This is a genomic window from Aneurinibacillus sp. REN35, from assembly GCF_041379945.2.
GTDB lineage: Bacteria > Bacillota > Bacilli > Aneurinibacillales > Aneurinibacillaceae > Aneurinibacillus.
This window is the reverse complement of record NZ_JBFTXJ020000002.1, coordinates 285,706-343,376: the sequence shown is the minus strand read 5'-3', so window position 1 is coordinate 343,376 and position 57,671 is coordinate 285,706. Positions and strand designations below refer to the sequence as shown.

The 57,671-nt window shown below is 47.1% G+C and carries 64 protein-coding genes (2 of these 64 only partly in view); 15 read left to right on the top strand and 49 right to left on the bottom strand.

Annotated features, from left to right (window positions below; translation table 11 throughout):
* The 6 genes from glnA to AB3351_RS04945 form a co-directional block, all read right to left on the bottom strand.
* Positions 1 to 1,194, bottom strand: partial view of a type I glutamate--ammonia ligase gene (gene glnA, locus AB3351_RS04970; protein ID WP_371146019.1) — the 5' portion only. It extends 141 nt beyond the left edge of the window; the window shows 1,194 of its 1,335 coding nt (coding positions 1-1,194); its start codon is at positions 1,192 to 1,194; the stop codon falls past the left edge of the window.
* A gap of 65 nt (positions 1,195 to 1,259) precedes the next feature.
* Entirely contained in the window at positions 1,260 to 1,667 is a 408-nt protein-coding gene (locus tag AB3351_RS04965) for a MerR family transcriptional regulator (protein WP_371146018.1), read from the bottom strand.
* 115 nt (positions 1,668 to 1,782) lie between these two features.
* Positions 1,783 to 3,051 (bottom strand): methionine gamma-lyase family protein, encoded by a 1,269-nt coding sequence (locus tag AB3351_RS04960; RefSeq protein ID WP_371146017.1) that lies wholly within the window; start codon positions 3,049 to 3,051, stop codon positions 1,783 to 1,785.
* A gap of 21 nt (positions 3,052 to 3,072) precedes the next feature.
* Positions 3,073 to 4,332 (bottom strand): GTPase HflX, encoded by a 1,260-nt coding sequence (gene hflX / locus AB3351_RS04955; protein ID WP_371146267.1) that lies wholly within the window; start codon positions 4,330 to 4,332, stop codon positions 3,073 to 3,075.
* 187 nt (positions 4,333 to 4,519) lie between these two features.
* Positions 4,520 to 5,119: a phosphate propanoyltransferase gene (gene pduL, locus AB3351_RS04950; RefSeq protein ID WP_371146016.1), complete on the bottom strand. Its 600-nt coding sequence runs from the start codon at positions 5,117 to 5,119 to the stop codon at positions 4,520 to 4,522.
* On the bottom strand, positions 5,116 to 6,330 hold the full coding sequence (locus tag AB3351_RS04945; protein ID WP_371146015.1) for an acetate kinase: 1,215 nt from the start codon (positions 6,328 to 6,330) through the stop codon (positions 5,116 to 5,118). The genes pduL and AB3351_RS04945 overlap by 4 nt, the downstream gene beginning before the upstream one ends.
* Before the next feature lie 311 nt (positions 6,331 to 6,641).
* Between AB3351_RS04945 and AB3351_RS04940 the strand changes: the two genes are divergently transcribed.
* Entirely contained in the window at positions 6,642 to 6,947 is a 306-nt protein-coding gene (locus AB3351_RS04940) for a hypothetical protein (protein WP_371146014.1), read from the top strand.
* Positions 6,948 to 7,032: 85 nt separating this feature from the next.
* Positions 7,033 to 7,797, top strand: a complete 765-nt coding sequence (locus AB3351_RS04935) for an SIMPL domain-containing protein (protein WP_371146013.1) — start codon at positions 7,033 to 7,035, stop codon at positions 7,795 to 7,797.
* Between the two features lie 57 nt (positions 7,798 to 7,854).
* Here AB3351_RS04935 and AB3351_RS04930 read toward each other — a convergent pair whose 3' ends face one another.
* Together AB3351_RS04930 and AB3351_RS04925 are read right to left on the bottom strand one after the other, a co-directional pair.
* Positions 7,855 to 8,022 (bottom strand): hypothetical protein, encoded by a 168-nt coding sequence (locus tag AB3351_RS04930; protein WP_371146012.1) that lies wholly within the window; start codon positions 8,020 to 8,022, stop codon positions 7,855 to 7,857.
* Between the two features lie 75 nt (positions 8,023 to 8,097).
* Positions 8,098 to 9,003: a chemotaxis protein gene (locus tag AB3351_RS04925; protein ID WP_371146266.1), complete on the bottom strand. Its 906-nt coding sequence runs from the start codon at positions 9,001 to 9,003 to the stop codon at positions 8,098 to 8,100.
* A gap of 272 nt (positions 9,004 to 9,275) precedes the next feature.
* Between AB3351_RS04925 and AB3351_RS04920 the strand changes: the two genes are divergently transcribed.
* Positions 9,276 to 9,815 carry a pyrimidine dimer DNA glycosylase/endonuclease V gene (locus AB3351_RS04920; protein WP_371146011.1) on the top strand — a complete coding sequence of 180 codons (540 nt, stop codon included), beginning with the start codon at positions 9,276 to 9,278 and terminating at the stop codon, positions 9,813 to 9,815.
* 251 nt (positions 9,816 to 10,066) lie between these two features.
* On the opposite strand, the gene AB3351_RS04915 is transcribed toward AB3351_RS04920, so the two are convergent.
* The 7 genes from AB3351_RS04915 to AB3351_RS04885 form a co-directional block, all read right to left on the bottom strand.
* Positions 10,067 to 10,468, bottom strand: a complete 402-nt coding sequence (locus AB3351_RS04915; protein ID WP_371146010.1) for a FixH family protein — start codon at positions 10,466 to 10,468, stop codon at positions 10,067 to 10,069.
* A gap of 84 nt (positions 10,469 to 10,552) precedes the next feature.
* Positions 10,553 to 11,209: a potassium channel family protein gene (locus tag AB3351_RS04910; protein WP_371146009.1), complete on the bottom strand. Its 657-nt coding sequence runs from the start codon at positions 11,207 to 11,209 to the stop codon at positions 10,553 to 10,555.
* Between the two features lie 160 nt (positions 11,210 to 11,369).
* Complete coding sequence (locus AB3351_RS04905) at positions 11,370 to 11,819, bottom strand: SACOL1771 family peroxiredoxin (RefSeq protein ID WP_371146008.1); 450 nt, start codon at positions 11,817 to 11,819, stop codon at positions 11,370 to 11,372.
* Between the two features lie 59 nt (positions 11,820 to 11,878).
* Positions 11,879 to 13,081, bottom strand: coding sequence for an 8-amino-7-oxononanoate synthase (gene bioF, locus AB3351_RS04900; RefSeq protein ID WP_371146007.1), 1,203 nt, complete (start codon positions 13,079 to 13,081; stop codon positions 11,879 to 11,881).
* 12 nt (positions 13,082 to 13,093) lie between these two features.
* Positions 13,094 to 13,852 carry a 6-carboxyhexanoate--CoA ligase gene (locus tag AB3351_RS04895; RefSeq protein WP_371146006.1) on the bottom strand — a complete coding sequence of 253 codons (759 nt, stop codon included), beginning with the start codon at positions 13,850 to 13,852 and terminating at the stop codon, positions 13,094 to 13,096.
* On the bottom strand, positions 13,830 to 14,324 hold the full coding sequence (locus tag AB3351_RS04890) for a hypothetical protein (RefSeq protein ID WP_371146005.1): 495 nt from the start codon (positions 14,322 to 14,324) through the stop codon (positions 13,830 to 13,832). The genes AB3351_RS04895 and AB3351_RS04890 overlap by 23 nt, the downstream gene beginning before the upstream one ends.
* Positions 14,325 to 14,427: 103 nt before the next feature.
* A complete protein-coding gene (locus tag AB3351_RS04885) occupies positions 14,428 to 14,904 on the bottom strand; it encodes a hypothetical protein (protein WP_371146004.1) in 477 nt (158 codons plus the stop codon).
* Between the two features lie 264 nt (positions 14,905 to 15,168).
* Here AB3351_RS04885 and AB3351_RS04880 point away from each other — a divergent pair, with 264 nt between their 5' ends.
* Complete coding sequence (locus tag AB3351_RS04880; RefSeq protein ID WP_371146003.1) at positions 15,169 to 15,495, top strand: hypothetical protein; 327 nt, start codon at positions 15,169 to 15,171, stop codon at positions 15,493 to 15,495.
* Between the two features lie 92 nt (positions 15,496 to 15,587).
* On the opposite strand, the gene AB3351_RS04875 is transcribed toward AB3351_RS04880, so the two are convergent.
* From AB3351_RS04875 to modA, 9 genes are all read right to left on the bottom strand, one after another.
* Positions 15,588 to 15,788, bottom strand: a complete 201-nt coding sequence (locus AB3351_RS04875) for a cold-shock protein (RefSeq protein WP_371146002.1) — start codon at positions 15,786 to 15,788, stop codon at positions 15,588 to 15,590.
* 210 nt (positions 15,789 to 15,998) lie between these two features.
* Entirely contained in the window at positions 15,999 to 16,775 is a 777-nt protein-coding gene (locus AB3351_RS04870; protein ID WP_371146001.1) for an IucA/IucC family C-terminal-domain containing protein, read from the bottom strand.
* 101 nt (positions 16,776 to 16,876) lie between these two features.
* Positions 16,877 to 17,215 carry a YnfA family protein gene (locus tag AB3351_RS04865; RefSeq protein WP_371146000.1) on the bottom strand — a complete coding sequence of 113 codons (339 nt, stop codon included), beginning with the start codon at positions 17,213 to 17,215 and terminating at the stop codon, positions 16,877 to 16,879.
* Positions 17,216 to 17,398: 183 nt separating this feature from the next.
* A complete protein-coding gene (locus tag AB3351_RS04860; protein WP_371145999.1) occupies positions 17,399 to 17,830 on the bottom strand; it encodes an alpha/beta fold hydrolase in 432 nt (143 codons plus the stop codon).
* A gap of 67 nt (positions 17,831 to 17,897) precedes the next feature.
* Complete coding sequence (locus tag AB3351_RS04855; protein WP_371145998.1) at positions 17,898 to 18,587, bottom strand: class I SAM-dependent methyltransferase; 690 nt, start codon at positions 18,585 to 18,587, stop codon at positions 17,898 to 17,900.
* A gap of 244 nt (positions 18,588 to 18,831) precedes the next feature.
* Positions 18,832 to 19,266, bottom strand: coding sequence for a small multi-drug export protein (locus AB3351_RS04850; protein WP_371145997.1), 435 nt, complete (start codon positions 19,264 to 19,266; stop codon positions 18,832 to 18,834).
* Between the two features lie 80 nt (positions 19,267 to 19,346).
* Positions 19,347 to 19,985 (bottom strand): ATP-binding cassette domain-containing protein, encoded by a 639-nt coding sequence (locus tag AB3351_RS04845; RefSeq protein WP_371145996.1) that lies wholly within the window; start codon positions 19,983 to 19,985, stop codon positions 19,347 to 19,349.
* A 17-nt stretch (positions 19,986 to 20,002) separates the two neighbouring features.
* Positions 20,003 to 20,692, bottom strand: a complete 690-nt coding sequence (modB, locus tag AB3351_RS04840) for a molybdate ABC transporter permease subunit (protein ID WP_371145995.1) — start codon at positions 20,690 to 20,692, stop codon at positions 20,003 to 20,005.
* Positions 20,693 to 20,711: 19 nt separating this feature from the next.
* Positions 20,712 to 21,512, bottom strand: a complete 801-nt coding sequence (gene modA, locus AB3351_RS04835; protein WP_371145994.1) for a molybdate ABC transporter substrate-binding protein — start codon at positions 21,510 to 21,512, stop codon at positions 20,712 to 20,714.
* Between the two features lie 171 nt (positions 21,513 to 21,683).
* On the opposite strand from modA, the gene AB3351_RS04830 reads away from it, so the two are divergent.
* On the top strand, positions 21,684 to 22,661 hold the full coding sequence (locus AB3351_RS04830) for a substrate-binding domain-containing protein (protein WP_371145993.1): 978 nt from the start codon (positions 21,684 to 21,686) through the stop codon (positions 22,659 to 22,661).
* A gap of 60 nt (positions 22,662 to 22,721) precedes the next feature.
* On the opposite strand, the gene AB3351_RS04825 is transcribed toward AB3351_RS04830, so the two are convergent.
* A complete protein-coding gene (locus AB3351_RS04825; protein ID WP_371145992.1) occupies positions 22,722 to 23,861 on the bottom strand; it encodes an MGDG synthase family glycosyltransferase in 1,140 nt (379 codons plus the stop codon).
* A 160-nt stretch (positions 23,862 to 24,021) separates the two neighbouring features.
* Between AB3351_RS04825 and AB3351_RS04820 the strand changes: the two genes are divergently transcribed.
* From AB3351_RS04820 to AB3351_RS04810, 3 genes are read left to right on the top strand one after another with little or no spacing between them, the layout of a single operon-like run.
* A complete protein-coding gene (locus AB3351_RS04820) occupies positions 24,022 to 25,227 on the top strand; it encodes an O-antigen ligase family protein (RefSeq protein ID WP_371145991.1) in 1,206 nt (401 codons plus the stop codon).
* Between the two features lie 42 nt (positions 25,228 to 25,269).
* Complete coding sequence (locus tag AB3351_RS04815) at positions 25,270 to 25,803, top strand: RrF2 family transcriptional regulator (protein WP_371145990.1); 534 nt, start codon at positions 25,270 to 25,272, stop codon at positions 25,801 to 25,803.
* Positions 25,772 to 26,788, top strand: a complete 1,017-nt coding sequence (locus AB3351_RS04810) for an NADP-dependent oxidoreductase (protein WP_371145989.1) — start codon at positions 25,772 to 25,774, stop codon at positions 26,786 to 26,788. The genes AB3351_RS04815 and AB3351_RS04810 overlap by 32 nt, the downstream gene beginning before the upstream one ends.
* A 45-nt stretch (positions 26,789 to 26,833) precedes the next feature.
* On the opposite strand, the gene AB3351_RS04805 is transcribed toward AB3351_RS04810, so the two are convergent.
* Positions 26,834 to 27,736, bottom strand: a complete 903-nt coding sequence (locus AB3351_RS04805; protein WP_371145988.1) for a putative RNA methyltransferase — start codon at positions 27,734 to 27,736, stop codon at positions 26,834 to 26,836.
* Between the two features lie 339 nt (positions 27,737 to 28,075).
* On the opposite strand from AB3351_RS04805, the gene coaA reads away from it, so the two are divergent.
* On the top strand, positions 28,076 to 29,038 hold the full coding sequence (coaA, locus tag AB3351_RS04800) for a type I pantothenate kinase (protein WP_371145987.1): 963 nt from the start codon (positions 28,076 to 28,078) through the stop codon (positions 29,036 to 29,038).
* 45 nt (positions 29,039 to 29,083) lie between these two features.
* Here coaA and AB3351_RS04795 read toward each other — a convergent pair whose 3' ends face one another.
* Entirely contained in the window at positions 29,084 to 29,947 is an 864-nt protein-coding gene (locus tag AB3351_RS04795; RefSeq protein WP_371145986.1) for a DUF421 domain-containing protein, read from the bottom strand.
* A gap of 90 nt (positions 29,948 to 30,037) precedes the next feature.
* Between AB3351_RS04795 and AB3351_RS04790 the strand changes: the two genes are divergently transcribed.
* A complete protein-coding gene (locus tag AB3351_RS04790; RefSeq protein ID WP_371145985.1) occupies positions 30,038 to 30,415 on the top strand; it encodes a DUF4363 family protein in 378 nt (125 codons plus the stop codon).
* Positions 30,416 to 30,474: 59 nt separating this feature from the next.
* Here AB3351_RS04790 and AB3351_RS04785 read toward each other — a convergent pair whose 3' ends face one another.
* The 16 genes from AB3351_RS04785 to AB3351_RS04710 form a co-directional block, all read right to left on the bottom strand.
* Complete coding sequence (locus AB3351_RS04785; RefSeq protein ID WP_371145984.1) at positions 30,475 to 31,455, bottom strand: 5-oxoprolinase subunit C family protein; 981 nt, start codon at positions 31,453 to 31,455, stop codon at positions 30,475 to 30,477.
* Entirely contained in the window at positions 31,456 to 32,340 is an 885-nt protein-coding gene (locus AB3351_RS04780; protein WP_371145983.1) for a 5-oxoprolinase subunit B family protein, read from the bottom strand. It abuts the gene before it with no gap.
* A 22-nt stretch (positions 32,341 to 32,362) separates the two neighbouring features.
* Positions 32,363 to 34,414: a sigma 54-interacting transcriptional regulator gene (locus AB3351_RS04775; protein WP_371145982.1), complete on the bottom strand. Its 2,052-nt coding sequence runs from the start codon at positions 34,412 to 34,414 to the stop codon at positions 32,363 to 32,365.
* A 121-nt stretch (positions 34,415 to 34,535) separates the two neighbouring features.
* The gene (locus AB3351_RS04770) at positions 34,536 to 35,876 is read right to left on the bottom strand and encodes an acetyl-CoA carboxylase biotin carboxylase subunit (RefSeq protein WP_371145981.1); all 1,341 of its coding nucleotides are present in this window, start codon (positions 35,874 to 35,876) and stop codon (positions 34,536 to 34,538) included.
* A 58-nt stretch (positions 35,877 to 35,934) separates the two neighbouring features.
* Positions 35,935 to 36,177 (bottom strand): acetyl-CoA carboxylase, encoded by a 243-nt coding sequence (locus AB3351_RS04765; protein ID WP_371145980.1) that lies wholly within the window; start codon positions 36,175 to 36,177, stop codon positions 35,935 to 35,937.
* 2 nt (positions 36,178 to 36,179) lie between these two features.
* The gene (locus AB3351_RS04760) at positions 36,180 to 37,166 is read right to left on the bottom strand and encodes a 5-oxoprolinase subunit C family protein (protein ID WP_371145979.1); all 987 of its coding nucleotides are present in this window, start codon (positions 37,164 to 37,166) and stop codon (positions 36,180 to 36,182) included.
* Positions 37,163 to 38,032 carry a 5-oxoprolinase subunit B family protein gene (locus AB3351_RS04755; protein ID WP_371145978.1) on the bottom strand — a complete coding sequence of 290 codons (870 nt, stop codon included), beginning with the start codon at positions 38,030 to 38,032 and terminating at the stop codon, positions 37,163 to 37,165. Before AB3351_RS04755 ends, AB3351_RS04760 begins: the two co-directional genes overlap by 4 nt.
* A 203-nt stretch (positions 38,033 to 38,235) precedes the next feature.
* Positions 38,236 to 38,856, bottom strand: a complete 621-nt coding sequence (locus AB3351_RS04750) for a nucleotidyltransferase family protein (protein ID WP_371145977.1) — start codon at positions 38,854 to 38,856, stop codon at positions 38,236 to 38,238.
* A gap of 8 nt (positions 38,857 to 38,864) precedes the next feature.
* On the bottom strand, positions 38,865 to 40,010 hold the full coding sequence (locus tag AB3351_RS04745) for an XdhC family protein (RefSeq protein ID WP_371145976.1): 1,146 nt from the start codon (positions 40,008 to 40,010) through the stop codon (positions 38,865 to 38,867).
* A gap of 4 nt (positions 40,011 to 40,014) precedes the next feature.
* The gene (locus tag AB3351_RS04740) at positions 40,015 to 41,205 is read right to left on the bottom strand and encodes a vWA domain-containing protein (protein WP_371145975.1); all 1,191 of its coding nucleotides are present in this window, start codon (positions 41,203 to 41,205) and stop codon (positions 40,015 to 40,017) included.
* Positions 41,198 to 42,067 (bottom strand): AAA family ATPase, encoded by an 870-nt coding sequence (locus AB3351_RS04735; protein ID WP_371145974.1) that lies wholly within the window; start codon positions 42,065 to 42,067, stop codon positions 41,198 to 41,200. Before AB3351_RS04735 ends, AB3351_RS04740 begins: the two co-directional genes overlap by 8 nt.
* 74 nt (positions 42,068 to 42,141) lie before the next feature.
* Positions 42,142 to 42,999 (bottom strand): FAD binding domain-containing protein, encoded by an 858-nt coding sequence (locus tag AB3351_RS04730; protein ID WP_371145973.1) that lies wholly within the window; start codon positions 42,997 to 42,999, stop codon positions 42,142 to 42,144.
* Positions 42,996 to 45,344: a xanthine dehydrogenase family protein molybdopterin-binding subunit gene (locus AB3351_RS04725; RefSeq protein ID WP_371145972.1), complete on the bottom strand. Its 2,349-nt coding sequence runs from the start codon at positions 45,342 to 45,344 to the stop codon at positions 42,996 to 42,998. The genes AB3351_RS04730 and AB3351_RS04725 overlap by 4 nt, the downstream gene beginning before the upstream one ends.
* A gap of 2 nt (positions 45,345 to 45,346) precedes the next feature.
* Positions 45,347 to 45,862: a (2Fe-2S)-binding protein gene (locus tag AB3351_RS04720; protein WP_371146265.1), complete on the bottom strand. Its 516-nt coding sequence runs from the start codon at positions 45,860 to 45,862 to the stop codon at positions 45,347 to 45,349.
* A 54-nt stretch (positions 45,863 to 45,916) separates the two neighbouring features.
* Positions 45,917 to 46,363, bottom strand: a complete 447-nt coding sequence (locus AB3351_RS04715) for a CoxG family protein (protein ID WP_371145971.1) — start codon at positions 46,361 to 46,363, stop codon at positions 45,917 to 45,919.
* Positions 46,364 to 46,507: 144 nt separating this feature from the next.
* On the bottom strand, positions 46,508 to 47,227 hold the full coding sequence (locus tag AB3351_RS04710; protein WP_371145970.1) for an alpha/beta fold hydrolase: 720 nt from the start codon (positions 47,225 to 47,227) through the stop codon (positions 46,508 to 46,510).
* A 189-nt stretch (positions 47,228 to 47,416) separates the two neighbouring features.
* Between AB3351_RS04710 and AB3351_RS04705 the strand changes: the two genes are divergently transcribed.
* Positions 47,417 to 48,256: a CsxC family protein gene (locus AB3351_RS04705; RefSeq protein WP_371145969.1), complete on the top strand. Its 840-nt coding sequence runs from the start codon at positions 47,417 to 47,419 to the stop codon at positions 48,254 to 48,256.
* 112 nt (positions 48,257 to 48,368) lie between these two features.
* The gene (locus AB3351_RS04700) at positions 48,369 to 48,734 is read left to right on the top strand and encodes a DUF1516 family protein (protein ID WP_371145968.1); all 366 of its coding nucleotides are present in this window, start codon (positions 48,369 to 48,371) and stop codon (positions 48,732 to 48,734) included.
* A 63-nt stretch (positions 48,735 to 48,797) separates the two neighbouring features.
* Here the strand turns inward: AB3351_RS04700 and AB3351_RS04695 are convergent, their stop codons facing one another.
* Entirely contained in the window at positions 48,798 to 50,780 is a 1,983-nt protein-coding gene (locus AB3351_RS04695; protein ID WP_371145967.1) for a methyl-accepting chemotaxis protein, read from the bottom strand.
* Positions 50,781 to 51,210: 430 nt separating this feature from the next.
* Between AB3351_RS04695 and AB3351_RS04690 the strand changes: the two genes are divergently transcribed.
* The gene (locus AB3351_RS04690) at positions 51,211 to 52,446 is read left to right on the top strand and encodes an NAD(P)/FAD-dependent oxidoreductase (RefSeq protein ID WP_371145966.1); all 1,236 of its coding nucleotides are present in this window, start codon (positions 51,211 to 51,213) and stop codon (positions 52,444 to 52,446) included.
* A gap of 148 nt (positions 52,447 to 52,594) precedes the next feature.
* The gene (locus tag AB3351_RS04685) at positions 52,595 to 53,218 is read left to right on the top strand and encodes an FMN-binding negative transcriptional regulator (protein ID WP_371145965.1); all 624 of its coding nucleotides are present in this window, start codon (positions 52,595 to 52,597) and stop codon (positions 53,216 to 53,218) included.
* Between the two features lie 149 nt (positions 53,219 to 53,367).
* On the opposite strand, the gene AB3351_RS04680 is transcribed toward AB3351_RS04685, so the two are convergent.
* From AB3351_RS04680 to AB3351_RS04665, 4 genes are all read right to left on the bottom strand, one after another.
* Positions 53,368 to 53,619 (bottom strand): AbrB/MazE/SpoVT family DNA-binding domain-containing protein, encoded by a 252-nt coding sequence (locus AB3351_RS04680; protein ID WP_371145964.1) that lies wholly within the window; start codon positions 53,617 to 53,619, stop codon positions 53,368 to 53,370.
* 352 nt (positions 53,620 to 53,971) lie between these two features.
* Positions 53,972 to 54,424, bottom strand: a complete 453-nt coding sequence (locus AB3351_RS04675) for a GNAT family N-acetyltransferase (RefSeq protein WP_371145963.1) — start codon at positions 54,422 to 54,424, stop codon at positions 53,972 to 53,974.
* Between the two features lie 66 nt (positions 54,425 to 54,490).
* On the bottom strand, positions 54,491 to 55,051 hold the full coding sequence (locus tag AB3351_RS04670) for a radical SAM protein (protein WP_371145962.1): 561 nt from the start codon (positions 55,049 to 55,051) through the stop codon (positions 54,491 to 54,493).
* A complete protein-coding gene (locus tag AB3351_RS04665; protein ID WP_371145961.1) occupies positions 55,042 to 55,839 on the bottom strand; it encodes a B12-binding domain-containing radical SAM protein in 798 nt (265 codons plus the stop codon). The genes AB3351_RS04670 and AB3351_RS04665 overlap by 10 nt, the downstream gene beginning before the upstream one ends.
* A 145-nt stretch (positions 55,840 to 55,984) precedes the next feature.
* On the opposite strand from AB3351_RS04665, the gene AB3351_RS04660 reads away from it, so the two are divergent.
* Entirely contained in the window at positions 55,985 to 56,857 is an 873-nt protein-coding gene (locus AB3351_RS04660) for a LysR family transcriptional regulator (protein WP_371145960.1), read from the top strand.
* An 88-nt stretch (positions 56,858 to 56,945) separates the two neighbouring features.
* Here the strand turns inward: AB3351_RS04660 and AB3351_RS04655 are convergent, their stop codons facing one another.
* Positions 56,946 to 57,671 carry the 3' portion of an aminopeptidase gene (locus AB3351_RS04655; RefSeq protein ID WP_373270226.1) on the bottom strand. The gene runs 273 nt beyond the window's last position, so 726 of the gene's 999 nt are visible here — the last part of the coding sequence; the start codon falls outside the window, past its right edge; the stop codon is at positions 56,946 to 56,948.

Below are 57,671 nucleotides of genomic sequence, written 5' to 3'. Positions count from 1 at the left end.
TTCTACCGCTTCTTTCAGCGTTGCCGGCAGGTTGTCGATGCCTGCTTCTTTGCGCTCCGCTTCGTTCATGACGTAAATGTTGCGATCCGTTGCAGCCGGAGCTTTCATTTTATTCTTCACACCGTCAAGACCAGCGGCCAGCAAAGCTGTCAAAGCCAGGTACGGATTCGCTGCCGGGTCTGGATTACGCACTTCGATCCGTGTGCTCAAGCCGCGAGAAGCCGGGATACGAACAAGCGGACTGCGGTTTTTCGCAGACCAAGCTACATAGCAAGGCGCTTCGTAACCAGGAACGAGACGCTTATAAGAGTTAACCGTCGGATTCGTAATCGCAGCAAATCCGCGCGCGTGCTTAATGATGCCTGCAAGGAACTGCATCGCCGTCTCGCTTAAGCCAAGCTCTGTATTTTTGTCCTCGAATACGTTTGTGCTATCAGAGAATAAAGACATGTTGCAGTGCATACCGGAACCGTTGATACCGAACAGCGGCTTCGGCATAAAGGTCGCATGCAGACCATGCTTGCGGGCAATTGTTTTAACAACAAGCTTGAACGTCTGGATTTGATCCGCTGCTTCTACTGCACTCGCATATTTAAAGTCAATCTCATGCTGGCCCGGTGCCACCTCATGGTGAGATGCCTCAACCTGGAAGCCCATTTGCTCAAGCGTCAGCACGATGTCGCGGCGGCAGTTCTCACCTAGATCAAGCGGCGCAAAGTCGAAATATCCACCCTGGTCGTTGAGCTCAGTTGTCGGCTGTCCCTTCTCATCAAGTTTAAAGAGGAAGAATTCCGGCTCCGGTCCAATGTTGAAAGCATTGAAGCCATATGATTCCATATCCTTGAGCGCATGCTTCAGGATTTGACGCGGGTCCCCCATGAAAGGCTGACCGTCTGGAGTATAGATGTCACAGATAAAGCGTGCAACTTTGCCGGACTCCGTCATCCACGGGAAGATTACGAATGTATCAAGATCCGGATACAGATACATATCGGATTCTTCGATACGAACGAAGCCTTCGATGGAAGAGCCGTCGAACATCATCTTGTTATCCAGCGCTTTTTCCAACTGACTTACCGGAATTTCTACGTTTTTGATTGACCCGAGCAGATCGGTGAACTGCAAGCGGATGTATTTCACATTCTCTTCTTTAACTAAGCGGTAAATGTCTTCTTTTGAATACTTTGCTGCCATCTCGAAACTACCTCCTTAAGATCTCTCCTCGCAAGGAGACCCCTACATGATTTTTTATGTGTAATTTAATGGAAGAAGCGGGAAAGCTCCCCCCGATTAAGCGGTGTTTCTCCGAGACGCGGCGTAAGCATCTGCTGCTTGAGCAGCGTGCGCAGATCGCGGTCGGTTAGTTCTTTTCGTTTCTGTTCTGTCTTCTCATTGAGTACATTCTCGGTGTGCTGCTTACCTTCCTGTTTCATCGCAAGCACCTGCTTGATTCCAGCAATGTTCAAACCGTTCTCAAGCAGCGATTTAATCTCTAGCAGTCTGTCTACATCATTGAAGGAAAACAGGCGCTGATTGCCTTTAGTTCGTGCAGGAGAAATCAAGCCTTGCTGCTCATAGTAGCGGACTTGACGCGCGGTCAATTCCGTTAACTGCATTACAATTCCAATTGGAAATAGAGCCATATTACGGCGAAGCTCATCCTTCATATCTTATCCCCTCTCGCCGGTAAATCTCCTTGCTTTCCTGATTCTTATTTTACACGTGTCAGCTTTCCTCGTCAATGGATGTTAGGTAACATTACATATATTTTTTTCGAGTTTTTTAGATGTTAATCAAATTCTTTTCAATCATGCCATCCAGCGCGGTCAATACACCGACTTTTACATGAGAAGCGGTAAGTCCGCCCTGAACAAAACCAAGGTACGGTGGCCGCAGCGGACCGTCCGCTGATAGTTCGATGCTGGCTCCTTGAATGAACGTGCCGGCTGCCATAATAACAGGATCAGCATATCCCGGCATATCTCCTGGCTGCGGTACAACATGCGCATCCACCGGCGACGCTTTTTGGATGCCCTGACAGAAGACAACCAATCCATCCGCCGTGCCGAATTCAATCGATTGAATCAAGTCAGTACGCGGCGCATTCCAGCGCGGATGTGTCGTAAATCCGAGGCGTTCAAGCAAGCCCGCAGTAAAAACAGCGCCCTTGAGCGCTTCTCCTACGACATGCGGCGCAAGAAAGAATCCTTGAAACATCTCAAGCGTACCCGATTGGGTTGAACCTACTTCTGCACCCAATCCCGGAGCCGTCATCCGGTATGAAGCCTGCTCGACAAGGTCGGCACGACCAGCGATGTAGCCGCCGTTTTTAGCTAAGCCGCCGCCCGGGTTTTTGATAAGGGAGCCGGCCATAATATCTGCGCCCACTTCAAGCGGTTCCTTCTCCTCCGTAAATTCGCCGTAGCAGTTGTCCACAAATACGATAAGATCGGAGCGAATGCTTTTTACAAAATCGATCATTTCTTTGATTTTCTCAATCGTAAAGGATGGGCGGTCAGCATACCCGCGCGAGCGCTGAATGCCAATTACTTTCGTCTTCGTATGTATCGCGCGGGCGATCGCTTCCTTGTCCACATCACCCGTCGCAATCAGCGGCACAGACTGATAGCCAATGCCAAACTCTTTCAGGGAGCCGTTTCCATGACCGCGCACGCCCACAATTTCTTCGAGCGTGTCATAAGGAGAACCTGTAATATACAGCAGCTCATCTCCCGGCCGCAGCATACCGAATAAGGTAATGGCGATCGCGTGCGTACCGCTTAAGATATGTGAGCGTACCAGCGCTGCCTCGCCGCCAAATACTTCAGCATACACCTTCTCCAGTGTCTCCCGCCCCATATCGTCATATCCGTATCCGGTCGATGGAGCGAAATGAAAGTCGCTTACCTGATGCTTGCGGAACGCCCGCAGAACTTTGAACTGATTATAATCTGCCATCCTTTCAATCTCACGCAGGCGCGCGCTCGTTTCTTCTTCTACCTGTTGTACGTATGGAGCTAATTTTTCCCCATGCTTTAAATATGAAAACACACAATCGATCCTTTCTCTCTCTTAAATGATGAACTGGGTAAGCTCGGATGAAAGCTGCTCAATGCCTCTTCCTTTCACTTCAAGCTCATAGTTCATTCCATCTTCACTAACTTCTTCCCGCAGAATATGAAGGTTGCGGCGTACGAGCGCATACAAATCCCCCCGCGATGTCGGCAGGCGCAGCAGATATCTGCTGTATTGACTCTCGATATGGTTCTCAATCGATTGCAGCAGATGCGGCAGATCGCTCTCCCTGTAAGCGGACATGTACAGCACGCTGCCGGATATGGTCGCAATCGGCTTCTCCTCGGCAAGATCCATTTTATTAAAAACGGTCAGGCGCGGGATCGCTTCGGCGCTAAGCTCGGTTAATACTTCATCGACCACTTCCATATGAATCTGATAGTCCGGGTGCGAGGCATCTATCACCTGCAGAATCAAATCCGCCTCCGCTGCTTCTTCTAGCGTGGAGCGGAACGCGGCAATAAGCTGGTGTGGCAGATCCTGAATGAAGCCAACCGTATCTGTAATGATAACCTCTTCGCCGCCGGGAAGCTCGACGCGCCTTGATGTAGGATCAAGCGTAGCAAACAGCTTATCCTCCTCAAGAATCCCCGCTCCAGTAAGACGGTTTAGAATCGTGGACTTGCCGGCATTCGTATAGCCGACAATCGCGATTTGGAACACTTCGTTTTTCTTCCGGCGCTCCCGGTGCAGCTGCCGATGCCGCTTTACTTCCTCAAGATGCGTTTCAATCTCACCGATGCGGCGACGGATATGGCGGCGATCCGACTCCAGCTTCGTCTCTCCCGGTCCCCTCGTTCCAATTCCTGCACCAAGCCGTGATAGTTCTGCGCCTTTTCCGGTCAGGCGCGGCAGACGGTACTTCAACTGGGCCAGTTCCACCTGCCATTTCCCTTCCCGTGAACGAGCGCGCTGGGCAAAAATATCGAGGATTAACTGCGTCCGATCAATCACCTTACACTCGATTACATGTTCTAGGTTGCGAATTTGCATGGGCGTCAGCTCATCGTTGAAAATAACAAGGTCCGCTTCTAGTTCTTCGACCAGTTGATTGATTTCTTCTACTTTCCCTTTGCCCACATACAGGCGTGAATCTACTTGGTCGCGTCCCTGCGTTAGCACAACGGCGACATCAGCCTGTGCTGTCCGCGTAAGCTCGCCTAACTCTTCCATAGAAAGCTCAAATTGGCGCGTATCTTTATTTTTTCGGTAGTAGCCGACCAGGATGGCCCGTTCGGTTTTTTGTTCATCAATGATATGTATCGCAAACGCCTCCTTAATATATGAACATGATGGCTTTGTGGCAGAATAAGTGAAAGGGTCTCAATAATATATCTTACCAAATTGTCCTACTTTACACACGACTATTGATTTTTATTTTCTACTTTTATATAGAAAAAAGCGGCTTTCCATAGGAAACCGCTCTTCTATCTCTATCTATAACTTAAGCAAGCTGGAGTTCACGAATGCGAACACCGAGAATTTCTACCAGATCTCCAGTTTGTAATCCGGCTGCATTCGCTTCGTCTGTATCCACATGGAAATCAAGCCCATACGAAGCATGAACACGAACCATCACCTTATCAAAAATCAACGGGCGCTCACCCATAGTTTTTACTTGAACAACATCCTTATCCTTCACACCAAAACGTTCAGCATCCTGCGGAGTCATATGAATATGGCGCTGTGCCACGATTACGCCTTCTTCTAGCTTCACTTCGCCAGCAGGACCCGCAAGCGTAATCCCCGGTGTGCCTGCCAGATCGCCAGACATCCGAATCGGCGCTTTGACTCCAAGTACGAAAGAATCGGAGCGGGAGATTTCTACCTGCGTTCTGGCACGAATAGGTCCAAGGATACGAACATGATGAATCTCATGTTTTGGACCGATGACAGTCACGGTTTCTTCTGCGGCAAATTCACCCGGTTGGGACAAAGCCTTCATTGGTGTCAACTCATAACCTGCACCAAAGAGTGCTTCGACATCTTTTTGGCTTAGATGGATGTGACGGTTAGAGACTCCTACAGGAACGATGTTATTCATACGAGTGTTTCCTCCTTGATGTTGGCTGCCTTCATCGTATCGCGGGCAATCATTACTTCTTCATTCGTTGGAACAATCCATACTTTTACCGGAGAATGGGCATGCGTCAGCTCCGCTTCCCTGCTGCGCACATTGTTTTTCTCATGGTCAAAATACACGCCCATCCATTCTAGTTTATCTACAATAGCAGCACGGATCATCGCACTGTTCTCGCCAATACCAGCCGTGAATACGATCGCATCCACACCGTTCATCTGCGCTGCATAGCTTCCAATATATTTGCGGACACGTTCAATGAAAATATCAAGCGCAAGCTTTGCACGATCATCTCCGTGAGAGATGGCAACTTCAATATCACGCAGATCGCTAGATAGTCCTGAAATTCCGTGAATCCCGCTCTCCTTATTGAATATAGCAACAATGTCAGTTGCTGATTTCCCCGTTTTCTCCATTAAATACGGAATGAGCGCTGCATCGACATCTCCGGCACGCGTACCCATTGTTAATCCGGCAAGTGGAGTGAATCCCATCGAAGTATCGATCGATTTACCACCTCGCACAGCCGCGATGCTGGCTCCGTTTCCAAGGTGACAGCTAATGATTCGCAACTGTTCTAGCGGACGCTGCATAAGTTCTGCTGCTCTTGTTGTTACATATTTATGTGATGTGCCATGAAATCCGTATTTACGGACACCGAAATCCTTATAATAACTGTACGGTATACTGTATAGGTATGTCTTTTGCGGCATCGTCTGATGAAATGCCGTATCGAATACGGCCACAGCCGGGACATGCGGCAGCGCTTTTTTGAATGCGCGAATGCCGATGAGATTGGCAGGATTGTGAAGCGGCGCCAACTCTATGCATGCCGTGAGCTGAGCAAGCACGTTATCATCGATCAATACTGAGTCCGTGAACACTTCTCCGCCATGGACGACACGATGTCCGATCCCTTTGATTTCATCAATTCCGGTGAGTATACCGTGTGCTGGGTGGACAAGCGTCTGCATCAACACGGTTACTGCCTGCTCATGATCAGCAATTGCACAAACCTCTGCTATTTTCTCCCCGCCTGTATCAAAAGTATGAAGCGACTCTCCGCTCCCGATACGCTCCATCATCCCTTTAGCAATGACGCGCTCGGCTGGCATATCGATAAGCTGATATTTAAACGATGAACTTCCACTATTAACAGATAAGATAATAGACATACTACGTAACCTCGCTTGCTCTTTTGTATATCCAATGTACATGTACAGCCGTATTCTATTCGAAAGCAATGCACTTTAAAAGGCTTATGGATAAAGTTGTTATCTTTGAAATTCATCCAACTCACACGCAAAATAAAATAAAGAAAACAATCTATCTATATAACGCTTACATTCTATTTTAAAACGCTTTCTTTCTTCTTTATTGTCTTTTTTTCTAAAAAACATCCGTTTTTTCCGCTCATTCGCCCGTACTATTTCTGTCACAATTCGCTATAATGGTAAACAAACAATTCGGAGGGAGGACACACCTGATGGCTTTTGGCATCACACGTGTTGAGCTTGTAGAATGGAAGAGAAGAGTACAGCGTGGGGACGTGGCACTGCTGACCCACTTCTGGCTTGACCCACGTTATCCTGGCATCAAAACCGTAACCAAAGCAGGATGTTCTGATATTGATACTCTTCTTTTATGGGGACAACCTTACGGACTCGAACGAAGACACCTGCACATGCGCACCGCGTATCCTCATTTCGATCTTATTGGCGATAAACAAAAAGAAATTTTACTGCAAGAGGGATTATACGAGCACATTACACGTTTTCGTATCCATCAATAGAACTTCTATTCAGGCAAAAAGACCTGCAACTTTCTCCGCGCCTCTTCCGTCCATAAAAATAAAAATGGGCAAAGGAGAAAGTAAAATGATTATAAAAAATATAAAGATGCTTAGCTGCGCCGCATTGATTAGCACTGTCGTATTCACCGGAGGATTGGCTGCACCAACCGCATATGCGGCCGAAACACAACAGACAAGCACGACACAATCCACAGCGGTGCGTACGATTACTGTGACTGGGTATGGTGAAGTTACTGTGCAGCCGGATATTGCTTATGTCCAATTAGGTCTGCACACGACAGGCAAAACGGCACGCGAAGCGCAGGAGAAGAATGCGAAGCAATTCACAGCCATCCGCACAGCCCTTACGAAGCTGAAAATTTCACCTAAAGACATCCAGACAGCACGCTTCTCTACCATGCCAGACTACTCCTGGAACAATAATAAGCAGGAGTTAAAAGGGTATCAGGTAGAACACATTATCCAAATAAAATGCCGGGATCTAAAAAATATCGGCCATCTGCTGGATACAGCTGCCGCTGCCGGTGCCAACCGGATTGACAGCGTGTGGTTTACATCTGAGAATATGGAGCAGCATCAGCTCGCAGCATCCGATATCGCCATTGACAATGCCCGCGTTAAAGCGGATCGAATCGCAAAACGGGCCGGTGTAACCATTAAGGAAGCAATCCAGATCACAGACGGCTCCATTCCTAATTCCCCGATGTATTATGATATGCAACGTACAGGAAACTCGGCAAACTCGGCCAAAGCAGACGCGACAGGCAGCCAGATTGCTCCGGGTGAGTTGAAGGTCGGAACCTCTGTTACCATTACGTACTCTTATTAATACCTCTTAACATAACAGGAAAGGCCCTGCAGCGAATATGCTGCAGGGCCTTTCCTGTTATGAGTCTTGCTCTTCTGTTTCTTCGGCTTCAGATAGCGAAACCATCTCCGGGTTTTTTTGGCCGGTGAGCGGAATCTGTCCATCCCGGCCATACTGGTCAAGGCGTGACGGTTGGCTGCGCGGATGCGTCATCTCCATCGCCTGTCGTTTGTTGCGGTCAGTCATTGCTGTCCCTCCTTTATCCAAACGCTGCCTTTAGTATGACCGAAGAAATATGTTCTTATTGCCTGCTTGCTCTGTCTATAAAATAAGCTGATCAATGATCTTAACTAAATTTACAATCTCCGGCTTGCTAACCTGTGCATCTGCTCCAACCTTTTCACCCTTATGTCGCAAATCCTCGGTAATCAGCGAGGAGAAGATCACGACCGGAAGCTTGCGCAACTCTGGGTGCTCCTTAATCCGCTTCGTCAGATGGTGACCATCCATTTTTGGCATCTCAATATCTGTAATGACGAGTTGAAGCTCATCAACTATATTTTGTTGGGTACGGGCCAGGCTCTCCAGATAACTCCATGCTTCATTGCCGTCCTGGCATATTTCAATATGAACATAGCCAGCTTCATGCAGGGTCTCTTCAATAAGCTTACGCAAAATGGCCGAGTCTTCCGCCAGCAGAATGCGCTTCGTCGATTTAGGCCGTGAGCCTAAATCTTTTAATTGGCCTACATTAATGCCTGACTCTGGACTGATATCAACGACGACTTTTTCAAAATCAAGCAGTAAAATAAAGCGGTCATCCATCTTAACGACCCCTGTAGTACTGCTCTCTACACCGCGTGCAAGCTCAGACGGCTTCTCGATCTGCTCCCAAGAAATACGGTGAATACGCGATACCGAATGCACATAAAATGCGACCTTAATTTGATTAAGTTCTGCAATAATTAATTTATCCTGCTCTGGATGCTCAGATGGCGAATACCCCAGTGCTTGTGCCAGGTTAATAACTGGGAGCACCTCGCCACGAAGCTGGATGATACCCATTACATTCGGATGCAGCTTGGGTGTACGTGTAACAGGCATGGGATTGATAACCTCACGCACTTTAATAACATTGATACCGAATGTTTCACCCGAAATACCGAATTCAATAATTTCAAGTTCATTTGTTCCGCTTTCTAAAAGAATCCCTTTTTTATCATCCATCGCCATTGTGCTGGCTCCTTTCCCCTCATACAATTCATGCTTCTATGTATAGTATCGGTGCTGACGAGTATACTTTTGCACCTTTTCTTACGTTGTTGGTACATTAGACTCTCTTTTCTTAGTAATATAGTAACTTATTCACTACCTGTTCGGCTAGGTGAAAATAAAATTTTTTATGATATAAAATACGCAGTAATTTTGTACTCGCTTCATTGTGCATAAGAAGACATCAGATTATACTACAATCATACGTCGACAAGGAGGAGACTACGATGCAAATATTCCGTCCATATCAAGACCACGCTGCATCCGCCCGTTATTTATGTGACCTGCGTTTAAACAAGCAAGTGCTTGAGTGTGCACAGGTCACCAAATCAATCTTAATTCAGATGGGGCTAGCAGAAGGCAAGGGAGGCTACTTCCGTCATCCCATTACGCAAAACATCTGGAACAACGGCACTCCGTATCTGCCTGATCTATGCAGGTATATGGCCGCATGTGACCACGAATGGATACGGCGCGGCAAAAAGCGAAGCCCGGAATTCACAGCAAAAATGAATCACATGCGCGAGCTGATTAACGCCCACTCTGAGCGTTTTATATGGGAGGAGATGCCGCCTTATTTTGTATCCGGGGATACACGGGAGACGGATACGCATAAAGTTTTTGTGCTCTACCAGAAGCTGCTACACGAGAAATGGGAGACAGACAAGCGTCCGCCTAAGGCCAGTCTTTCCTTCTCATCTCAAAAAAGCTTCCCGCCACAGATAACCGGCAAGAAGCTTCCATTGTTTCATAACCACGCTACATAAACACAAGCCAAATCAAACCGCATACGCTCACATATCCTGCAACGATGCTTCCGAATAAGGAAAACAATTCAGCGATGTCCTCGGTCTTATTACGCACGTTTCCCCCTCCTTCTGCACATAAATCTCTATGAAAAAAACTCCTGAAAACAATCTTATCAGGAGTTTTTTTACAGAAAGAGCATACCAAGAAAACATTACAGGCATATATCAAGAGTTTTTCCATTTTATGAGCATCGCTAATAATGATGTAGTCATTCTTCTTTTATGGTGAGTACCTGGGATTTTACAGCGGTTAAGTCCTGTGCCGTTACTTTCGCTTTAACCGTATAGGTACCGACTTGAGCAAATATTTTTTCTACCGCATATTTTCCGTTTCCCTTTGCGGTAGCAACGATTGTTTCTATATCGTTTTCCCCTTTTTTACTAATCTCAAATACCGCTTCACTTGCATCCGATACTCGCTGCGTTCCTTGTATAACAATCGCTTCAATTAACGCCTTCTCGCCTTTATATATGGTTTCCGGTTCGATGGCAAGCTCGATTTCAAGCGGGCGCGTAAATGCAGCGGTCGGATCGCTTTGACCCGTGCAGGCGCTGTTCAAAATAAGCGCACAGATAAAGAAAAAGACGCTCCAGCCTCTTCGATTCCTCATCTCTTCCCCTTCCTCTCTCCCTTTCACTCTATCAGCATTGCATCTGCCTGTATACTCCTACCTTTATTTTCTTAGAGAAGGAAGCTAGATTTCTTCTTCAAACCGCTTTAAGTCTTTGTTGTGACCGATCACAATGAGGATATCCCCTTCGCTGATCCGATCACCAGGATCAGGTGCAATATTAAAAGACGCTCCGCTCTTAATCGCCACAACATTTACCCCAAAGCTTGCGCGTACATCAAGTTCAATCAAGCTCTTTCCATTCATTTTGTGAGATGCTGCCACTTCTGCTACACTATAGTCTTCTGCCAGCTCGATAAAATCGAGAACATTGGCCGAGATTAGATTATGGGCTACACGAAGCCCCATATCTCGCTCCGGGAATACAACCCGATCTGCTCCTACTTTATATAATACTTGCCCATGTCGCTCATTCTGTGCCTTTACGACGATGCGCCGTACCCCCATCTCTTTTAGAATCAGGGTCGTAAGAATGCTGGCTTGAATATCGATGCCAATTGCAACAACGACAACATCAAAGTTGCGAATGCCCACTTCCTTCATCGCCAGCTCATCCGTAGAATCAGCCTGTACAGCATGAGTTGAAATCGCTAAGCTATCCTGCACGCGCTCCTCGTTTTCATCAATCGTCATTACATCATATCCCATCGAATACAGCTGCTCAGCCAGACTAGAACCGAACCTGCCCATTCCGATTACAGCAAATGATTTATTTTCCATTACACGAACTCCTTTGACTCACTTTCTTATTGTATACATTATTTTCTATTTCACTTAAGTCTATCCTTTCCCCCACTCACTAGCATACATAATAAAACAGGCGGCTTCCTTATATAAAGAAGCCGCCTGCTATATCATCCTATAGCTCTTCACATATGTATTATACACGAACTACCACATTTGCCTCCACACTTACTTCTACGTTACCGCGAATCGCTTTAGAGATCATGCAGGCTTTTTCAGCCCGTTCGGCCAATACAGCCACATCACGCAGCTGTTCTTCAGAGGATTCGTGTGCGAGCACAATCACAGGACGATGAATAATTCGATGAAAGCGTGGCTTATGCCCTTCCATTATCACGATTCCTTCTGATTCAAGGGTCAACTCGCTTACCATAAGCTTGCGGTTTTCTAATACAGAGGCAAGCGTGATCAAATAGCACGTTGCAGCCGCTCCGACCAGCATCTCATCCGGATTGGTTCCAACGCCCGGTCCATTCATGACAAGCGGCACGGATACCTCCGATTGCAGATTCCCGACAGAAATCTGCCCCTCTCCCTGCAGACCTCCCTGCCATGTAGCTTTTAAATGAAAGTGGTGCTCAGCCATCTATTCTGTCCCCTCTCTTCTCCCATTTCTCATTTTACAAACTCCCAAAAGTTCTCCCTTTATTCTTTCTCCTTAGACAATACGAACTCCTGCTTTGCTTCAAACTCAGGTGTAATCATCCCCATCGCCCGACCAACTTCTTCACAAGCTGCGATGGCTCCATCTATTTCCTCACGGGTATGAAGGGCTGATAATGTGAGCCGAATCCGGCTTGAACCTTCAGGTACGGTTGGCGGACGAATCGCCGGGGCAAATACGCCTTTTTCCTTCAATCGAGCGGAGAAGGCGACCGCTTGCTCCGCTTCTCCAATGAGTACCGCCAGAATCGGTGTTGTTCCTTCAACAAGGGTAAAGCCAAGCGTCTGTAAGCTTTTACGCATGTAGTCCGACTGAGACAAAAGCAGCTCTCGCCGGGCAGGCTCGGTCTGAATCACATGAATGGCGGCAAGGGCGGCACCGATTACGCCAGGAGAGAGAGCCGTTTGAAAAATAAACGAGCGGGCATAATTACGTAAGTAGTCAATAACAGCAGCCGATGCTGCAACATATCCACCTTCGGCACCTATAGATTTGCTAAGCGTGCCAACCGCTAACTGCACCCGATCCTCTACACCGAAGTATTCAGCCGTACCGGCTCCGTTCCTACCAAGGATTCCGGTCGCATGTGCATCATCAACCATTACCCATGCTCCGTAGGCTTCTGCTACGGTCACAATGTCTGGAAGCGGAGCGATGTTCCCGTCCATGCTGAACACCCCGTCTGTAACAATTAATTTTTTGCCGTTAGGCTTGGCATGCTTTAGCTTCTCCTCTAAATCACGGATATCCGCATGGCGATAAATGATTGTATCCGCTCTGCTCATACGGCAGCCGTCAATGATGCTGGCATGGTTTAATGCATCGCTAAAAATCGTATCGCCTGCACCCATTAGCGCGGAAATAATCCCGACATTGGCAAGATAACCGCTGCTAAATACCAAAGCACTCTCCTTGCCTTTCCAGGCCGCAAGACGCTTCTCAAGCTGTTCATGCAGCACCAGGTTGCCTGTCGTCAGACGGGAGCCTCCGCTTCCCGTTCCATATGTTTTCACCGCATCAATCGCCGCCTGCTTCACTCGCTCATCCTGCGTTAATCCAAGATAATCATTGGAAGCAAATAAACGAATGCCGCTCACCTCTTCTACGTTGTGCAAACGACGCATCCATCCTTTTTCCTCTAAATGGACAAGCGCGGCACAAAGCGAAGACTCAAAGCTATCCATATATCCCTCTCCTCATCCAATCCAGACCGGTGTCTGTTCCAAGTATTCAATATAGGCTGCAAGCGATTGGTCTGATTCAACAAAAAACACACGGCCACCAGAAAAATCCCCGCTCTTTTTCATATGCGTAATCCGGCAGTACCCTAGCGTCGGACTGGCGACATAGCCTGTAACGTACTCAGGATCATCGGACCAGCATAGCTCAGCGATCGTTCCTTGTGCATGGGCCACTTTTGTAGCTAGTGCGATGGCTTCTGCAATACGTGCAGAAGAAAAGGCGGGGTATTTTTTTCGCCAAATACGCAGACTCTCCCGATTCCAATCCATACGTGACACGCGCACGCCTTTGATGCCTCGTGCATCAAGCCGCTCGCCGCTTATACGATCTAGCAATACAGCGCCGCGCAAATTATGTACATCACCAAGGATAGCCAATCCCCGCTCAATGGCCTGGGCGGATACAGATGCTTGTCTAAGCAGCGAGAAGGCCTGCTGTCTACCTGCATGATCATCTTCTGCCTCATAAGTTGACACCGAAAGCGGAGGCAGCATCGCACAATCTGTATCCCTCACCTGTTCAATAATCAGGTTAATAAAGTCTGCCGTACCTCGGCTGTGATGCAGCGCCTTATGAAGAAGCTCACAGGCTAATGCCTCTATCTCCGCCTCAGTGCTCAGACGTTCCCCTCCAGAAATATGGATGCCGCCTTCCTCATGAGATCCTCCCTGTGCAGCACGCATCCGCATGCTATATAGTGGTTCGCTTGACATATCCACTTGCCCCTTCCTTAGCTCTTCGCAAGATTTTTGTTAGCGGCCAGACTGTAAGAGCGGTAAAAAGCATACCAGGCAGCGCTGCAAACCACAGTGGCCAAACCGAAATGCCAAGCGTCATGCCCAACACCCAACGCGCTGCAGTCGACCCAATAGGTCCAGCCAACGCCAGCACAGGAATCGATGTACCAAACCATGCGACGATACCTCCGGCCACTAAACGAAATATCATAGAAATTTCCACATTAAATAACGTGTGCAGCCCTAACAAAAACATAATAGAACTCGCTAGAATTCCGGCAATAATATAGCGTCGAAAGCCAAAAACGGCAGCAATCGCAACCGCAATCGGTGCGGAAAGCTGAAATTCCGCGCCCGGTATTCCGAGTGGAATCTTAAATGAGCCGGTTACAGCTATCAGTGCAGCTAGCAAAGCAATGATTGGAATGTCTCCTGTCTTTACTCTCACCTTATCCCTCCTATTGTTAACCAAATAAAAAAATAAGTTAACATTTATATTCTATTTAATCACATACCAAAAAAGAAGGTCAATAAAAAGGACGCGTCTCAAATTAATTTTGAGACACGTCCCTTTGTTGAATCTGATATGCTTCGTATGTAGCTTCACCCAAACGGCGCATTCCATCCGTCAGTTGCGAACTCCACTCTCCGTCAATTTTCCATTGCACATAATCATTTGCAGTCAGCACCATCGGCTTCTCAATCGTATCATCACAGACAAGTGGTTCTTCTAGCCCGCCTACAGTTATACGCACGTGAATCATCGATTTATTCTCCGCATAACGTGATGGTTCATATCGTAGATACACGTGAAGTTCACCTACCTGATAACGATATTCTTCCACCGCGAACAATCCATCTTCCTTTTCTGCGCAGATCCCTTCAATTCCATACTTATAAGCGTTCGCAAGCACACGATAAATTCGCTGATAGCTAAGACGGTTTCTGTCCTTGGCCTCTTGCTCCAGCGCTTCTGCTTCATCAAAAACAGAAGGCTTTTCCCTAAACATTCTTTTGAATAGATTCATTATTCTCCTCGCATTTCCCTAATTTCTTTACAGTATACGTCTTCTTATGTTTTCCTGCTATCGGCAGGATGGAATAGGACTTCACGATTTATGTTTACATAATATAATTATTGTATTTTTGCGTAGTATTTTAATTCTATAGGCTTTTCTCTAATCTCCTTTGCTGCGATACATCTATTTTTATAGGAAAAAAAAGACGCTGCCTGCATACATATTTCTACAGCATGATTATCTCTTTGCAGGTCTATAGAAAGGGGGCAAAACATGGTACCTATTACTCCAGGCAAGGTATTGCTTGAAGAACCTGTTGGGGAATGGCAAGCAAGTTGGACGTTTGGGGGCTTTGTAAATGAAACGACAATTACGATCATTTATACCGCACACCGCGCTGAGACCACTTTAAGCAGAGGGCTTACTTCTTACTCTTCTAATTATTTCTACCATGTTCAACCCGGCACAGAAGTTCAGCTTCCCCATACCGAGAAAAAAACATACGTTGCCCGCCTTCTCCCCTTGGAGAATACAATTTACTTTCAGAAAGAAATGCTGCGGCAGAACCCCAAATCCACTATAGAGAAAGAAGAAGTATAGGTGAGTATGGGGGACATTGTTTTTGAGCACATAAAAACCACCGGCATGTGCCGGTGGCTCTTTTTTATACAAGCATACGTTCGTTAAGCAGCTTACAGTTTTACTACGTTTGCCGCTTGCGGTCCGCGGTTACCTTCTGTGATGTCGAATTGTACGCGTTGGCCTTCTTCTAATGTCTTGAAACCATCGCCAGAGATTGCGCTGAAGTGTACGAATACATCGTCTCCACCCTCAACTTGAATGAAGCCAAAGCCTTTTTCTGCATTAAACCATTTTACTGTACCTGTAGTCATGTAAAGACCTCCAAAAAATTACTCTAATACGCGATTTTATTTCCTCATCGAAAATAAAAAATTCGCATATTATCATGGACTGTATTGCCGAAAATATAATCCATGATAACATGCGAATTATATGTTCTTGCCTCAATCACCTTATGCATTCATAATAGCACATGGGCTTTTTAATTGCAACAAAAAATGAAAAATAAAGGAAATCGATCTTTATGTTCCCATAATTCGCTTGATGCGCTGCTCCTTTGTTAAGCCCGGGCAAGTATAGCAGTACCTACCTTCCGGCAGACAATAATTAAAGCAGCACTTCGTACGCAGTCGAATCGTGCGTCCTTCTTCTTGCGGATGCGGAAAATACGTATAGCCTTCCACAAACGGATTATACGATACGCCGTCAAACCATTCAGCGGGAAGCTCCTGCGTAAGAAAACGAAAATCATCAGCAAGGCGCTTTCGCTCTGCCTCCGATGCCGCTTCCTTCTGCCACAATTCATAATAATGGTACACAACAAAAGATAAATGCGCCCACAGTGTACTAATCGACACACCCGTATGTGCCGCCACCGCACGAAAAACAGGGCCGACCGTCTCTAGCAGCAGATTATGAGTTTGTGCTTCTCGCCACTGCTTTTTCTGCTCACAAGGCGGCTGGTCTTCTTCTTTGTTCAGCAGCTGTGTATGCCACTTTCCCTCTTCATCAAAATGGAATGAAAGATTAACAGGTGACCAGTCATAGCCGCGATTCAAGCGAGTCCATGCATAAAGAGCCGCAAGCGGAACTGTACAAAAATAGCGCTTAACAAATAACGAACCGGCTGCATGCAGCTTTGGATTTCCCAGATGCTTCTGAACCTTCTCTATCACATGTCCGATCCCGGACACATCTGTTAATTCCTTCCCCTGGATTGAAAAGTCATACGCATTTACATTATGGATATGTACTCGAAATGTTTGCGCCAATTGATCAGACATGGCAATTTGATTCATCCGGCACCCTCCCTTCAAGCGAACCTATCATCAATAATGATAATTACTATCAATTGTAAGGGAACGTGCGAGATCGTGCAACCCATTCTGCATATTTACTTTTATGAACGCGGAGCCCATAGCATAATGGACACACCGATAATACAGATCACGCTGCCAATCCAGTCATACATATCCGGTGTTTTTTTGTCTATGCCCCATCCCCACAATACGGCCAGAATAATAAAGACACCGCCATACGCGGCATAGACACGCCCAAAGCTTGGAAACGACTGTAATGTAGGAATGACCCCATACAGCACAAGAATGATGCTACCGATGATTCCATACCAATATGATGCGCCTTCGCGCAGCCATAACCAAACAAGGTACCCGCCGCCGATTTCAGCCAGTCCGGCCAGTATAAATAACACAATTGCCTGTGTCACGCTTTGCCACATCCTTTCTCTGTTGGCATTGTAGCAACCAACCGGCCTAACCGCAACCTTTCTAAATAAAACTATAAAGAGTTATGATCTTGTAAATCTTTAACGGTCAATTCCTTTGTTTGTGATAAATCGATTAAAAACCCATGACCTGAACATTGGCGATTATTCATTTGAACAAATAATAAAATGTCATTGCTATTGATTTTTTTCTTTCGCATCTTTGTATTTTAACGTGCTAAAAGATGGAAACATTTGTTTGAAAATGAAGCGAGGAAAATAATTACTCAGCGCTGAAACCATACCCCACGTATATTTTTCAGCTCTAGCATTGAATAAAATCGATGCGGCTCTGTATGTTCGATCCTTTGGAGTGAGACATTCTTTAGTGACTGCAGATTGCAAAGTAAGTGTACGCGTAAGGTGCGGAATTTTTTTTGCAAAGATAATCCCTGTTGGTCCATCAGCTGATACCGCTAGTATGTGAGCTCTTTCAATATGTAAATGCTGTAATAGCTTTGCGTAGTAGTCGCAAGCCGTTGAAAGGGTCGCTCCTATTTCCTTCGATGTTTTTCCATACCCTGCTCTTGAAAGTGTAATAATTGTATATTCACCGTATGTTTTTTTCACGATAACGAGCACCTTCCGCTTTTAAATATCCGATATAGCCACTCTATGAAATCGTTCGCTCCATGATCTATTTTATTTTTCTTCCAAATAATACGACGAAATTAAAATATTTGTAAATACAATCCACATCCGAGAAGCCAGCTTCCTTAAGCCAACGAACCTGATCTTCTAGTGTGGACATCTTATCCAATGCAGTCCTTTCATAAGCAGACAAAATTTCTTGTTTAGTTAATCCGCTCGTTTCGATCTTTTTCTTCCAATCATTTGTATAAAGAGATTCAATATATGGCGTGCTGCCAAGAACCTGATCAGCATTAATAAACACACCATCATTTTTAATGATTGAGAAACTCTTGTGATATACGTTTTGCTTTTCCTCATCTGTTATATGATGAATGGAGAGAGATGACATCACAATATCAAACGTATCCTCAAACGCATACGTTGTATAATCGTCAACAATATATTTTACATTGGGATGATCTTCAAACCGCAGCTTAGCAATCTCTAGCATTTTTTCCGAGAGGTCAATCAGCGTCAGGTTTGCCTTAGGATACTTTTCTAACATAAATGCAGAGAGCAATCCTGTCCCGGCACCTATATCCAATATATTTGGAGAATCATTTTTTGACTCTGCAATAGAAACAGGAATGGTATAAAAGTCGTCAAAACAAGGAATGAGTTTTCTTCTTTGATTATTATAAGCATGTGCAATTCCATTAAATTTTTCCATAACATCGTTTCGATTGTTTTCCATATGAATCCCCCCAGTATATATCGTTACTTCTTTTTCTTCTCTTTTTATCATCATAATTGAGGATAGGATATTATTCTAATATATATTATTTATCTCTTTAATAATTTTATCCTATAAAGAGACGCTGCGTTTTCCAGCTTTTCGTATGATTTTCACAGAAAAAAAAGACAACGCGGCACAAGACAAATCCAAGCACAGAGCGGATTCATTTTATGTCACATCGTCTTCTTCTGTGTCTAGCAAACTAACTGAATGAAGTGAGGCTGAGCAGGCCAAGTGCCACGGCCGCCGTCAGAATTATGCTCCATATGATAATTCCAATTGTCATCCAAATGAATAGCTTTACAGGATGGGCTCCGGCAGAGATGCCAATTGCCGCGCCAAGCGGGGCTCCTGTTAGCAAAGGGGAAGCGAGCCCGAGACCAATCACTCCATACTTCTCCCAGATACGCGCCATACGCCCCTGCCTGCCGTTTTTTTTCTTCATCCGCTTCGTAAGCCAATTACGCAGTGACTTACCCAGGAAAATAACAATCGCTGCGGCAAGAATTGACCCGACCGCACTTGCGATGGCGATGATGGTCGGGTGAAGGCGCAGCGCGAAACCGACTGGAATCGCAGCCCATAGTTCGATAATACTTGCGCCAATGACCGAAGCAATTTTCATCCATAATTCCATTTTATAATCCCTCACGTTCTATATGGTGTCTCTCATGTATACGAAAGGATTAAAGTAATGTTTCACAATAAATGGTAGACTTACCTTTTACTGATCTCCCCCTGTTCCATAATTAAAATCCTATCCCCTAGCTTTTGTGCCTCTTTTTCATCATGTGTGACAAGCAGCACAGGAATGCGCCACAAGCGGTGGATTGAAAGCAATTCGTCCTGACATTTCAACCTTGTTCCCGCATCAAGCGCAGAAAGCGGTTCATCCAAAAGCAGTATATCAGGTCTGCCAGCTAATGCGCGGGCCAGCGCTACACGCTGCTTTTCACCGCCAGAGATTTGATGCGGATACTTAGGAAGAAGATGCTCGATACCAAGCAGGCCAAGCAATTGCGCAAGAAAACGATCTGATTCCTCCGTTTCTCTCCCCTTCATACCATATCGAATGTTCTTCTCCACGGTCATATGAGGAAACAGCGCATAGTCTTGAAACAAGTAGCCAAGCCTGCGCTTTTGCGTAGCAAGCGGCTTCTTTCCGGTCTCAAAAAACACTGTACTACCGAGCCTGATTATTCCTGTATCCGGCTCGGTAAGCCCGGCTATGCTGTTTAAAATGGTCGTTTTTCCTGCACCTGACGGACCGAACAAAACAACAATCTCCGCACCCACCTCAAATTCCACATCAAGTTCAAAATACGGCAGATGCTTTTGCATGTTTACATACAGCATATATCTCCGTCCTTCGTTTATTTCTCCCGTTCGGCAAAACGGCGCATGTTTTTTCGTCCCCACCAATTCAGCCACAGCATGGCACTGAATCCGAGCGCAACAATAATGATTACCCATAGAGCAGCCTGCTCCATCTGTCCCGCCTCTGCGGCAAAGTAAATGGCAATTGGCAGGGTATCCGTCTTGCCTGGAATGTACCCGGCAATCATAAGCGTGGCTCCGAATTCGCCAAGCGCTCGGGCAAATGAAAGCACAAGCCCGGCGAGAATACCGGGCCATGCCAACGGGAACGATACGGTCCAGAAAATCCGCCATTCCGAAGCTCCCATCGTACGAGCAGCCTGTGCCAGCTTCTCGTCCAATGTCTGAAACGCGGCTGCGGCCGCCTGATACATCAGCGGAAACGAGACGACAACCGATGCGATGACCGCGCCGATCCACGTAAAAACGATCTGGATGCTGAACCAGCCTGATAGCCAGCTGCCGATCCAGCCGTTTTTACCGAATAAAAGCAAAAGGCCAAACCCAACAACTGTAGGTGGGAGTACCATCGGCAATAAAAAAAATGATTCAAGGACGCTTTTGCCTGTAAATGTGCGCCGCGAAAGCCAAAATGCCAGCCATACGCCTGTAATGAATACGATCACGGTTGCAATGCCAGCTACTTTTAGTGATAAAAACAGCGGGTGTAGACTCGTGTCTGTCATGTCTTATCCACCTGACTCATTATTGAAATCCGTACTTTTTAAAAATGGCTTGACCCTTCTCACCTTTTACATATGTCAGAAACTCCTCCGCTTCTTGTACATGCTTTGAGCCGGCAACAACAGCACCAGGATAGGTGATGGGCTTGTGCCACTCCGGCTTCGCCTGTGCTAGTATCACTACTTTTTGAGATGTCTTCGCATCACTTGCATAGACCACACCTGCGTCGGCGTTGCCTGACTCAACATAGGTGAGTACCTGACGCACATCCTTACCCAATACAAGCTTATCCTTATACTGTGTCCATGTACCGAGCTTCTCCATTGTTTCTTTTGTGTATCGACCGGCAGGGACACTCTCCGGTTCGCCCACCGCCAGACGCTGTAGTTGTTCTGGTTTCATGTTCTCAAATGATGTTACCTGAAGCGACGTATTCTTTGGCGCCACCAGCACCAACTCGTTTTTTGTAAAGTCGCCGCGCGTATCGGCTGCAATCAAGCTTTTTTCCTGCAGCTTGTCCATATCTTTTTTGCTTGCCGACAAGAAAACATCCGCCGGAGCCCCCTGTTCAATCTGCTGGGCCAGCTTGCCCGAGCCGCCAAAACTATAGGTGACAGTCGTAGTAGGGTGCTCACTCTCAAATGATGTCTTTAATTCCTGTAATGCATCCGTCAAACTGGCCGCTGCCATAACCATAATCTCTGTCTTCTCACCGGAAGAGGCGTTCGTATTCCCCTGGCTCTCTTTGCCGCTTCCGCAGCCGGCCAAGCCGAGCATACTGACCATTACAATAAATAGCCATACAAATCTCTTATACATCATGATCTCCCCCATTACCATTACAAGTCTATAACGCCAGTAACTGTAACCTATGTACATATAACTAATTATAATTAAATATATCTAATTATAAAGAGAAAATGTAAATATCATGTGTTTTTTCTTATTTATGATAAAATATAGTAGGATACATACTAAAAATGGGGGAGAACGATGAGTGATATTTCTTATACGACAGAGGAAATAGCTGCCCTACTGAAAGTTTCCAAGCTAACCGTATACGACTTAATTAAAAAAGGAGACCTGCCCGCCTATCGTGTCGGTCGGCAGATGCGTATCGATGCTGATGACTTGGAAGCCTATAAGGCCAGCGCAAAGCGAGGGGGGCGTCTAGCACCCGCACCTTTAGCCACACAAATAGAACAGCCTCTCTCCCCCCTTTATCGGGGAGAAGATAAAGGAACGACCCCGCCCTCTAGCGGTGTGCGCTCCCTTGTCATATGCGGTCAAGATATCAGCCTTGATATTCTAGCGCGGCATATGGAACGCGCTTCCACTGCTTATCGCACCCTCCGTTCCTCGGACGGCAGCTTGAATGGCCTGCTCTCCATGTATCACGGCCGTGCAGACATTGTGAGCACGCATCTCTGGGATGGGGATACGGAGGAGTATAATCTTCCCTATATTCGACGAATTTTGGTAGGACAGCCCTACCTTGTAATCCATCTTCTACGACGGCAGGCCGGTTTCTATGTACAAAAAGGAAATCCCAAACGCATTGCAAGCTGGCATGACATCGCCCGTCCAGGCATCCGTTTCGTCAACCGCGAAAAGGGGGCGGGCTCTCGAGTTCTGCTCGATGAAAAGCTGCGTCTGCACGGCATACATCGAAGCGAGGTTATAGGATATACACATGAAGAAGCCAATCACTTAGGAGTCGCCGGAGCCATCGCCCGCGGCGAGGCGGACGTCGGACTTGGAAGCGAGAAAACCGCCTCCATTATTCATGTGGACTTCATACCTCTTATCGAAGAACAATACGACCTGATCCTGCTGAAGTCACCGGAAAATGAACCGCTGCGGCACCTGCTGCTTGACATCCTGCACTCTCCTTCCTTCCAAGACGAGTTAACTGCGGTCGGCGGGTATGATTTATCTCTAACAGGCACCATCCTTTATGAAACCCCATAAATCATGATCCTTTCGTACAAATGTGAAAAGGCGGCTGCAAAGGCACTCACACATATGCCTTCAAAGCCGCCTTTCTTTTCGTATTTCGTCTTCTTCCATGAGAAAATCTAAAACAGACTTTACCGTCGCCAGCGGGTCCGCAGCTTGTCTGAACCGTTCCATATTACAGACCAAAGAAGATAGCTCCCGCGGACAATGAAGCAGTCTATTTACCCACATATCCACCTCCTGCTCCGTATCCATACGGACAGCCAGCTTATGTCGGGTTAGAAATGCGCAATTGTTTTCTTCATGCCCTGGCAGCGGCTGATAGATAAAAAGCGGCAGCTTCTTCGCCAGCGCCTCGGCACATGTCATGCCGCCCGCTTTCGTAATCAACCAATCAGCCGCATCCATCCATTGACTAATCGCGTCAACAAAGCCAAGCACATGAATGTGCGGGTGAGTAAAGGCGGCTTGCAGCGTACGTCTAAGAGAATCATTATGCCCTGTACACAGGACGATTTGCAGCGAGTCTTGCCATTTTGCAAGCATGCGGGCAATATCTCCTACTCCGCCTAATCCTAGCCCACCCCCCATTACAAGAACGGTCGGCATCTCTCTAAGCCCAAGCTTGTACCGTATTTCTTTCTTGTTGTACTTGATCCGAAAGTTCGCTGTAAGCGGAAGCCCAGCAATGCGGATTCTCTGATCTGGCACCCCCATTGCTATCAGTTGCCTGCTTACCTCCTCACTCGGAACGATATAGCGGTCCACCTCAGGCTGTACCCAAGCTCCATGCCCATAAAAGTCCGTAATCATCGTACAGAGGCGAAGCGAAATGCCCGCACGCTTTAGACGGGCCACAGAAGAGCTGCTGAATGGATGTGTACAAACAATAAGATCCGGACGGGTAGATACGACAATATTTTTTACTGTACGATGCATCATGCGATGAATGCATGCCTGCTCCCATACAGCCATCGGGCGTGCCTGTCCATAGTTATACATTTTGCGCCATATACCCGGGTAATGGGTGAGCATCTCTAGATACACATGACAGATAAGCCCCGCAGCAATTGGATGAAGCTCCCGTCCTAGCTCAAGAACCCGGCTAGTTACAAAGGGAGCAAGAAGATCAAATCCCTGCTGAAGGGCTTCTGCTGCTTTTGTATGCCCGGCGCCTACCGCTTCCGATAAGATTAGCACATGTTTATTCAAAGGTTTTCCTCCGTACCATGAATGCGTATCTTCTCCTTGTATTTATTTGTAGACGCTTGTTTATCCTTTTATACGTGAATTCTTCAGAATGATGTTTATTTCACTTGAAAAATACCAAAAATAAATAACAGATATATATTGTGAGGAGCTATGCTTACCTATGAACCAACGACCGTACGCTCATCTAGAATGGGCTGTATTATTTCTCTACCTTCTTCCTCCGCTCGGTATACTGTGGTTGCTCGGTGTGGGACTCTACCATCTGGGAAGTAAACTTGGGCACCGACAAGTATGCGTGCTGCACGATGCGCCTCTCCCCTTTTTCTTTTTTACAATGTTTCTCGCTTCGCTTGGTGCATGCCTTCATGCAGGAAAGGTAAGTTATTTGCTGATCTCGGCCGTCTCTCTCGCCTATCTTGGGTTATATGTATACATAAAAGAAGCTTCACTAACGTGGAATCCGCAGCGCCTCGGCTTTCTCTGTACCGTAGGCGGCCTGTATATCGCAGGAGTTGGACAGATGCAGCTTCATATGGGCTATGTGTATGGAGGCAATTGGTGGTTCGGCATGCTAACAGGCCTTATGCCGCTTGGACTTGAGGAACCAGGGCGCCTATTCGGCAGTGCCTATAACCCCAACTTTGCTGCCTTTCTGCTGCTGTTAAGCTTCGCCTGCCTGCTTGCCCATCTACTGCAATTTTTGATAGGCAGACGCTCATGGCCTACTCTACTATTACGCAGTACCCTCCTCATCCCCATCGCACTTGCTATCAATCAGACAGGCTCCCGCACAGGGGTTGCCGTTATGGTCTGCTTGTGCGTGCTGTTCTTATGGAAAATCAGCCGCACATTAAGCGTATGGCTTGTGTTAATTTCTATCATATCTCTTGTATATACCGGCACATTCATACGTATCATTCCGCGTTTTGACAGTGTAATGCAGTCGTTTGAAACAAGACAGATCATCTGGAAGCACAGTCTCGATGTGTGGAGCGGACAGCCGCTCTTTGGCGTCACTCCATTGGGATTTGCGGATGCATATGCGGCTTTTGACACAAGCGGTATCGCTCATGCCCACAATCTCCTTCTCGCTCTTTTTTGTGATTACGGTGTAATCGGAGGGACATCGTTTCTCTTTGCCATGATGTGGTACATATATAGAGCGCTGCGAATATTCATCTCCACAGGCTGGCCGGTAAAACACATCGCATTGTTCTTTTTTGTGCTGCCGATTATTCCTCTAACAGGTATCCTTGACCATCCGCTCTCCTCCCCGCAAACAGCGCTGCTTGCGGTTATACTTATCGGAAGCTGGGATCGCACCTTGACATCTTTTCTTTCTTTGCGTTACATTAATCAGGGATAATAATTATCCACGTTATCCATAATGATATGGCGGTGAATAACAATGAGGATGAAAACAGGAATGGAGCAGGCCGTCTATGCGATGCTGATACTTGACAGACTGCCTAGACGCGGTGCGCTGTCAGCCGAATTGATCAGCGAACGCCTTGGGGTCTCTTCCTCCTACCTCAAAAAGGTGATGCGAAAACTTGTACAGGCCGGATTGGTTCATTCCACTCCTGGTATCCGAGGCGGTTTTTCTTTAGGCAAACGCCCTGAAGCCATTACGATCTATGAGATTTACGTTGCAGTAGAAGGACAGGCGACGCTCTATCGGGAACACGGGGTGTTCTCCCATCTTTTCGCAGACGGTGCAGAGTGCGGAGAGGAAGACGATTGTGCGCTTGCCGTACTGATGCAGCAGGCAGAGGAGGCCTGGGCGGATGTGCTGAAGAATGAAACGCTCTCGATGCTGCAAAAACGAGTAGAAGAAACCTATCCAAAACAAAAGCTCGCCAATCTTACAAAATGGATGAACGATATCATGAATGAAGGAGGCAATACCAATGGAACAAAATCAAAAAATCCTTCTTGCTAGCAGACCTTCGGGCATGCCGACAAAAGATAATTTTACATTTACTGATGCACCGATTCCACAGCTTGGAGTTGGACAGGTGCTTGTCCGCACACTATATCTCTCGGTTGATCCTTACATGCGCGGCCGCATGAGCGACCGTAAGTCCTATGTACCGCCTTATCCTGTAAATGAAGTAATTACCGGTGGGATCGTAGGAGAGATCGTCGAATCAAAAGCCGATGATTTTGCACAGGGAGATCTTGTGATCGGTAATCTCGGCTGGCAGCGCTATAATGCGGCTGATGCAGCAGAAGTACGAAAGATTGATCCAGACATAGCGCCAATCAGCACCCATCTTGGCGTACTGGGTATGCCGGGTCTGACTGCTTATTTCGGCCTGCTGCATATCGGGCAGCCAAAACAAGGCGAGACGGTTGTCATCTCAGGAGCAGCCGGCGCTGTTGGTATGGTCGTCGGACAGATCGCCAAAATCAAAGGCGCGCGCGTTGTCGGCATTGCTGGAACTGATGAGAAGAACCGCTATCTTACAGAGGAGCTCGGCTTTGACGCGGCAATCAACTACAAGACAGAAACCAATATGAGAAAAGCGCTTGAAGAGGCTTGCCCGAACGGGGTTGATGTATATTTTGACAATGTAGGCGGCGAAATCTCCGATGCTGTGCTCACCCTCTTAAATCATGGAGCACGTATCCCTGTATGCGGTCAAATCGCACTGTACAATCTAGAGACGCCGGATGTCGGTCCACGCGCTCAATCTCCGTTGGTTATTACTAGTTCTCTGATGAAGGGCTTTATCGTCTCTGATTATGCGAAACACTTTAAAGAAGGAGCAACAGAGCTTGCCCAATGGGTACAAGAAGGCAAAATCAAATACAAGGAGAATGTTGTAGAGGGATTCGAAAACACTATCGATGCTTTCCTTGGCCTATTTAAAGGCGAAAACCTTGGCAAACAAATTGTAAAGGTTGCAGAGCCTTCCAAGTAACATAACGAACAAGAGGCAGTCTGAGTAACAGACTGCCTCTTGCCTTTATACGATATCACTTATCTTCCTTGCGATTAAAATATCTACATCAATGGTTATCTGAGCCGTATCTTTTTCTAGAAATGCTTGTATTTTCTCTTCAGGGGCGGTCCATGTTAATGGCGTCATATCAAGCAAGGATGCAATCATTACATTATCAAGCGTCACACCATAGTATAGGCGGCGGGTCTCTAGCACTTCAAAATTATCATAGAACCGTTCAACCGTAGCCGTATTTGAATACGACTGCTTCTTCGGTTCAGCAAAAAATGCGTTCCTCAGTTCCGTTAAGTACCCGCTTTGCGGCACAACCTTAACGATCATACCATCATCTCGCAACAGCCTTTGACATTCCGCATAATTGGACGGGGATAGAATGGTAAGAAGCACATCGAACTGCTTTTCCTTAAACGGAGCATGCGCTAGATCTGCGACACACCAAATCTTATTGGCGTAATTCTGTGCTGCTATAGCAATCCCTTCCTTGGCAATATCAATGCCCACTCCGACAATCGGCCGTTTTAAATGCGAACACACCTGATCGCAAATGGTCGTTAGATGTGACCCTTCCCCACAGCCCGCATCGAGCATATGGGTAATGACCTGACCTTGATTCTTGTTATTTATAATCAATTCTGCAATCGTTTGCGTGAGCGGTGCAAACAATCCGCTTTCGACAATCAGTTTCCTTCGCGACGCAAAAAGCTTTTTATCATACTTCGTTTTCAGAGGATGCGTCAGCAAATTAATATAGCCCTGCTTCGCAAAATCAAATGTATGGTGATGGGCGCAGCGCAAACTCGCATTGTCCACAATCTGCATAGATGATGCACAGAGAGGACAGTGGAATATCGCGACCGATTTATTTACATATACAATGCTTTTTGTTTTCTTATTGAGTGCAGACAAAAAAGACACCTCTTTCATTCGTATGAGTAGATAAACGAAAAAGGCATAGATAAATAAACCCGCCCCCATATCTTTTAAAAAATATGGATCGGATACACTTCATCTATCCCTCTGTTTATCGACGATAACGAATGAATTGGATGATCATTATGCACATCTCCTTTGTAGGGGCGGATAAAATCGCAAGCCCTACTTGTATTTTATTCTATGCTCACGCATAATGGCAAGTACACTCAATCAGGCCGACAGGACACTGATTGCCGTAGGTGTGCAGGTTTTTGGCAAAAGGATGACGAAATAGTACTGGTGTACAAACAGAAATCATGAAGGAGGCCCTTTATGGGTATGAAATTTCCACCACTCTCTCCCATCTCGCCATACATAACATTTACCCGGGAGGAATGGGCGCACTTGCGCAATGCTGTACCTCTTCCATTAACAGGCGAAGAGATTAAAAACTTGCAGGGAATTAATGAGCGGCTTTCCATACAGGAAGTAAATGAAATTTATCTACCGCTCTGCCGCCTGCTGAATTTATATGCAACCGCTTCACAGAAGCTGCACCAGATGACAAATGTATTCTTGAACAAACGCGAACGAAAAGTTCCTTACATCATCGGCATCGCCGGCAGTGTAGCGGTAGGGAAGAGCACCACATCACGCATTATTCAGGCGCTGCTCTCGCGCTGGGATGATCATCCAAAAGTTGAATTGATTACGACAGATGGATTTCTTTTTCCCAATCACGTATTAGAGAGCAAAGGGCTGCTGCATCGCAAAGGATTTCCGGAGAGCTATGACTTACGAGGACTGCTTGCATTTTTGCATGCGGTCAAATCAGGGGAGTCCGAAGTGCAAGCACCCGTATACTCCCACCTGGCATACGATATTCTACCGGATACTCATCAGACAATTGAGCAGCCGGATATTCTGATTGTAGAAGGCATTAATATTTTACAGACAGGCAAACAAACAGACGAGATGACCGGACCGAATGTATTCGTCTCCGATTTTCTTGACATCTCCATCTATGTCGATGCCGCCGAAGCTGATCTTCTTACCTGGTATCTTCAGCGGTTCGAGATTTTACGGGAGACAGCCTTTCAGAACCCTGCCTCCTACTTTCACCGCTACGCCTCTCTATCGAAGGAGGAGGCGCTGCAGTTTGCACGAAACATCTGGCGGGATATTAATGCGGCGAACTTGCAGGAAAATATCCTCCCAACCAAATACAGAGCCGCGCTTATTTTGGAAAAGGGCGCTGACCATTTCGTACAAACGATCAAGCTTCGAAAAATATAACCCAAAAAGCCCGAATAGCGATGGTTCGCTCTCGGGCTTATCTATTTACCCTTTTAAATACGGAGCAAGCGATCCCATTACTGTCTGTAGATTTTGTGCCTGCTTCGTATATATTGCTTTTGCTTCCGGATCTTCCGTCTGTAGAGCGAATAATTCTAGATCGGCCTGTACCTTCTTGATCGTGGCCCCTACCAACGGCTTCTGCTTCATCTGCGGCTGGTTGATTTTATCATAATAAAAGTCAATATAGACTTGACCGCTGCCATCAACCTGTGCAAGAAATACCTGCTCAAATTGTGTACCCCCCTGCTTCTCGATTTCACCGAGCAGCCACTGTCGTGAATATCCAAGGGATGCGAGCGCATTGTCCATTACCTGGCCGTCGATCACTACCACCCGAGGCTCCTTCTCCTGATCGGTAAGCATCCCCAAAAGCTTAGGGGTCACAGGATCTGCTTCTGTTTTTCTCATGACACTAAGCGCACCGTTGGTCTCCATCACAGCCAGTTCAACATCCGCCACTTTAAAGACCCCCTTCTCCCTCAGGCTCAGCATCAATTCATCTGCGGTCATCCGCTCCTTCTTCATATTCTGTTCTAAAATCTTTCCACTACGAATTACTACCGTGGGGCTGCCATCTATAATGTGGCGCAGTTTATAGGATTTCAACTGAGCGGCACCGAGCAGAATCGGAACCACCCCCCAAATGATCAGGCCAATAATCCCATTTATAATCATGACGTTCTGATCAACCGACATGGATGCGGCAATCGACCCGATTGTAATACCTACAACATAATCAAAAAAAGTAAGCTGTGATAACTGCTTCTTCCCCATCAACCGCGCAAGCAGCAAAAGAAGAAGAAAAGAGAGCAAGGAACGAATCAGTATCAATACATATTCCGGCATATGCACCCTCCTTTTCGATTCGCTGTTAGTATTATGGTTTTTCGGAAAAAATAAACCGACAAGCATAACAAATGAACAGGAGGAATATGTGTGAATGCGGTAATAACAGCGGGAAGAGCGTGGGTATGCGGGTTCATCGCTCTTACACTTATCTTCGTGGGCAGCATGCCTTCCGCTCAAGCGGCGCGCAACATCGAGCAGAAGCCCATGTTTCAAAAGGCTGACCAGATCGAAAAGCTAGTAGGTGAAAAACAATGGAACAAGGCCTCGGTAGAAGCGGAAGCGCTCATGAATATGTACCAAAAACAAAAATGGAAATTCCAACTGCTTGGAGATGAAGCAGAATACGAAGGGCTGAATCAGGAGATTGCCAAATTACAGGCAGCAATTAAAGTACAAGGGCAGGTAGAAACACATATTACAATTGCAGCAATCAAGGAGCTGCTGGTGCAAATGTACTCTATGTAGCAGAAAAGCAGGAATCCATCCCGTACGGACGGTTCCTGCTTGTTTCGTATATGCCTTTGCTATTGTTCCTTTAACTTATCAACAAGAGCATTTAATTTCTTCCTATGCTCAAGGCGCGCGTCCATCGCCTGATCGATGGTAATGGCGGAGAAACGGCATTTTGAATTCGGGCGCGACCTTGCAACCAGATCAAGGTCCGGGCTGATCACCGTGCCAATGGTGACAAACCCGCCCCCAGATGTGGCATCGTTAAGCAGCACAATTACCTCTTCTTCATTTGGAACCATAAGTGCTCCGATCGGATATGCAAAATCCACCACATTCGATAGCCGATTGCCTGCACCGAAGGCTGGCGTATATTCATTAAATGAAACCCTGGCTCCCGTATAGCGGTATGCTACCCGATTGGACTCGGTTGATACCGTCCACTCCGTATCAAGAAAGGCTTTGATACCTGCATCACTTATACGGTGACCCGAGATCCCCATGACCACCCGCAGATCAACAGCCCCCTCGTAGCTAGGAAGATATTCATCCGCTACACGCTTGCCCACCTGCTTAAATGCTCCGGGCAGGGGTTCGCCGATCGCTACCTCATCACCTGCGGCCAGCTTCCTCCCATGAAATCCGCCAAGCTTGCTTAACTCCATAGTAGATCGGCTGCCCAGCACCTCGGGAACTTGAATACCTCCTGAGACGCATACATAACTCTTCACGCCACGATGGCAGAAGGTAAACGAAAGAATATCGCCCTCCTCTACCATCACGACTTCCCACATCGGAACCGGCTGCCCGTTGAGAGTCGCTTCTACAGGCGCACCTGTAAGCGCAATCAATGTTTTTTTCAGAAACTGCATGTTAGGCCCGCGCAGTGTAATCTCAAGACCGGCATACTCTACCGGATTGTTCAACAGCAGATTGCCTACCATAAACGAATACTTATCCGCAGCACCCGAGGGCGGCATGCCTAAGTGATAATAGCCTTGACGACCCATATCCTGTACCGTTGTCCACAGACCGGGTTCGATGATTTTCAGCACCTAGAATCCCTCCATCAGCTCACGGATGTATTCTTTTCCTTTAACCACATATTCCTGCGGCGAGAATTCGATTTTTTTCATATGGTAACGATATACACCCTCCTCTACCTGCTGGACAATTCGATTATACTCCTGCTCATCAATCGGACGATGCTTCCATAAATCGCCTGGACGCGCTAAAAAATGGGTATCTTCTAAGTCAACCAGCCGCTTATCCGGATCATAAATAGGCACAGCCGACATGCCGATTAATTGATAGCTTCCCGGACCATTAACAGGATAGATCACCGTAAACGCGCCGCCAATCCCTACACCCTGCCTGGGCGTATGGGTTCTCGGACTAATATATTTTGGCGTCTGAATGATCTCTTCAGGCGTAAGTCCAAGCGGAAATTCCCATGCACTGCCCGGCAAAAAACCCACCATTGTAATAAGGTGCGGCATGCGAGAATGGGCATCGATAAATGCCTCCTTGTCTTTAAATCCGCTTGCTTTCATGGCGAATTCAAAATTAGACATATTCGGCGCTTGATGGCGATTCCGAAATCGCTCTGAGTACTCTCGGCTGATTGGATCATCATACCAGATCGGAATCTCCACCATCCGCACCGAGAGATTCAGCTCAGCCGGATTGCTCTTTGTAATATCGATTTCCTTCAAGTAATCAAGCAGATCCCTAGCAGCAAGAATGTCTGGATTATACCGAACCAGATAGGATGCATTAGATGGAACAATATCAACGATACCAGGAATGTTGCGCCTTCTCACTTCATTCACGATCGCCAGCGCCTTGAAGTTGCTCTCTGCGCTCATATCTCGGGAAATTTCTGCGTAAATGTATTCATCTCCTCCAAAATCAAACCGCGTTTCTGGCAGCGTAAACAAAGCTCTCCCCCCTTACTCTTCTTTACTTCATCAGCTTGTTCATTCGTCTGCTGATGGTAGCGGGGCTGACCCCAAGCACTTCCGACACCTTGATTGCCGTGCCATACTTTTTCATCCCAAGCTCAATTAACTGGCTTTCAAGCTCGGCCACAGCTTCCTTTAGCGGCATCAACTCGAACACCATCGGTCGCTTGCGCCTGCGGCCTGCTTCACCGTAGAAAACACGCAGCACATCATCACGCGAAATAAGATCCCCCTGGCTCGTAACGATAAGACGCTCCACAATATTTTGCAGTTCACGCACATTACCAGGCCAATCATAATTCTCCAGCACTTCAAGCGCTTCGGGAGAGAATCCCTTGTCCATCTGATAGGTGCGATTGAATTGCTGAAGAAAATAAATGGACAGCGAAAATATATCCTCCATCCGCTCCCGAAGCGGCGGAATCCGAATCGGAATGACATTCAAACGGTAATACAGATCTTCACGGAATGTACCCATTTCCATCATATCTTTTAAATTCTTGTTGGTGGCTGTGATAACCCGGACGTCTACGGGAATTGGGGCTACACCGCCTACGCGCAGCACTTCTTTCTCCTGCAATACCCGAAGCAGCTTTACCTGCATGGTTAGCGAGAGCTCACCTATCTCATCAAGGAATATAGAACCCTGATGCGCCATCTCAAATAAGCCCGGCTTGCCCTTCTGATCAGCTCCGGTAAAGGCCCCTCGTTCATAGCCAAACAACTCGCTCTCAATTAGATTCTCCGGAATCGCGCCACAATTAATGCGCACAAGAGATCGGTCTTTGCGCCGACTCGCCGCATGCAGAGCACGGGCGATGACTTCTTTACCCACACCTGATTCTCCGCTCAAAAGCACGGTGGAATCCACCTGAGCAATCCGTTTGATTTCTTCAACGAGTTCTTCCATTACACGGGAGCGGTAAATAAGCGGCTTATCACTATCTTCTAATACTTGGGTCTGCTGCGTACCCGGCTCTTTTTCTGCCTGTGCAGCCCCGCTGCGCGGCCTGCCCGTTCCGGTAATATCGCGCGAGAGCACCACGATTTTTTCAAGCTTATCCTCATGATAGACGGGTGTGGCTACCGACCACACTTTTCGCCCGTGACCCGCATCTTGAATCACTGTTAGTTTTTTCTTCTTTTTTATGCACAAATCTACGATATTGGGCTTGAACACACCTTTTTCTTCAAAGTCGTACACATTTCTTCCAATGACTTCATTCGGCGTCTTCTTCCCCCAGAACTCTCCAAGAAACGTTCCGGCCACCCTCATAATCTCACCGCTTGCATTCACTACAAGAATCTGCTCATGCGAAGACGTATACACCGCCTGTAAGTCCGAATATAAATTACGCACGAACTCAAGCTCCTGCACCGCTTCTTCAAACGTCTCGCGTCGGAAGAAAATATGAACCAGTCCAGTAACTTTTCCATCAATGCGCAACGGAGAGAAATTGCCGCTAATCTGCTTAAAATTAATGGAGCTGTTTACACTCACCAACGTCTCGCCTTGAAGCACCAGATCCAGTTCCTTCTCCATCGTCAATAATGTCTTATAGTTGCGGGACATAAGAAAAGAGCGGGAGAGCCCCAGTATGTTCTCTGCCACCTCATTAATGAATTCAATCTCAAAGGCTGTGTTTGTCCGAACAATGCCTACACCTGCCCCGTTTAGCATTTGATTCATATGCGTAAGCTGCAACTCGTTAAGACGGTGGCTCGCCTGTGAAACGAGGCTATAACCGGCAACCTCTCCGTCCGGATTCATTCCAAGCACTACAGAAATATTGTGATAGTATTCCACAGGATGCATATGAGGAACTTTCAAAATGTCTTTGTGATAGTGAACCTTCTGTGTAAGGTCCGGAGCATGCCGCAGTTGTGCGAGTATCCCATCTATATGAACATATCCAATGATGCTTCGTTCCTCTGCGACAAACGCGATGTCCGAGCTATGGTCATGCATGCTGCTTAGCACCTCATGCACGGCGGCGTCCCGGTCAACAATGACCGTAATCGGCCGCAGAATTTGTTCCCATGTAATCATGCGGTATACCCTCCTGTCAACAAACGGGGCTTCTCTCATTAAGTATAGCAAACACTACGGCTATGCTCATAGATAAACGGGCCGTTGAATAGCAACAGCCCGTAAAAATAGTTGAAACAAATTATACTAAGAGCTTTTCTAAGAAGCGGGTCGTATAAATACCTCCCTGGAAGTCTTTATCCTGCATAATTCTCAGCAAAAGCGACGCATTCGTCTTCACACCTTCTACCTTGCTGCTCTTTAGCACACGCTCCATCTTCTGTATCGCTTCATTACGATCGCGACCGTGAACAATGATTTTGCCGATCATTGGATCATAGAACGGCGTCACCGTACTGCCTTCCACAACCGCGAAATCAAGGCGCACATCCTCTTCCGGAAGGGTAAGGCGCGTCAGCGTTCCCGGCGACGGGAAGAACGTCTCAGGATCTTCTGCGTACAGTCGGCATTCAATCGCATGGCCCGACTTACGAACATCTTCTTGTGTAAAGGAAAGCGCTTCTTTGGCTGCGATGCGAATCTGCCATTCTACCAGATCAAGCCCGGTAATCTCTTCTGTTACCGGATGCTCTACCTGCAGGCGAGTATTCATCTCCAAGAAATAGAACGTCTTGTTCTCATCAAAAATAAATTCCATCGTCCCCACATTGGAATAACCAATTTGCTGGGCGCCGCGCAGCGCGACTTCTAACAGTTGAGCACGTGTCGCTTCATCAAGAAACGGGGATGGGCTCTCTTCTACAACCTTCTGGTTTCTTCGCTGCACCGAACATTCCCGCTCGAACAAATGAACCGCATTTCCATGCGTATCGCAGATGACCTGCACCTCAATATGATGCGGGTTGGCAAGCCATCTCTCCAAAAATAGCGTACCGTCTCCAAAATACGAGGATGCCCGCTGCATGGTGGAATCAAACGCTTTCTGCAGTTCATCCGGGGTATGGACGACCTGCATGCCAATACCGCCGCCTCCCGCGCTTGCTTTCAGCATAAGCGGATAACCTAACTCTTCTGCGATAACCAATGCTTCTTCAGCCGATTCAATCTTTCCATCGAAGCCTGGCACAATTGGAACTCCAGCCTGCTTCATTTGACGGCGCGCTTCGATCTTGCTGCCCATCAATTCAATCGTCCGCGCATTCGGTCCGATAAAGACGATACCCTCTTCTTCACAGCGGCGGACAAAGGCCGGATTTTCAGAAAGGAAGCCATAACCCGGATGAACGGCATCCGCTCCGGTTTCTTTGGCTACTTGAATGACCTTTTCGATGTCTAGATAGCTCTTCTTCGCCTGTGCCGGTCCGATACAAACCGCTTCACTCGCCTCTTCTACAAAAGGCGCGTCTACATCCGCTTCAGAGTAGACAGCGACCGTCTGAATACCTAAGCGCTTGCATGTCCGAATGACGCGGCGGGCAATCTCTCCTCTGTTGGCGATAAGGATTTTATTGAAGTATGTCATGTTCGCTCTACCTCCAGATGATGCAGGGATTCAAGAAACCTTGAATCCCCGCAGATTTTTACTTAAGGACAGCCAGTTCCTGTCCCGCGTCTACAATATCTTCATTCTCTACAAGAAAACGCTCGATTACGCCATCGGCTTCCGCCTTGATCTCATAGAAGTTCTTCATGACTTCAATTAAACCGATAACATCGCCGGCTTTTACCGCATCGCCTTCATTAAAGAATACGTCCTTTTCCGGTGAAGGCTTACGATAAAACACGCCTGGAACGGGGGATATAATAGATTGATTGTCTGTCATGCTTATGACCTCCTAGCCTCTGCAATGATTTGTTTAATTTGCTCGATTTTATCCTTTACTTCTTTTCTTGCCTGAAGAGCTTCATCTAGCGTTACAGCGACGAAGCGCACCTTTTCATTTGTTTTGATCTGTGCCATATGGTCAAGATCGGCGCTGATTACCGTTGCGATGGTAGCATATCCTCCGCCCGTTACCGCATCGTTAAGCAGCGCGATCGGTTCGACCCCATCCGGTACTTGAATTGATCCAATCGGATAGCCGAGATCCACTACATTGGATGGATTACTTCCTGCGCCAAAGGGCTGCTCACGCTCCACAAAGCCGAGACGCTCTCCTTTGAATCGGTAGCCGACCCGATTCGCTTCCGTCGTTACTGTCCACTCCTGCGACAGGAAGCTTTGTTTGCTTTCTTCTGTAAGCCGATAGCTGCAAAGGCCGATAACCACACGAATTTCATGTGATTTACCAAACTGTGGAATGAATGCATCCGGTATGCGCGTACCCACAGGAACCTGCTCACGAATATCATTTCCAATGCGCAGCGTATCTCCCTGTGCCAAGGCTCGCCCTTCGTATCCGCCAATGCCGCACAGCGTATATGTAGAACGAGATTCCATAATAGGCGGCACATCAATACCTCCGGCAACCGCTAAATACACCCGGGCGCCTTGTTTTACAAAGTCAAATGACAGTTCGTCACCAGCCTTCACAGATACGGCCTCCCACATCGGGATGGGCTGTCCGTTAATCTTTGGCGGAATCTGGCCGCCGGTTGCCGCAATGACGGTATCCTGTTCAAAGGCAAGTGTAGGACCCATGTACGTGATCTCTAATACGGCAGCGTTTTCTTCGTTCCCAACAAGCAGATTGGCTACTTCATACGAATACTTATCCATCGCTCCAGAAGGCGGCATGCCGATTTCATAATAGCCGATTCGACCACGGTCTTGGACCGTTGTCTGAAGTCCGGGGTTGAGTACGTTAATCATCCATATAACCTCCCCAACACATTTTCAGAGAATTGCTTCGGATTCCCAATTACTTCATCCGGCGTGAATGTGATCTCTTTCGTTACATAACGGAACGTACCGTCTTCTACCTGCTTACGAATGGCCTCATATTCATCCATCTTCACACTCCGATAGCGGAAGATATCTCCCTGCTTGGGAAATGTCATCGTATCCTTAAAATCCGGCAGCCGCTGGTCGCGATCAAAAATAGGGGCTGCTGCTGTACCGAACAGTTGATAGCCACCCGCTCCCTGTACAGGATAGATCACGGCAAATGCTCCACCAAAACCAAAAGCTCGCTCCGGCGTGTATGTACGCGGACGTACATATTTCGGCACTTCAATCTGCTGCTCGCGCGGCACCATTTGATAGCACCACGGAAGACCCGGGACAAACCCAACCATCGATACAAGATACGGAGCTCCGGTAACCGCCTCGATCAACTCTTCTTTAGAAGCAAAGCCATTGATGCGAGCCGCATATTCCAAATCAGTTGAATTCGGGTCCTGGTGACGGTCCCGAAAGCGCATCAGCGCTTCATGCGTCCACGGATCTTCAAATAGAATCGGCACATCTACTACACGGGCAGAAATCGCAAAGTCATCAAGCGAGATGGATTTCTCTAAATCTTTCAATTCTGCAATCAATGTATCCGGGTGCAGTTGTTCAGGCTCTACCCGAATCATATAGGAAGCGTTGGATGGACAAATATCAAGAATGCCAGCAAGCTGCCGTTCACGAAGCTTGCTGGTGATGGCCATTGCACGGAAATTCGCTTCAAGGCTCATCTCTTCCGCCATTTCTACGAAGACAAACTCATCTCCGCCGTATTCATAACGTGTCATGCTTTGCTTCACCTCTTTATCATAGAATCCAGCACATGATTGCGCGCTTGTTTTATATATCCTAGCAAGGAGAATGCCAAATAAGCAAAATTAAGAGAATTGATTGTAAATACGCATAATTGAAAGGGTTTGCCACATTTCATTTTTGAATCCAAGAAAAACATACATTTGATGTTCTCTATATATTTTTTCATAAATGAAATTTAATTTTCATTTATGAAATTATTTTGCAGAACATCTTCTGGGGTATCCAAATCAATAAGAATCGCTTTATCTTTTACAGGAAGAAGGATATGTTCCTCCAGATTTTTTAGGATGGGCTTTGCTCCTTGATCTCCTTGCAGCTCAAGGAAAGCAAGACGGGATGGACGAGCAAAAAACACAGGATGTCCGGGCTTCTCCTGAAAGGTTGGCTGAATGGCAAAAGCGTGCTTTTTATGGCTAAGCAGCGCAACTCCCTCTTCATACATATACCTAATGGTTTTTTCAGAAATGAAAGGTTGGTCTCCAAGAAAGATCATAATCCCTTCTACTTCTTCGGCTACCTCTTTTATTCCAGCCTTCAATGATGTGCTCTGCCCTTTACAAAAGTCAGGATTCACACACCAGCGAAAGCGCTTATCTTCTATTAAAATAAGCTGCTGGATTCGTTCTGCTTCGCGTCCGATTACAGCCACGACCTCCGTAAAACCAATTGTCAGCACCCGCTCAATGACCTGCTCAAGCATGTAGGATCGGTTTAACTTAAGCAACTGCTTCGCACATCCCATCCGTGTAGATGCGCCCGCTGCAAGAATAATGGCTGCAATCCTTGGCTCATTCATCGCCCTCACTATCGCTCAGACCTGCATGCATGGGCAGACGGCTGATGGATGGCTTCTTTTCCCTGAAGAAATCCTGCTCCATGTCCATTGCGCACAGAAAGAATTTCACTGACGATACTCACCGCAATTTCTTCTGATGAAACCGCACCGATATCAAGACCAATCGGGCTGTACATACGCTCCATGGCAGCAGAGGAGAACACAGTGCCACCCGCCTCAATCGCTTCAAGCATACGGATGCGGCGCGAGCGCGGTCCTAGAACGCCCACATATGGCGCCTTCGATTCCAATACGAATGCAAGGGTGTCCTGGTCCCGTTCGATATGGTGATTCATCACCACTACATACGTCCGGTGTCCAATATGAATCCGATTCTCAAACGCTTGGGGATGAATAAGAATACGATTCGCCGCCGGAAATCGCTCTGCATCATTATAAGCCGGCCGCGGGTCTACTACGGTTACCGTCCAACCGAGCGCTGCACCCATTTGCGCAAGCGGAATCGCATCGTGACCCGCACCAAAGATCATCAATTCAATCGGCGGGACATGCACATCAATGAATACATTGAATGTCTCGCCTCCCGTAAATGAAACCTCCTTCATTTCAGATTTGGGAGACTGCTCACCAAGCTTATCCTGTGCTACCTTTCCAAACCATTCATCAAGGGCATAACTTCCAAAGCTCCCCACCGCCATTCCTTCTTCCGGAATGAACAGCCTCTGCGTCTCCCCCTGCGCCTTAGGATTCATAAGCGTTCCTAATACACCGGCCTTTCCTTTCTTTACAGAATATAAAAAAGCGCCTAATGGACTCGATGTCTCCATAGCCTCAGCCTGTACTGACTCCACATACAAATCAACCGTACCCGGGCAGCCCAATCCAAGCCCCCATACCGCATCTTCATCTAGCGCATATTGCTTGTGTACCGCTCTTCCCTGCTTTAATACATCTTCAGCCAACGCCGCTACGTCAGGTTCGAGGCATCCGCCAGAGATCATGCCCGTCGTCTGTCCCTCTTCATCGATTGCCATCTTTGCGCCTTCGCGTCGATATGCCGAGCCCTTTACATTGATTACGGTTGCAAGTGCAGCTGCTCTCCCTGCTTGCAGCGCTTCTTCTATCGCTGTAATGACCTGCATATACTCCGTCATCTTCTCACCTCCGTGTCTGTATGTGCTCTGTCCAGCGCGAACAAGCGAATATGCTATCTACCGCAACAAACCCGTCGATAAACGGTAGAGCGGCTTTCATTCCTTTTGTCTCCGGACGATACCCTGGTATAGAGAGAAATGGATTTAACCAGATAATCCCTGCCGTCCGACTTTGAATACGGCGCATCATACAAGCTAATTCTCGCGAAGCGCCCGTATCTAATCCATCGCTTGCGATGATAACGACCGTATCCCGTCCAAGAAGCCGCGCACCGTATGACGTCACAAAAGAAGTCAGAGATTCACCAATACGGGTGCCGCTTCCCCATTCATTCTCATAGACCGTCAGCTCAGGCTTCCCATACAGCCGCGCCTGACGCATCTGAGTTGTAATACGCGTCAGATGCGTGGAGAACAAAAAGACTTCCACCTGTTTGGCAGCATGGGTCAATGCCCAGGCAAACTGCAACACCCGCTCCGCCACACCCGCCATCGAACGACTGCCGTCACAGAGCACGACGAATTTCGCTTCTTTACGCGCCCTTGCTTTATGTGCTACGAGCAGTGCCTCTCCTTCATATGCTACGCTTTGACGAAGCGTTCTGCGCAAATCAACGATAGGCCCGCGCTTTACCGGCACAAAACGACGGCTTTGACGACGGCGCAGCGTACGTATGAAAGCCCGCACGCTTGAGATCAGCTGCTCTTCCTTCTCTTCTGGAATACGTAGCGATACGGTACGATTACTTTTTCGAATGGACACTCGAGCCGCTAAAGAAAAAGCCTTCCCTTCCTCTTTTGTGCGATTACCTTCTGCTTCATATACATGTCCAGGTGTCTGCTGCCTAGAATCGGATTCGGTATGTTCCCTATCTTCTGTTCGCCCACTTTGTCTAGCATCTTTTTCTTTCCTTTTTTTTGAGCGAACAGCCGCTTCCTCAAATATTCGAATGCCCTTATCGCTTTTGCGCGGCGCATGAAAGTACAGGCGAAACAGCCGATCAAATTTCTCCTGCTCTTCTGGGCTTGAACAAAGCGTAAGACGAAGCGCCTGCCGAAAATCTTCTTCCTGCACAAGAGATATCGTATCAAGGGCCAACAGCGCATCCCGTATTTCAGCGGGACCGATCGCTATACTATTTCGGCGCAGTTCACTGCAAAACTTCGCTACATGCCCCGATAATGTATCATGCATCGTTTCTCGTCCTGTCCTCTCTAGCAAAAGCCTCTTCAATACGCATCCAATCTTCCGGATCTTTAGCCAAGCAGCCAAGCGTCTCTTGCACAGCTTGCGTATCCAACGCCCCCCGATGCAGAATCATCAATGCCTGCGCCCAATCAAGCGTTTCTGCGATGCCAGGTACTTTATCGAGCGGCATCTGCCGAATCTTCTCCATCATCGATACGATTTGTTCGGCTAGCTTTTCGTCAATATCAGGCAGGTGCGCTTGCAGAATCGCCTGCTCCTTATCGCGATCAGGATAGGAAAGCCAATGATATAGACAGCGACGACGCAGCGCTTCACTCAGCTCTCTTGTCCGATTCGATGTCAAAATAACATAGGGACGATGCTTCGCGCGAAGCGTACCTAACTCTGGCACTGTGATCTGAAACTCCGCCAGAAGTTCCAATAAAAACGCCTCAAACTCTTCATCTGCCCGATCCACTTCATCAATGAGAAGTACCGGCGGCGCATCCGGCTGTGAAATCGCATCAAGCAACGGCCGGCGCAACAAAAAATCGGAGCCAAAAATTTCAGCCTCCCGCTCTGCCGGGCTCATGCTTGTATTTTCCGTTACTTTTAGATGAAGCAACTGTTTCTGGTAATTCCATTCATATAGTGCCGCATGTGCATCCAGCCCTTCATAGCACTGCAGTCGAATTAGCTTGGTATTCAATACACGGGCCAACACTTTGGCAATCTCGGTCTTTCCCACACCAGCCGGTCCTTCGACAAGCAGCGGCTTCTTCAGTGCCATGACCAAATGAAGCGCCGTGGCGGTCGCTCGATCAGTGATGTATCCTGCATCTCGAAAAGCTTGTTCGATTGAAGCCATGCGCGTCTCGATCGTTCTTCTCCCCTTTCTGCAAGCGTAAATGGACGGACCCTCAACATAGAGGGCCCGTTTCTTTACAACAGCACTTGCTTCAGCGCCCGCTCCGTATATACGGTGCACAGGTGGCGTCGGTATTCTTCAGAGGCGAACAAATCGCCCCCCATCTCTCCATCATTCGCTGCCAAAGCAGCTGCTTTGCGAATATTTTCTTCAGTCGCCTCCTGACCCTGCAGCGCTTCCTCTACCGAAGCGGTCCGATAAGCCACATCACTCACTCCGTTTATACCGATACGGATATAATCCACTTTCCCGCTGGCATTCTTACCCGCAATGGCACATACGCCTGCAACGGCATAGCCAGAGGCCGGATGTGCATATTTAACATACGTACTCTTCGTGTGCGAAGGCGGGATCACAAAGGAAACCGCCGTCAGCACACCCGTCTCAGGCATTGCTGTTAGAAGCGGACCGAAGAAAAATCCATCCACACTCACCCATTCCCTGCCATCTTCATCCTGTACTTCTACCTCTGCTTCTAACGCGAGCGCAACGCCCGGCAGATCGGCAGCCGGGTCCGCATGAGCAATATTGCCTCCTACCGTACCGCGATTGCGTACCTGAATATCACCGATCTGGCGAGCAGTCTCTGCAAGCACCGGGATATGTTCTGCTACAAGCGGATCATGAATCAACTCGCGGTGCGTCGTAAGCGCACCTACAACCAGGCGGTCATTCTCTTCTTTGACGCCGCGCAGCTCGGCAATGCGGCTAATATCAATTAGCTTTCCCGGTGAAGTCAGACGAAACTTCATCAGCGGAAGCAGACTGTGTCCACCCGCAATCAGCTTACCTTCTCCTTCGCTTTCTGCAAGCAGCTTGATCGCATCTTCAATCGTCTTAGCGCGTACGTAATCAAATGTACTAGGTATCATGCGTCTCTCCTCCCGTTCTGCATCGCTTTCCATACTTTTTCCGGTGTGAGCGGCATATCCAGATGCGTAATGCCGAACGGCGTAAGCGCATCCAATACAGCATTGACAACAGCCGGAGGTGACGCTGTCGTTCCCGTCTCACCAACCCCCTTAACGCCCAAGGGATTTACCGGTGACGGTGTTTCGGTAAAGGCGGTTTCTAACGTCGGGAAAAACCGTGCTTTTGGCATCGTATAATCCATGAACGTACCCGATAAAAGCTGTCCATTCTCCCCGTATACCGCTCCTTCCCATAACGCCTGTCCGATTCCCTGTGCAAGGCCTCCATGCACCTGACCTTCCGCAATCATCGGATTGATGACACGCCCCACATCGTCAACTGCAATATAGCGCACAAGCTCAATGACTCCGGTATCCGCATCCACTTCAACCACACAAGTATGCGCTCCAAACGGATACACAAAATTGGATGGATCAAAGAACGACTGCGCCTCAAGTGCCGGTTCCAGCCCCTCTGGGAGATTCCATGCCATATTGGCCGACCGGGCAATTTCCTGGAATGTTCGCTGATGTCCAGGCACCCCTTTAATCCGGAACGCTCCCTCTGAGAATTCGAGATCCTCCACTGCCACTTCAAGCTCATGGGCAGCAATCTTTCTCGCTTTCTCCATAACACGCTCCGCCGCGATCTCCACCGCCGCGCCTCCAACGGGTGTTGAACGAGAACCATATGTCCCCCAGCCCATTGCCACGCTCTGCGTATCTCCATGAATGACTTCAATGTCATCAACCGGAACACCGAATTTCTCTGCCACAATTTGGGCGAATGTCGTCTCTTCCCCTTGACCATGCGGAGAAGCTCCGGTGAACACGGTCACTTTACCTGACGGATGCACACGGACGGTCGCATTCTCCCACTGACCGAACTGCAGGCCGATGGCTCCTGCAACCTTAGACGGTCCAAGGCCGCACAGCTCAACATACGTAGAGATACCAATGCCAAGATAGCGGTTCTGCTTGCGCAGCTCATCCTGCTTGCTGCGCAGTGCTTCATAGTCGGCCATCTCCAGCGCTTTATCAAGCGTTAATAAATAATTGCCGCTATCATACGTAATCGCCATCGCCGTATCATAGGGGAACTTTTCCTTCGGCACAAGGTTCTTGCGGCGAATCTCTACCGGGTCCATTCCAATTTCTCTAGCAAATGCGTCAACCGTCCGCTCAATCTGATAGGTAGATTCCGGTTTGCCGGCTCCCCTGTACGCATCGGTTGGTGTCGTATTCGTATACACACCGAATACATCAACCGATGCATGCGGGATATCATATGCACCGGTTACCATCAGACCAAAGCAAATAGTCGGCACCCCCGCTCCCATCGTTGATAAATAAGCACCCATGTTTGCCGTATTACGAATACGAATGGCTTGAATGGTGCCATCCCGTTTACCGGCCATCTCCACTTCAATGATTTCATCACGCGCATGGTTGGTTGCCATAAAATGCTCTTTGCGGTCTTCGATCCATTTTATTGGCCGCTTTAAAGCGCGAGCCGCATAAGCGACAACCGCTTCATCAGCATATACACCAATCTTGGCACCGAACCCGCCCCCAACATCAGGCGCAATCACGCGCAGCTTGGACTCAGGAATCCCCAGCACATCCGAATAGACCATGCGATGAATATGCGGATTCTGCGAGGTACACCAAAGCGTCATATCTCCGCTTCCCGGATTGTATTGGGCTAAAGCCGCTCGCGTCTCCATCGGATTCGGTATAACCCGCTGCTCATAATACCGCTCCCGTACAATGACTTCAGCATTCGCAAATATCTCGTCCGGTACCGCTCCCGCCTTCCAGTGAAATGCCAAATTGTTCTCTACATCTTCATGTACAAGCGGCGCTTCATCTGTAAGCGCTTTCTCTTGATTCGTAACAGACTTCAATTCTTCATATTCTACCTCGATCAATTCTAGAGCATCATAGGCTGTATAGCGATCTTCGGCAATAACCATAGCAACCCCTTCACCAGCATACAGCACCTTATCGACTGCAAGCGGGCTGCGGTCTTTTGCTTTTAGATTGCTTTCTGGAATATACCAGGAAGTAGGTATCGACTTCATTTTCCCTGCCAAATCTTTACCCGTATACACCGCCACAACCCCAGGATGTGCAATCGCCTGGCTGATATCGATTCGCTTAATACGAGCATGGGCATGTGCACTGCGCAGAATGGAAGCATAGAGCATGCCGGGCAGCTTCATGTCGTCGATGAAATTCCCATTTCCCGTAAGAAGTCTCGGATCTTCCTTACGCTTAAGACGAGTTCCAATCATGCTTGCCATGCTTATCTGCCACCTCCCGTATGTAATGTTTCGCCTTTGTCCTTCTTCACCTCGCCGCCGCTCATCAGCTCGGCGGCATGCTGTACCGCATTTACGATATATTGATAGCCCGTACAGCGACAGATAACTCCTTCAAGTCCCTCCCGAATTTCTTCTTCTGTCGGATTCGGATTCTCCTTTAGAAGTCCCGCAGTAGCCATCATGACACCCGGTGTACAGAAGCCGCACTGCAGGCCGTGCTTCTCCCAGAAGCCCTGCTGAATGGGATGAAGCTGCTCCATATCCCCAAGTCCTTCCACCGTCATTACCTGCTCGCCGTCTGCCTGAACGGCAAGCACCGTACATGATTTGACCGGCTCTCCGTTCAACATGACCGTACACGCTCCGCATTGGGTCGTATCACAACCAACATGCGTTCCCGTTAAATCCAGCGTATCGCGTAAAAAATGTACAAGCAGCATACGCGGCTCAACTTCCGCTGTACGCGGTGTTCCATTCACAGTAACTGATATTTTCATTTTCTCTTGAGACACACGATCCACCTCCGATTTAATATACTTGTCCTTTCGTTGTTATGCCTGACGCTGCTTCATTTCCTTATCCATTGATTTAAAGAATTGGCTGAGCACCACCTTGGCTGCCCCGTTCATGATGCGCTGTCCAACCGAAGCAAGCACGCCCGTTACCTGAACTTCTGCACTGCACGTAAGATTTGTCTTCTCTTCTGCTTCATCGAGCTTCATGTCAGCCACGGCATCAATCTCGCCTGGCTTCCCTTTGCCGCGTACCAATAGCCGGTATGATTCGGGCTCCTCCTGATTCACCTGCTGGACCTCTCCGGTAAATACCCCCTTTACCGGGCCGATGCTAACCCCCATTTCAGCATGGTACACATCGCCGTCTCCCTTTTCGAATGACTTGCAGCCTGGAAGCGAGCTGCGAAGCGCATCCTGATCTTGAATCACTTTCCAGACAATCTCTCTCGGTGCGTCAAACGTGTATTTGTACTCGATTTTCATGAGCGACTCCTCTCTTGTTGTAATGTTTTTATCTTTTCATATAATTTTTTATTTTGCAAATACAATACCAACAGAAACTGCCTTATTTCTCGCTATTTTCTTTTTTGATCTGTTCTTTTATTTTCTTATTTGAAATATATGTTTTCATTTTTGAAATTTATCGCTTGATAATTCTGCCTCTATACCGAAAAGAAATTCGCGGATTGTACGAACAAACCGATCTAGATCGAATTCCTTTACTGTATGACCCGCTCCTTCAAATACTTCAAGCTGCACCTTTGTCTGTGATAAACACTGAATATAGCGTGCAGCTTGCTCCGCAGATAGCAATGACTCGATGCCTGTTCCCCGCAGCAGCAGAACTGGGCAGCTCACCTGCGACAGCACTTCCCAGAAATCAACTTGCCGCGCATCCTGCTCGATCCCGTTGACAACATGCGCCTTCATCAGCTCCGATCCCTTTTGCTCTCCCCAATAGCTTGCCATGTATTCATCTGCCCAGCCATGCGGCATCTTTTTATGTTCTGCCGGATATTCAGCCAAAATAAGCCCTTTGATACGGTCAGGATAGCGCAGAGCAAATCCTAACGCATACGAGACCCCACGCGAATATCCCAGTAAATAAAACGCAGGTAGCTGTGCGCTCTTCACTACACTTCTGATATCTTCTATATGCTGCTCTAGCGAATATCCCGTTTTAGGCGCGTCGCTTTTTCCTCGACCGCGAAAGGATAGGGCGATGGTTCGCCGCTCCGTAAGTGCGGATAAGATCGGCCTATAATTCTCAGCCGGCTCTGATAGCCCCGGACAGATCACTAAAGCCGGTACAGCCCCCATCTCTGCCTGTGCATCAATGTAATGCAAGCGTACTTCTTGATTCTTCGCTCAACTCTCTCTCATCACTATTCTCCTCCATCTAACACGACATAATATGAATATTTTACCATTTTATTTGGGTTAAACGGTAAAAAAATGGGCGTTTGCCTATACCCTTTTTTATTATCTCTGCATTTACTACTGTAAGGTAAAGGAAACAGAAAAGGAGGATATGCAGTGTCCTACCAAGACAACAATTACGATAATTCATCTCAAGAGATGGAGGATCCATGCCGGCATAAGATCATCAGCGTTGAAACGATATCCGAATGTCCAAGCAGCGAATGGCCCGCAACGGGTGTACCCGGCCCGCTGGTCGTAAAAACACCTGTTGTGCTCACAGAAGCGCGGGTGCAGGTAAATATTGAAGCCATAGTCCGTCTGCCCAGAGCAGCTATCTCTATTAGAAAAATTGAAAAGGATGTCCATATCAAGCAGTGCAAAATCCTTCCGTTTAATGATGCGCATACAATTAAAGCGTTCATTCGTGGATTCGTGCGTAAAACGATCGAATTCGCTGACATAAAATGTGTGGATGACGATGGTATCTCCGGCGGGCTTGATCATTTAACGACAGACATACCGTTTGAGTGCGCCACTGAAATCAAAACAAGCGTCCCCATACAAGGACTTACATTCTACGATCCGCAGCCGCAGGGAGACATCCACTTTTCTTCAAAACATGGAATGCATACGCACAGTAAAGAAAGTGCTTTTCTCAATCGACAGCACTTCGCTGAGAAACCTTTTTGTGAGCTGATTTATGCACAGGTTATCGAACTTGATACCGTAGAAGAGAAGAAAGGGCGCTTTTGCGGAGAACATTATGCTTTTGATACGATAAAAGAAATCATGGTCGTGGACCTATACGTAAAAATTCTACAGCGCCAGCAGGTTGACGTACCCGGCAAACCCGCTAAAAAGAAAGGTCCATTCTGCATTCCAGATATCAGGTCCTCCACGTACGCTGCCCGTCCTATCTTCCACCCTGTGCCGCGGCCTAAAAAAACACACTAAAACCGTTTATCGTCACAATTTCGTCAAAAAAATTCTAAGGTTATTTCATATCCTTGTAGTGTAAAAGGGGTATACTTGGGATATATTATTCAATCCCAGGAGGAATTCTATCGTGTCATCAGATGTAGTTATGATATTACAGCGAATTCATGCCGATTCTTGGTTTTGGATTTTGCTCCTCTTTATCCTAAGCTACTTGCTCAGCAAAGCAGGAAAGATGAAGGCGCAAAAAATTGTCCGGATGATCTTCCGACTGATTGCTCTTGTCATGATCATCACCGGAGCGTTAATGCTCTCTGCTTATCAATTCCCGCTTGCTTATATCATTAAGGGTATTTCAGCGTTCTTAATGATTGGTGTAATGGAAATGATTCTTAGCAAAACTGCCAGAAAGGAAAGCGCAGGCGCTCTTTGGATCGGACTTATCGTTCTGCTTGCCTTAGTGCTTCTCATCGCTTTTCGTGTGATTACGTTCTAAACCAGTCGCTTTTTATATGAACGATGAAAAAGCCGGTCCCTTTGACCGGCTTTTTCTTATATCCTATGCGTTTGTTTTAAATCTTTTTACTGTACCGGCCAACTGCTCAGACATGTCTTCTAGCTGCTTGGCGCTTTCTGCAAGATTTCTCATCGTAGATAATTGCTCCTCAGAAGAAGCCGTAATCTCCTGGGCTCCTGCGGAGAACTCCTGTGTCACAGCGGATACGTTCTCTATGTTGTGTGAGATCTCTGTACTTTTCTGTGCGAGTTCAGCTAACAGTTCGCTGAATCGCTGGACATTGCCATCCATCTCACCAATCTTATCGGTAATCAGGTGGAAAGAGCGCGTCATCTGTTTTACCGACTCCGCCCCTTCAGCAGCTTCCGCTCTTCCCTCTTCTGCCGCGATAACCACCTGCTGCATCTGACGCTGATTTTCTGCAACGATGTCACTGATGCCTTGAACTGCTGCGGCCGTCTGCTCAGCCAGCTTGCGCACCTCATTTGCTACCACCGCAAAGCCTCGTCCCTGCTCACCGGCACGAGCCGCTTCAATCGCCGCATTTAACGCAAGAAGATTCGTTTGGCTGGCAATATTAGTAATGACCGTAACAATGCCCTCGATGTCTTTTGTTTTCTCACTGAGTTGATGAATCGATATGGCACTGTTCTCAATCGTACCGGCAATCCGCTCCATTCGCGCTAATGTATCCGTTGCCTGATGCATGCCATCTGTCGATGTGTATTGTGCTTGCTGCGAATCAGATTGAACAGCCATAAATACCGTTCCCATCGCTTGAATGCTTGCATTCATCTCTTCTACATCCTCTGCGGTATGCTGAATGGATGCTGAGACTTCAGCCGCTCCCTTCGTAAACTCTTCTGTCGCACACGCAACCTGTTCTGCCGATACCTTCATATCTTCATTCATTCGGTTTAATGAGCGCGCAGAGTCATTGAGCGTAGATGTAGAACGCTTCACTTCGTTAAGTACATGTGACATGCCCTCGGTCATCTGCGTGAATCCAGCGGCAAGCTGGCCCACTTCATCCCTTGATCTGCTTGATGAAATCGTATGCGTTAAGTCCCCTTCTGCAATGTATTGCACACTTTCACTTAGTCCGCGAATCGGTGCTACCAATCTGCGCAGGATCAGGAACACAACAACCATACAAGCAATAAGCGCCACCCCGCTCACCAGAAGACTGCGATAGAACAAACGCTTGGCTCCTACTTCCGCTTCCTCAACAGGCAATACGATGGCTATGCCCCATTCTACCTTCTTTGCTTTTGAGAAATACCCATACTTCTCTTCTCCATCTTTCTCATAGCGAATCTTTCCGGTCTCGCCCCTCAGCGCCCGGTCTGCAAGCTCGGTAAGTTCCGGGATATCTGTCTCGTATACGTTTCGTTTCATTATATAATCTTTATTCTTATGCGCAATTTCTAATCCATTCTTGATGAAAACAAACGGGTAGCCTGTCTCTCCAAGTTTTTCTTCCATGATTACCTTCACCAATGCGTCAATCGGAATCGATGCTACAATAAAGCCGATAATCTGCCCGTCCTTCTTTACCGGAGCAGTCAACATGATCGTCACATTCCCCGTTGCTTTGGACGTCATTGGATCTGTAATCACGGACTCGCCTTTCATGGTACGGATAAAGTGATCGCGCTCTTTAATATTAACACGCTTCCCCTTTCCATCCGGTAAAACAATATCTCCATTCCTGTCGCAAAAAGCAATGGTTTCAAAAAAGGAATAGCGCTTGGAAATGCCCTCTATATAAGCGTTTCGCGCGGCCTCGCTGCTTGCGCTGTGCACGTTCTCTTGCTCTGCAATCATACCAACAATCTGCTGATGCGAAGTAAGCCATGCATCAATTCGAGCGGTAATAACTTGCAGCTTGCCGTTTGCCTGCTGTTCATATCCCCGTAAAATCTCCTGTTTTGCCCCATTATAGTTAAGTATTGTCACCGCTAATAAAAAAAAGGTGATCATAATACCAAGGACTACGTTGAGTTTCCCCCCTAAAGTCTTCATTTCCTTCCCTCCTAGTATGCAAACAATCTATCTTTAGATGATTTAATACCTATAACCATAATACTATAATTTTCAATAACAAAGGGGCTAAGCATTCTATTGTCATTAAACCTTCTTATATTGAAGCTACCGCATATGATTTGGGCATTAGCTAGGGCTAATTTGTCCAAACCTTTTTTCTGCTCTTTACATTTACTGTATGGATACGACAAAAGGAGGGATGAAGATGGCTTGTTCATCTTGCGGCAAACGGCGCGGCTCAAAATCTCCAAAAGGGAAAAAGAAATAACCAGCCCACACCCGGAGCGACGGTACAGTCTCTTCCGGGTTCTTTTTGTTTGTACGCGTTTTGGCGCATGGATTTCAGTTTTTGTTCCACACTAATCAGTATGCTTTAACAACAATACATTTTAAAAAGGTTGGTGATACAATGGATTTGCAAAGCGGTAGGCTGTACTGGCCTACAACCCTTTCTGATACTCCGGTATACCCAGCGCTTGAAGCGGATGTCGAATGTGACGTATTAATTATTGGCGGTGGCAGCTCCGGTGCTCAATGCGCATATTATCTTAGTGAGCACGACCTTGATGTAGTCGTCGTAGATAAAAGAAAAATAGGATACGGAAGCACCAGCACGAACACGGCGCTCATTCAATACGCAGGTGATAAAATGTGCTTTGAGCTTGCAAACACGTTTGGAGAACGCTATACCCTTCGTCATCTTACACTGTGTCGACAAGCAATCAATGAGATTGAGAAAGCTGCTGTCTCTCTGCCTATTGATCCTGAATTCACACGTAGAGACAGCCTGTATTATGCCAGCTACCCAGAAGATGTCACCAAGCTTGTGCGCGAGTATGAGCTGCTAAAGAAGCACGGATTCGATGTAGAGTACATAACCGAGGAGGAGATTGGCAGACTGTATCCGTTTACGAAGCGAGCGGCGCTTTACATCAAAAATGACGGGGAGCTTAATCCCTACGCATTTACGCTTGGCTTACTAGAGAAAGCGCGCAGTCGAGGAGTACGTATCTACGAAGAGACAGAAGTTACCGGAGAGGTGTATCGAGATGACCAATCAACATTTTATACAAATAACCAGCGGGCCATCCATGCTCGTTATGTTATTTTTGCGGGGGGCTATGAGGCGTTAGAGACGAAAAAGGAAAAAAACGCGGTAATCAGCAGCTCCTATGCGGTCATCACCAATCAACTAACGGATGAGGATTTTGCCTCCTGGCACAAACGCACACTCATCTGGGAAACCGCACGTCCTTATATCTATATGCGTACGACGAAGGATAACCGGATTATTATTGGCGGTCTTGATGAGGATACGACGCATGCAGATGACCGCGATTCAAAAATCATGCATAAAAAAGACAAGCTGATCGAAGAGTTCAATGAATTATTTCCTGCTATACGCGTCCAACCGGAATTCTACCTGGGAGCCTTTTATGGCGGAACACACGATGGACTGCCTATGATCGGTATGTATGATTCCTTCCCAAACAGCTACTTCCTCTACGCCTACGGTGATAACGGTACCGTATACAGCATGATGCTTGCCAAAATCATCACGGAAGCAATCGTTACAGGTTCTCAGCCCGATCTTGATCTCTATCTGCAGACTCGTCCTTTTTTGCACACGATGAAGAAATCTTAAAAACACATAGATTCTCCGCCCAAAATAAATAAAGGATAGAAGAAAAGGATAGATACGGCAATCTGCTTTGTCTATCCTTTGATATTTTAGACTACTGCACAAGGTTCTATATAGTATAATAGAGAAAAAATTCTGAAAGGAACCTGCCGTGTATATTCCTTCACACTTCACCATTACAGATGCAGCAATCGCCTATGATATTATAAAAGAGCATAGTTTTGCGACGCTATTCTCTCAACATAATGGACTGCCGTTCGCTACTCATTTACCTTTGCTTTTAAACGAGGAGCATACATACTTATACGGACATTTTGCTCGGCCGAATCCGCAGTGGAAAGATATTAAAAAACAAACCGTCTTAGCCGTTTTTCATGGTCCGCACTGCTATATCTCTCCCTCCTGGTATGAGACAGATAGAGCGGTACCAACATGGAATTATGTGACCGTTCATGTCTATGGAGAAGTCGAGCTGTTAGAGGATGAGAATGAATTAATGGATTCGCTGCAGGAAATGGTTGTAAAGTATGAAGCGCCCAACAGTTCCTATAGACTGCACGATGTAGACACTGAGTTTCTTGCTGGTATGAACAAAGGCGTACAGGGCTTCAAAATAAAAATCAGTAAAATAGAGGGGAAAGCAAAACTAAGTCAAAACCACCCCTTACAACGGCAGGAGCTCATTGTTAAGCAACTGGAGCAGATTTCAACGACAGATGAGCAAAAAATTGCCTCTTTAATGAAAGCAAACATAACGGCGCATTCAAGCATATAGATATCGAGGATGCCACACGAATTGTACCGCAAATCAATCCATCTCTTTCTATATGGAATTAGCACACAGCAGCGAGTCATTTTTTTGTCATACAAAACCCACCGGTCCTATTTTTTATGCCCAGGCTGGTGGGTCATTTGTCTGTTTGTCTAGGGAGAATAATACAGCTTCATGTCTGTGCAACACTCAACACACATCATTTTTCCTTTAAACGAAAACACTTCATATGTGGAATTACAAAATAGACAGGCGGGTTTATACTTCCGTAGAATGATTTTTTCACCTTCTACAAAAACTTCTATTCTATCCTTTTCCTCAATACCCATGCTCTTCCGTACATCAATTGGCAGTATAACTCTTCCCAGTTCATCCACCTTTTGTACAATACCTGTTAGCTTCATCCTATCCCTCTTCTCTATTAGAGATCTTTTCTATGATTGCCTCGCAAGTTGTTCAACAGTAAAGAAAAGAGCAAACGAAAATCGCTGCTCTTACTGATTGGAAAATGGATATGATCCATTTTATCACAAAAAATGGATGGTGCTATTTTTGAACATATTGTATTTAAACCCTATAAAACGAGGTGTTTTACATACCTTATATTTGGAAGAAATAAGATACATGCGCCCGCGTGTTCCCTCGTTGTTTTCTCACAAGGAAGGGAGACGGCCGCTTGGGGCATGGTGTGGTAACGATCTACTCTGGATCGTACTGGATAATCAACAACCTTGAGCTACGCCCTAAAATCACCGCTTATACATCCTGAGATAAGCGCACCATATCTATTACCTGTATTCCATTTTCAAAAATTTCTTCGTCATAATGCCGAAGAAAGAAGTCTCGGTCAATTCCCGTCATTCTAAACCCACATTTTTGATACAGAGCAAGCTGCCCCACACTTGAATTTCCCGTACCGACTTCGATCGTCTTAAAGCCGAGTGCTCGTGCATGAGCGACTGCATGATGTACCAACCGTTTGCCAATTCCCCTGCCCTGGCAGCTCTCATCAACAGCGATATTAACCAACTCAACTGTTTCAGGTCTTGTTGGCAGCAAAACATACACACCTATGATGTGGTTCTCTTCTTCGGCGACAAAGCATTTGCCGCGCTTAATATATTCCTCCACCAGTTTTCGGGACGGGTCCGCTAATAAAAGCAGTTCCATTGGATATTGTTCATCTGCGCCTACCTCTCGTATGTCCAACCGTATCTCTCCTCACTTTACGCTCTGCTTTCATCAAACGAATGTTTTCTTCTGTATCAATCGATTTTACGATTTCAAACGCTTCCTTCTTATCCAATCAGCAGGTGCTTCCGGATTATATCCGATGTTGCCGAAATTTCGCAAAGCTAGATGGTAGCCTACATTCCGAGCAATATTCCACCACAGCCCTGTTTTCGATCTCCACATCCGTTCCACAATAGATGGGATGGCATAAAATTGACGGGCCGCCCACTCTGTACCCATTAGTAATTCCTCCGGTGACATCAGCGCAGGCTGATAGACTACATCTTTTTTTCCGTTATATTTGGACCAATCATATGTTAAGATACGCCCTTCCGCTTCGAGCCGCTTAAACAACGGCGTATTCGGGAAGGGAATCAGCACGCTAATCGTTGCGGAATCAAGGCCGATCTCGCGATAAAACGCAACGGTGCGACGAAAAATCGACCGATCATCGTGGTCGAATCCAAATACTGTACCAGCCTGAACAGCGATGCCATAATAATGGAAGCGGCGCATCATTTCCCGATATCTCTCCACCAGATTGTGATGCTTGTTTGCCCCATGCAGGCTGTCTTGCGAAATGGTCTCCAAACCTAAAAACAAAGCCTTGCATCCACTATTAGCGGCCAATTCCATGAACTCGTCAAGGCAACATCCATCGTTGCCTGACTCGTCCACCATCGCTTAAGCGGCCGGATCGCGCGGAAGAGTTCTTTTGCATATGCGGGGTTTGCCGCAATATTATCATCCCAGAAAATCAAGGCTTTCCCTGGCATATGCTGAATTTCTTTAACCATGTCTTCTACAGGACGATAGCGCATCTTGCGCTGATACATTGCCGGAATGGTGCAGTAATCACAAGCATACGGGCAACCGCGCGTTGCAATCGTAATTCCCTTCCCATATACCCTTCCCTTAATCAAATCCCAGCGCGGAGCAGGCATTTGCTTCAAGTCAGGAAGCTTGGTGCAGCGATAGTAGGAAGCAAGCCTTCCCTGCTCAAAATCCTCAAGCAGTCTGGGCCATATCGTCTCTGCTTCTCCGATCACCACCGCATCACAATGCTGCTTTACTTCATCGGGAAGCAGCGTAGCATGTGGGCCACCAATCACTACAGTAACGCCGCGCCTTCTGTATTCGGCAGCTAAGCGATAGGCATGCGGAGCCGCCGCTGTATTGACTGTGATTCCCACCATGTCTACTTCTCTTGCAAAATCTATTTGCTGCACAATTTCATCTGTGTGAATAACGTCCCAATTCTCGGGTGTATAGGCAGCGAGAAGCAGCATCGTCAGCTGCGGAAAGCGGATCAGGCGGCGTTGCCTTACATATCTGGATTCTTGTGATTCCGCGGTGATTAATTCTACTTTATATCGTTGTTTCTCCTTCAAACCATCACCCTCCTTTCCCTATCTCATCAGCCTAATATATGTAAATTTATTTCTTAATATAAAACGTTATTTACTATTTTGCAATAAATGATATAATAACTACGATCATAGTTTTGAATTTTCAAAACAATACAGCAGAAGGGGGTTGCTGGCTATCAATCTGGTATACCTTGAAACATTTTTAGCTGTCCATGAGCATGGAAACTTTACCGAAGCCGCGAAACATTTGTATGTACCCCAACCTACCGTAACGAACAGAATCCGCCACCTTGAAGACGAATTAGGTCAACCGCTGTTTACTAGAGGCAAAGCAGGCAAGCGAAATGTTCAGCTTACAGCCGCAGGTGACATCTTCCTTCCCTACGTGAAGCAGGTGCTTACTTCACTCGATAACGCTCGGCGCCATGTGACCGCTGCCAATGAGCAGAATCTGGTCAAAGTCGGAAGTTCGATTCCATTTACACATCCGTTTATTGTCGATAAAGTAAAGTCGCTCTATGCAATGAATAATGATGTTAATATTAGCCTATCCTTCATCAAAAACTCAATACTGAGCCACAGACTCATCGATAACACAATCGATTTGGCCTTCAGCACCGAACCGCTGACAGAAGAAAATTTTACAAGCTGTACGCTTGGTTCCGAAGAGTTCGAACTTATTCTCCCATCTGAGCATCCGCTATCAGCACATGCCTATATTGAAGATATCACACTGCTGCAGGATGAAAGCTTAATCTGCTATGAACCGTACATGAAATACATGGAAGAACATATACGTACCGAACAATTTTTCAAGAAAAAACTTATGTCGAACCAACTTGGGATTATCAGGAATCTACTAAAGCATAATTATGGTATTGCATTTCTTCCTCCTCTACTCTTAGCGCACGAAATTAACAACGGTTGGCTTGTCTCTGTTCCCTTCCACTCCGACATGTCGCTTGGCAAGATTCACTACTCGCTTATCTACAAAAAGGATCAGCCCATTTATAAGGAGGTACTCTACTCCCATTCATAACTTTACTTCACTATATAATAAAATAGAGCCAGGCCCCCTGCATGCAAGGGCCTGGCTTCTCTTATTTTGACTGGGCTATGCCGCCTTCCTATGCTCCTGTTGGCGCAACCGCAGGCGTCTCTTCTACCAGCAATTTTCCTGCTTCAATTACGCATTCTTCATCAATCCATACCGTTGGCGAGAGAAGCAGACCATCAAGGTGAATCGAACTCTCTACCGTCCCACCAATAACATGGCTGTCGCCGACAGCTATGTGTACGGTTCCCCACGCTTTCTTATCTTCAGCCATATTGCCGATCAAGCGGGCGTTCGGATTCGTTCCAATCGCAAATTCAGCAATGTTGCTTGCCCCTTCGTCTGATTCTTCGATTAGTTTTTTCAGTCGTTCGGCTGATTTTCCCCCTTCGATGCTGACCACATGCCCTTTGCGTACTTCCATGCGAATCGGTGCATCAAGAATGCCCAACGAATCCATCGTATGGTCGATTACAAGCGTACCCTCCGTCGTACCCTCCACAGGCGCAATCGCAGCTTCCCCATCCGGCATCGCTGCAAAAGTCCCCGGCCCTTTCACCAATCCGGTGAGCATCAATCCGTTTCTCCCCTCGATGCTCAGTGTCAGATCGGTGCCGGATGGCGATGTAATACGTACATTTTTTCCTTTTGTCATACGCTGTCTGACCACTTCAGAAACCAGGTCAATCTTATGATAATCTGCGCCAACGGCACCGTAGAGCATCAACTCCTTCGTCACACCTCGCATGACGAGGACACGCGCACCGGCCCCCAACGCTTCTTTGGTTGCATTCGTATG

Bases quoted from the DNA above. Each gene is read 5' to 3' on its own strand.
- AB3351_RS04965 (WP_371146018.1), bottom strand. From the start codon at position 1,667: ATGAAGGATGAGCTTCGCCGTAATATGGCTCTATTTCCAATTGGAATT.
- AB3351_RS04850 (WP_371145997.1), bottom strand. From the start codon at position 19,266: ATGGAATTATGGATGAAAATTGCTTCGGTCATTGGCGCAAGTATTATC.
- AB3351_RS04725 (WP_371145972.1), bottom strand. From the start codon at position 45,344: ATGGCAAGCATGATTGGAACTCGTCTTAAGCGTAAGGAAGATCCGAGA.
- AB3351_RS04915 (WP_371146010.1), bottom strand. From the start codon at position 10,468: ATGAGGAATCGAAGAGGCTGGAGCGTCTTTTTCTTTATCTGTGCGCTT.
- pduL (WP_371146016.1), bottom strand. From the start codon at position 5,119: ATGAATAACATCGTTCCTGTAGGAGTCTCTAACCGTCACATCCATCTA.
- AB3351_RS04940 (WP_371146014.1), top strand. From the start codon at position 6,642: ATGGCTTTTGGCATCACACGTGTTGAGCTTGTAGAATGGAAGAGAAGA.
- AB3351_RS04715 (WP_371145971.1), bottom strand. From the start codon at position 46,363: ATGAAAATCGAGTACAAATACACGTTTGACGCACCGAGAGAGATTGTC.
- AB3351_RS04930 (WP_371146012.1), bottom strand. From the start codon at position 8,022: ATGACTGACCGCAACAAACGACAGGCGATGGAGATGACGCATCCGCGC.
- AB3351_RS04775 (WP_371145982.1), bottom strand. From the start codon at position 34,414: ATGATTACATGGGAACAAATTCTGCGGCCGATTACGGTCATTGTTGAC.
- AB3351_RS04875 (WP_371146002.1), bottom strand. From the start codon at position 15,788: ATGACTACAGGTACAGTAAAATGGTTTAATGCAGAAAAAGGCTTTGGC.
- AB3351_RS04910 (WP_371146009.1), bottom strand. From the start codon at position 11,209: ATGGAAAATAAATCATTTGCTGTAATCGGAATGGGCAGGTTCGGTTCT.
- AB3351_RS04855 (WP_371145998.1), bottom strand. From the start codon at position 18,587: ATGGAAAACAATCGAAACGATGTTATGGAAAAATTTAATGGAATTGCA.
- AB3351_RS04925 (WP_371146266.1), bottom strand. From the start codon at position 9,003: ATGGATGATAAAAAAGGGATTCTTTTAGAAAGCGGAACAAATGAACTT.
- AB3351_RS04870 (WP_371146001.1), bottom strand. From the start codon at position 16,775: ATGAATCAAATTGCCATGTCTGATCAATTGGCGCAAACATTTCGAGTA.
- AB3351_RS04845 (WP_371145996.1), bottom strand. From the start codon at position 19,985: ATGCTGTATGTAAACATGCAAAAGCATCTGCCGTATTTTGAACTTGAT.
- AB3351_RS04895 (WP_371146006.1), bottom strand. From the start codon at position 13,852: ATGTCAAGCGAACCACTATATAGCATGCGGATGCGTGCTGCACAGGGA.
- bioF (WP_371146007.1), bottom strand. From the start codon at position 13,081: ATGGATAGCTTTGAGTCTTCGCTTTGTGCCGCGCTTGTCCATTTAGAG.
- AB3351_RS04820 (WP_371145991.1), top strand. From the start codon at position 24,022: ATGAACCAACGACCGTACGCTCATCTAGAATGGGCTGTATTATTTCTC.
- AB3351_RS04720 (WP_371146265.1), bottom strand. From the start codon at position 45,862: ATGAAAATATCAGTTACTGTGAATGGAACACCGCGTACAGCGGAAGTT.
- AB3351_RS04880 (WP_371146003.1), top strand. From the start codon at position 15,169: ATGGTACCTATTACTCCAGGCAAGGTATTGCTTGAAGAACCTGTTGGG.
- AB3351_RS04795 (WP_371145986.1), bottom strand. From the start codon at position 29,947: ATGCCGGAATATGTATTGATACTGATTCGTTCCTTGCTCTCTTTTCTT.
- AB3351_RS04740 (WP_371145975.1), bottom strand. From the start codon at position 41,205: ATGCATGATACATTATCGGGGCATGTAGCGAAGTTTTGCAGTGAACTG.
- modA (WP_371145994.1), bottom strand. From the start codon at position 21,512: ATGATGTATAAGAGATTTGTATGGCTATTTATTGTAATGGTCAGTATG.
- AB3351_RS04905 (WP_371146008.1), bottom strand. From the start codon at position 11,819: ATGGCTGAGCACCACTTTCATTTAAAAGCTACATGGCAGGGAGGTCTG.
- AB3351_RS04810 (WP_371145989.1), top strand. From the start codon at position 25,772: ATGGAACAAAATCAAAAAATCCTTCTTGCTAGCAGACCTTCGGGCATG.
- AB3351_RS04945 (WP_371146015.1), bottom strand. From the start codon at position 6,330: ATGTCTATTATCTTATCTGTTAATAGTGGAAGTTCATCGTTTAAATAT.
- AB3351_RS04680 (WP_371145964.1), bottom strand. From the start codon at position 53,619: ATGAAGCTAACAGGTATTGTACAAAAGGTGGATGAACTGGGAAGAGTT.
- AB3351_RS04690 (WP_371145966.1), top strand. From the start codon at position 51,211: ATGGATTTGCAAAGCGGTAGGCTGTACTGGCCTACAACCCTTTCTGAT.
- AB3351_RS04735 (WP_371145974.1), bottom strand. From the start codon at position 42,067: ATGGCTTCAATCGAACAAGCTTTTCGAGATGCAGGATACATCACTGAT.
- AB3351_RS04760 (WP_371145979.1), bottom strand. From the start codon at position 37,166: ATGATTAACGTACTCAACCCCGGACTTCAGACAACGGTCCAAGACCGT.
- modB (WP_371145995.1), bottom strand. From the start codon at position 20,692: ATGACAGACACGAGTCTACACCCGCTGTTTTTATCACTAAAAGTAGCT.
- AB3351_RS04815 (WP_371145990.1), top strand. From the start codon at position 25,270: ATGAGGATGAAAACAGGAATGGAGCAGGCCGTCTATGCGATGCTGATA.
- AB3351_RS04920 (WP_371146011.1), top strand. From the start codon at position 9,276: ATGCAAATATTCCGTCCATATCAAGACCACGCTGCATCCGCCCGTTAT.
- AB3351_RS04830 (WP_371145993.1), top strand. From the start codon at position 21,684: ATGAGTGATATTTCTTATACGACAGAGGAAATAGCTGCCCTACTGAAA.
- AB3351_RS04730 (WP_371145973.1), bottom strand. From the start codon at position 42,999: ATGATACCTAGTACATTTGATTACGTACGCGCTAAGACGATTGAAGAT.
- AB3351_RS04935 (WP_371146013.1), top strand. From the start codon at position 7,033: ATGATTATAAAAAATATAAAGATGCTTAGCTGCGCCGCATTGATTAGC.
- coaA (WP_371145987.1), top strand. From the start codon at position 28,076: ATGGGTATGAAATTTCCACCACTCTCTCCCATCTCGCCATACATAACA.
- AB3351_RS04745 (WP_371145976.1), bottom strand. From the start codon at position 40,010: ATGACGGAGTATATGCAGGTCATTACAGCGATAGAAGAAGCGCTGCAA.
- AB3351_RS04865 (WP_371146000.1), bottom strand. From the start codon at position 17,215: ATGTGGCAAAGCGTGACACAGGCAATTGTGTTATTTATACTGGCCGGA.
- AB3351_RS04765 (WP_371145980.1), bottom strand. From the start codon at position 36,177: ATGACAGACAATCAATCTATTATATCCCCCGTTCCAGGCGTGTTTTAT.
- AB3351_RS04770 (WP_371145981.1), bottom strand. From the start codon at position 35,876: ATGACATACTTCAATAAAATCCTTATCGCCAACAGAGGAGAGATTGCC.
- AB3351_RS04750 (WP_371145977.1), bottom strand. From the start codon at position 38,856: ATGAATGAGCCAAGGATTGCAGCCATTATTCTTGCAGCGGGCGCATCT.
- AB3351_RS04885 (WP_371146004.1), bottom strand. From the start codon at position 14,904: ATGAATCTATTCAAAAGAATGTTTAGGGAAAAGCCTTCTGTTTTTGAT.
- AB3351_RS04695 (WP_371145967.1), bottom strand. From the start codon at position 50,780: ATGAAGACTTTAGGGGGGAAACTCAACGTAGTCCTTGGTATTATGATC.
- AB3351_RS04755 (WP_371145978.1), bottom strand. From the start codon at position 38,032: ATGACACGTTATGAATACGGCGGAGATGAGTTTGTCTTCGTAGAAATG.